This is a genomic window from Massilia sp. TSP1-1-2 (assembly GCF_049896185.1).
GTDB lineage: Bacteria > Pseudomonadota > Gammaproteobacteria > Burkholderiales > Burkholderiaceae_D > Telluria_A.
Map to the genome: position 1 here is coordinate 1 of NZ_JAFCTU010000009.1, position 57,671 is coordinate 57,671.

44 protein-coding genes, 1 tRNA gene and 3 pseudogenes (1 of these 48 running past the window's edge) are annotated in these 57,671 nt (G+C 63.5%); 27 read left to right on the forward strand and 21 right to left on the reverse strand.

Annotation, left to right across the window (positions count from 1 at the left end; all coding sequences use genetic code 11):
* Positions 1–240 precede the first annotated feature (240 nt).
* On the reverse strand, positions 241–3,354 hold the full coding sequence (locus tag ACP7BV_RS09660; protein WP_426103603.1) for an ATP-binding protein: 3,114 nt from the start codon (positions 3,352–3,354) through the stop codon (positions 241–243).
* 38 nt (positions 3,355–3,392) lie between these two features.
* A complete protein-coding gene (locus ACP7BV_RS09665) occupies positions 3,393–4,103 on the reverse strand; it encodes a hypothetical protein (protein ID WP_426103604.1) in 711 nt (236 codons plus the stop codon).
* Positions 4,104–4,552: 449 nt separating this feature from the next.
* Between ACP7BV_RS09665 and ACP7BV_RS09670 the strand changes: the two genes are divergently transcribed.
* Complete coding sequence (locus ACP7BV_RS09670) at positions 4,553–6,280, forward strand: hypothetical protein (RefSeq protein WP_426103605.1); 1,728 nt, start codon at positions 4,553–4,555, stop codon at positions 6,278–6,280.
* A gap of 311 nt (positions 6,281–6,591) precedes the next feature.
* Here ACP7BV_RS09670 and ACP7BV_RS09675 read toward each other — a convergent pair.
* A pseudogene (locus ACP7BV_RS09675) lies at positions 6,592–7,034 on the reverse strand (Tn3 family transposase); the annotation flags it as partial.
* Positions 7,035–7,120: 86 nt separating this feature from the next.
* Entirely contained in the window at positions 7,121–8,305 is a 1,185-nt protein-coding gene (locus ACP7BV_RS09680) for a diguanylate cyclase (RefSeq protein ID WP_426103606.1), read from the reverse strand.
* A 235-nt stretch (positions 8,306–8,540) separates the two neighbouring features.
* On the opposite strand from ACP7BV_RS09680, the gene ACP7BV_RS09685 reads away from it, so the two are divergent.
* Positions 8,541–8,912 (forward strand): translational machinery protein, encoded by a 372-nt coding sequence (locus ACP7BV_RS09685; protein WP_426103607.1) that lies wholly within the window; start codon positions 8,541–8,543, stop codon positions 8,910–8,912.
* A 107-nt stretch (positions 8,913–9,019) separates the two neighbouring features.
* Here the strand turns inward: ACP7BV_RS09685 and ACP7BV_RS09690 are convergent, their stop codons facing one another.
* Positions 9,020–10,111 (reverse strand): hypothetical protein, encoded by a 1,092-nt coding sequence (locus ACP7BV_RS09690; protein ID WP_426103608.1) that lies wholly within the window; start codon positions 10,109–10,111, stop codon positions 9,020–9,022.
* A 288-nt stretch (positions 10,112–10,399) separates the two neighbouring features.
* Here ACP7BV_RS09690 and ACP7BV_RS09695 point away from each other — a divergent pair, with 288 nt between their 5' ends.
* The 10 genes from ACP7BV_RS09695 to ACP7BV_RS09740 all read left to right on the forward strand — a co-directional run bounded on the left by ACP7BV_RS09695 (position 10,400) and on the right by ACP7BV_RS09740 (position 23,835).
* Entirely contained in the window at positions 10,400–11,860 is a 1,461-nt protein-coding gene (locus tag ACP7BV_RS09695) for a DUF3375 domain-containing protein (RefSeq protein WP_426103609.1), read from the forward strand.
* Positions 11,847–12,539, forward strand: coding sequence for a DUF4194 domain-containing protein (locus ACP7BV_RS09700; RefSeq protein WP_426103610.1), 693 nt, complete (start codon positions 11,847–11,849; stop codon positions 12,537–12,539). The genes ACP7BV_RS09695 and ACP7BV_RS09700 overlap by 14 nt, the downstream gene beginning before the upstream one ends.
* Positions 12,536–15,913 (forward strand): ATP-binding protein, encoded by a 3,378-nt coding sequence (locus tag ACP7BV_RS09705; RefSeq protein ID WP_426103611.1) that lies wholly within the window; start codon positions 12,536–12,538, stop codon positions 15,911–15,913. The genes ACP7BV_RS09700 and ACP7BV_RS09705 overlap by 4 nt, the downstream gene beginning before the upstream one ends.
* On the forward strand, positions 15,897–17,072 hold the full coding sequence (locus tag ACP7BV_RS09710) for a Wadjet anti-phage system protein JetD domain-containing protein (RefSeq protein WP_426103612.1): 1,176 nt from the start codon (positions 15,897–15,899) through the stop codon (positions 17,070–17,072). Before ACP7BV_RS09705 ends, ACP7BV_RS09710 begins: the two co-directional genes overlap by 17 nt.
* A gap of 102 nt (positions 17,073–17,174) precedes the next feature.
* Positions 17,175–17,248: transfer RNA gene (locus ACP7BV_RS09715), tRNA-Cys, on the forward strand.
* Between the two features lie 29 nt (positions 17,249–17,277).
* The gene (locus tag ACP7BV_RS09720; protein WP_426103613.1) at positions 17,278–18,414 is read left to right on the forward strand and encodes a choice-of-anchor Q domain-containing protein; all 1,137 of its coding nucleotides are present in this window, start codon (positions 17,278–17,280) and stop codon (positions 18,412–18,414) included.
* 490 nt (positions 18,415–18,904) lie between these two features.
* A complete protein-coding gene (locus ACP7BV_RS09725) occupies positions 18,905–20,773 on the forward strand; it encodes a carbohydrate-binding module family 20 domain-containing protein (protein WP_426103614.1) in 1,869 nt (622 codons plus the stop codon).
* Positions 20,774–20,921: 148 nt separating this feature from the next.
* Positions 20,922–22,217, forward strand: a complete 1,296-nt coding sequence (locus tag ACP7BV_RS09730; RefSeq protein WP_426103615.1) for a cation:proton antiporter — start codon at positions 20,922–20,924, stop codon at positions 22,215–22,217.
* A 74-nt stretch (positions 22,218–22,291) separates the two neighbouring features.
* Positions 22,292–23,374 (forward strand): lipid A deacylase LpxR family protein, encoded by a 1,083-nt coding sequence (locus tag ACP7BV_RS09735; protein ID WP_426103616.1) that lies wholly within the window; start codon positions 22,292–22,294, stop codon positions 23,372–23,374.
* A gap of 38 nt (positions 23,375–23,412) precedes the next feature.
* On the forward strand, positions 23,413–23,835 hold the full coding sequence (locus tag ACP7BV_RS09740; protein WP_426103617.1) for a hypothetical protein: 423 nt from the start codon (positions 23,413–23,415) through the stop codon (positions 23,833–23,835).
* 22 nt (positions 23,836–23,857) lie between these two features.
* On the opposite strand, the gene ACP7BV_RS09745 is transcribed toward ACP7BV_RS09740, so the two are convergent.
* Entirely contained in the window at positions 23,858–24,859 is a 1,002-nt protein-coding gene (locus ACP7BV_RS09745; protein WP_426103618.1) for an aldo/keto reductase, read from the reverse strand.
* A gap of 100 nt (positions 24,860–24,959) precedes the next feature.
* Here ACP7BV_RS09745 and ACP7BV_RS09750 point away from each other — a divergent pair, with 100 nt between their 5' ends.
* Positions 24,960–25,844, forward strand: a complete 885-nt coding sequence (locus tag ACP7BV_RS09750; protein WP_426103619.1) for a LysR family transcriptional regulator — start codon at positions 24,960–24,962, stop codon at positions 25,842–25,844.
* 54 nt (positions 25,845–25,898) lie between these two features.
* Here ACP7BV_RS09750 and ACP7BV_RS09755 read toward each other — a convergent pair whose 3' ends face one another.
* On the reverse strand, positions 25,899–26,222 hold the full coding sequence (locus tag ACP7BV_RS09755; protein ID WP_426103620.1) for a transposase: 324 nt from the start codon (positions 26,220–26,222) through the stop codon (positions 25,899–25,901).
* An 82-nt stretch (positions 26,223–26,304) separates the two neighbouring features.
* Positions 26,305–27,672 carry a thioredoxin family protein gene (locus ACP7BV_RS09760; protein WP_426103621.1) on the reverse strand — a complete coding sequence of 456 codons (1,368 nt, stop codon included), beginning with the start codon at positions 27,670–27,672 and terminating at the stop codon, positions 26,305–26,307.
* Between the two features lie 158 nt (positions 27,673–27,830).
* Here ACP7BV_RS09760 and ACP7BV_RS09765 point away from each other — a divergent pair, with 158 nt between their 5' ends.
* Positions 27,831–29,597, forward strand: a complete 1,767-nt coding sequence (locus tag ACP7BV_RS09765; protein WP_426103622.1) for an AsmA family protein — start codon at positions 27,831–27,833, stop codon at positions 29,595–29,597.
* A gap of 77 nt (positions 29,598–29,674) precedes the next feature.
* Positions 29,675–30,490 (forward strand): hypothetical protein, encoded by an 816-nt coding sequence (locus ACP7BV_RS09770; protein WP_426103623.1) that lies wholly within the window; start codon positions 29,675–29,677, stop codon positions 30,488–30,490.
* A 25-nt stretch (positions 30,491–30,515) separates the two neighbouring features.
* Here the strand turns inward: ACP7BV_RS09770 and nudC are convergent, their stop codons facing one another.
* Entirely contained in the window at positions 30,516–31,334 is an 819-nt protein-coding gene (gene nudC / locus ACP7BV_RS09775) for an NAD(+) diphosphatase (RefSeq protein ID WP_426103624.1), read from the reverse strand.
* Positions 31,335–31,469: 135 nt separating this feature from the next.
* Here nudC and ACP7BV_RS09780 point away from each other — a divergent pair, with 135 nt between their 5' ends.
* Genes ACP7BV_RS09780 through ACP7BV_RS09790 form a run of 3 tightly spaced genes read left to right on the forward strand, consistent with a single transcriptional unit; the run spans position 31,470 to position 35,745 of the window.
* On the forward strand, positions 31,470–33,152 hold the full coding sequence (locus tag ACP7BV_RS09780; protein WP_426103625.1) for a carbamoyltransferase family protein: 1,683 nt from the start codon (positions 31,470–31,472) through the stop codon (positions 33,150–33,152).
* Positions 33,149–34,591 (forward strand): N,N-dimethylformamidase beta subunit family domain-containing protein, encoded by a 1,443-nt coding sequence (locus ACP7BV_RS09785; protein WP_426103626.1) that lies wholly within the window; start codon positions 33,149–33,151, stop codon positions 34,589–34,591. Before ACP7BV_RS09780 ends, ACP7BV_RS09785 begins: the two co-directional genes overlap by 4 nt.
* Before the next feature lie 38 nt (positions 34,592–34,629).
* Positions 34,630–35,745 (forward strand): glycosyltransferase family 9 protein, encoded by a 1,116-nt coding sequence (locus tag ACP7BV_RS09790; RefSeq protein WP_426103627.1) that lies wholly within the window; start codon positions 34,630–34,632, stop codon positions 35,743–35,745.
* A 427-nt stretch (positions 35,746–36,172) separates the two neighbouring features.
* Here ACP7BV_RS09790 and ACP7BV_RS09795 read toward each other — a convergent pair whose 3' ends face one another.
* The 4 genes from ACP7BV_RS09795 to ACP7BV_RS09810 all read right to left on the reverse strand — a co-directional run bounded on the left by ACP7BV_RS09795 (position 36,173) and on the right by ACP7BV_RS09810 (position 39,670).
* Positions 36,173–37,246 (reverse strand): glycosyltransferase family 9 protein, encoded by a 1,074-nt coding sequence (locus tag ACP7BV_RS09795; RefSeq protein ID WP_426103628.1) that lies wholly within the window; start codon positions 37,244–37,246, stop codon positions 36,173–36,175.
* On the reverse strand, positions 37,243–38,055 hold the full coding sequence (locus ACP7BV_RS09800) for a glycosyltransferase family 2 protein (protein ID WP_426103629.1): 813 nt from the start codon (positions 38,053–38,055) through the stop codon (positions 37,243–37,245). The genes ACP7BV_RS09795 and ACP7BV_RS09800 overlap by 4 nt, the downstream gene beginning before the upstream one ends.
* Positions 38,052–38,573, reverse strand: a complete 522-nt coding sequence (locus tag ACP7BV_RS09805; RefSeq protein WP_426103630.1) for a DUF4254 domain-containing protein — start codon at positions 38,571–38,573, stop codon at positions 38,052–38,054. The genes ACP7BV_RS09800 and ACP7BV_RS09805 overlap by 4 nt, the downstream gene beginning before the upstream one ends.
* A 620-nt stretch (positions 38,574–39,193) precedes the next feature.
* Positions 39,194–39,670: a hypothetical protein gene (locus ACP7BV_RS09810; RefSeq protein ID WP_426103767.1), complete on the reverse strand. Its 477-nt coding sequence runs from the start codon at positions 39,668–39,670 to the stop codon at positions 39,194–39,196.
* A 99-nt stretch (positions 39,671–39,769) separates the two neighbouring features.
* On the opposite strand from ACP7BV_RS09810, the pseudogene ACP7BV_RS09815 reads away from it, so the two are divergent.
* Positions 39,770–39,909 (forward strand): annotated as a pseudogene (locus tag ACP7BV_RS09815) (transposase domain-containing protein); the annotation flags it as partial.
* Positions 39,910–40,022: 113 nt separating this feature from the next.
* Positions 40,023–40,319 (forward strand): hypothetical protein, encoded by a 297-nt coding sequence (locus tag ACP7BV_RS09820; RefSeq protein ID WP_426103631.1) that lies wholly within the window; start codon positions 40,023–40,025, stop codon positions 40,317–40,319.
* On the opposite strand, the gene ACP7BV_RS09825 is transcribed toward ACP7BV_RS09820, so the two are convergent.
* Complete coding sequence (locus tag ACP7BV_RS09825) at positions 40,316–45,481, reverse strand: AAA domain-containing protein (protein WP_426103632.1); 5,166 nt, start codon at positions 45,479–45,481, stop codon at positions 40,316–40,318. The two genes, ACP7BV_RS09820 and ACP7BV_RS09825, sit on opposite strands and share 4 nt — an antisense overlap.
* A complete protein-coding gene (locus ACP7BV_RS09830; protein ID WP_426103633.1) occupies positions 45,478–46,653 on the reverse strand; it encodes a M48 family metalloprotease in 1,176 nt (391 codons plus the stop codon). The genes ACP7BV_RS09825 and ACP7BV_RS09830 overlap by 4 nt, the downstream gene beginning before the upstream one ends.
* 258 nt (positions 46,654–46,911) lie before the next feature.
* Between ACP7BV_RS09830 and ACP7BV_RS09835 the strand changes: the two genes are divergently transcribed.
* Positions 46,912–47,283 carry a YbaN family protein gene (locus ACP7BV_RS09835; protein WP_426103634.1) on the forward strand — a complete coding sequence of 124 codons (372 nt, stop codon included), beginning with the start codon at positions 46,912–46,914 and terminating at the stop codon, positions 47,281–47,283.
* Here ACP7BV_RS09835 and ACP7BV_RS09840 read toward each other — a convergent pair.
* The 5 genes from ACP7BV_RS09840 to ACP7BV_RS09860 are packed head-to-tail and all read right to left on the reverse strand — an operon-like array spanning position 47,263 to position 51,993.
* Positions 47,263–48,315, reverse strand: a complete 1,053-nt coding sequence (locus ACP7BV_RS09840) for a glycosyltransferase family 2 protein (protein WP_426103635.1) — start codon at positions 48,313–48,315, stop codon at positions 47,263–47,265. The genes ACP7BV_RS09835 and ACP7BV_RS09840 overlap by 21 nt on opposite strands.
* On the reverse strand, positions 48,308–48,997 hold the full coding sequence (locus tag ACP7BV_RS09845) for a class I SAM-dependent methyltransferase (protein WP_426103636.1): 690 nt from the start codon (positions 48,995–48,997) through the stop codon (positions 48,308–48,310). The genes ACP7BV_RS09840 and ACP7BV_RS09845 overlap by 8 nt, the downstream gene beginning before the upstream one ends.
* A 31-nt stretch (positions 48,998–49,028) precedes the next feature.
* On the reverse strand, positions 49,029–49,436 hold the full coding sequence (locus ACP7BV_RS09850; RefSeq protein ID WP_426103637.1) for a GtrA family protein: 408 nt from the start codon (positions 49,434–49,436) through the stop codon (positions 49,029–49,031).
* Between the two features lie 10 nt (positions 49,437–49,446).
* Positions 49,447–50,229: a glycosyltransferase family 2 protein gene (locus tag ACP7BV_RS09855; protein ID WP_426103638.1), complete on the reverse strand. Its 783-nt coding sequence runs from the start codon at positions 50,227–50,229 to the stop codon at positions 49,447–49,449.
* A gap of 42 nt (positions 50,230–50,271) precedes the next feature.
* Positions 50,272–51,993: a hypothetical protein gene (locus ACP7BV_RS09860; RefSeq protein WP_426103639.1), complete on the reverse strand. Its 1,722-nt coding sequence runs from the start codon at positions 51,991–51,993 to the stop codon at positions 50,272–50,274.
* A gap of 217 nt (positions 51,994–52,210) precedes the next feature.
* Between ACP7BV_RS09860 and ACP7BV_RS09865 the strand changes: the two genes are divergently transcribed.
* From ACP7BV_RS09865 to ACP7BV_RS09890, 6 genes and pseudogenes are all read left to right on the forward strand, one after another.
* Positions 52,211–52,825: an OmpW/AlkL family protein gene (locus ACP7BV_RS09865; RefSeq protein ID WP_426103760.1), complete on the forward strand. Its 615-nt coding sequence runs from the start codon at positions 52,211–52,213 to the stop codon at positions 52,823–52,825.
* 286 nt (positions 52,826–53,111) lie between these two features.
* Complete coding sequence (locus tag ACP7BV_RS09870) at positions 53,112–53,495, forward strand: BlaI/MecI/CopY family transcriptional regulator (protein ID WP_426103640.1); 384 nt, start codon at positions 53,112–53,114, stop codon at positions 53,493–53,495.
* 62 nt (positions 53,496–53,557) lie between these two features.
* Positions 53,558–54,367, forward strand: a pseudogene (locus ACP7BV_RS09875) (M56 family metallopeptidase); the annotation flags it as partial.
* A 69-nt stretch (positions 54,368–54,436) separates the two neighbouring features.
* Positions 54,437–55,243, forward strand: coding sequence for a class D beta-lactamase (gene blaOXA, locus ACP7BV_RS09880; RefSeq protein WP_426103761.1), 807 nt, complete (start codon positions 54,437–54,439; stop codon positions 55,241–55,243).
* Between the two features lie 35 nt (positions 55,244–55,278).
* On the forward strand, positions 55,279–56,442 hold the full coding sequence (gene ampC / locus ACP7BV_RS09885) for a class C beta-lactamase (protein WP_426103762.1): 1,164 nt from the start codon (positions 55,279–55,281) through the stop codon (positions 56,440–56,442).
* Positions 56,443–56,530: 88 nt separating this feature from the next.
* Positions 56,531–56,707, forward strand: a complete 177-nt coding sequence (locus tag ACP7BV_RS09890; protein ID WP_426103641.1) for a hypothetical protein — start codon at positions 56,531–56,533, stop codon at positions 56,705–56,707.
* A 228-nt stretch (positions 56,708–56,935) separates the two neighbouring features.
* Here ACP7BV_RS09890 and ACP7BV_RS09895 read toward each other — a convergent pair whose 3' ends face one another.
* Positions 56,936–57,671, reverse strand: the 3' portion of a protein-coding gene (locus tag ACP7BV_RS09895) for a hypothetical protein (RefSeq protein WP_426103642.1). It continues 32 nt past the right edge of the window; only the last 736 of its 768 coding nucleotides appear in the window; its start codon lies off the right edge, out of view; it ends in the stop codon at positions 56,936–56,938.

Below are 57,671 nucleotides of genomic sequence, written 5' to 3' on the forward strand. Positions count from 1 at the left end.
ATAGGTTGTGTTTCTTGATAACTCCCATTTTATCAATCACTTACGGCATTCTTGCCCTTTTTTATGCAAAATTCAGGCTAGACAAGAGCGAGGACGGCGCAGCCGTCCTCGGGAGCCGGAACCAGTTTGGAGAGAGAATTCCGCTTCACATCGCTATCCCCGGACAGCGGCGGCTAGCATTCATGGATAAACACGCAGACGGAACTGTTCCGCCACGGGTTTCCGAAAATTCCGGCCACTTCATTCGGGCGTAGGCTCGAACCTGCGCGCCAGTTTCGCCAGCTCCGCACCAACCCTCCCGTGGTCCCAAGGCCGGGCCGCGACCATGCCGTGAAATGCCACGCAAAAAAGGCAGCGCCGCGCGCGGCTGCCTTCTCCCAAAGGCGCGGCTGAGGTTTCATCTGGAAAATCGATTAGCTCGTAGGCGGCGTCGTTGACGACTTGAGACGTGCGGCCAAGCGTGGGATCGGCATCGGCGAAGTCCCCGTTGAGCGCCTCCGACAGCCTGGACAAGATCTTTCCATCGTTCACCGCGCTCAGCACTGCGGCGCGGCTGAAACAGGGCTGGGTGTCACCAAACCTTTCGCGGACAAGCTGGCATGCGCTGCAAAAGTCCGGGTAGGCATCGCCCAACAGCGTGCGCGCAGCATCTCTAAATTCTTTCGCCGTGCTCGCCCTGACGCCCGTATTTAGGCTTTCGGAACAGGCGTTCGCAAGCGCCTCCGCGAACCTCTGCGCTTTGCCGTGCTCGGCCATCAGGGGCGCACCCCAGCGCCTCGCCAGCCGGCCGCCCAGGGTCGAGCACAGGCACACCAGCTGGCGCTGCGTCAGCGCTGAGCCGAGCCGCATGCTGGCTGTCCGCGCAAATGCCGCCAGCCGGTCGCGCAGCGACATAGGGTCGCCCAGCGCCGAGACCACTACCTTCGAATACGCCTGCAGCAGCAAAGGGTCTGAAGTGTCCGGCACCTGGCATGCACCGGCGCCACCGCAGGTACTGGTACACCAAGGATGGGGCCCTGCCGGCACCGCAAGGTCGGGACTACCCTGGCGAGCGCGCATTAGCACCCGAACGTCTGCATCTGTGGGCGACGTTCCCAGGTTGTCCTTCACGGCGGGAACGCTTAGCAGCAATGGCGCGTCCTCGCCGTCCTGGAAAACGGCTACGACGCCGACTCCGAAGGTCGCCAGCGCAGCTGTCTGCTGCGGGTTCATCGCCATCGCACCGGCCAGAACTTCGCGGTCATCGATGGCGACGATCCGGTGCGCGATTTTCAGATTGGTGTTCTTGATGACGTCCGGAGCCAACTTGGTGGGCACTTGGTCAACAATGGCGATGCCTTGGCCGTAGGCGCGGATTTCCGATATCAGGTTGCCGAAGGTTTCAATGGCCTTGCCCCGCGGGTCGGCCTGTTCCGGATTGCCGGACTTCCCGCCCGTATTGGTCAGGAGGCGGTGAGCTTCCTCGATGACCAGCAGGTGACTCAGTTCGCGTCCGGAGACAGTGCTGCGGCGATGCTCGACCAGCCGTATGAACAATAGTGCCATGAGAAAAGCTTTGTCGTCGTCGTCGCCCAGGTTCTGCAATTCCAGCACGCACGGACTAGCCAGCAGGGCCGCCATGGACATCGAGGCGCGCGTGTCGAACATCGCCCCCTTGCCGCCAACGCGCAGACCGTTCACGCGCGTCAACAGTGCCGCTCGCAAGTCGGCGCGGACCCGGTCATCGTAACCGAGGGTATGAATATAGGTGTCGACCTTCTCTGCCAGCGCGGTCAGCGTGGGAAAAGCTTGGAATGGGTCGTCGCCCGGTCCCAGTCGATGATTGGTATTGGTCACCGGGTCCCAGCCTTCATCGCGGTAGACCTCGTGCAGGCATTGTTCCAGGATTTGTGGCAGCGGCGACCAGAGTCCGAAGCTCGCGGCAAAGCAGGAGCGCAGCAGATCGATGTGCACGCTGACCGATGTGGCCGGCCAGCCAACCACTTCGAACGGGTTGATCCTGATCGGCGCGGTGCGCTCATCCCCTACTGTGTAGATTGACAGCGCATCCTTGAGCACACCATCGGCCTGTAAGGCGCGGTATTCGCTTTTGGCTGGCTCCAGCACCAGGAACGGAATGCCGTGTTCGTGCAACTGGCGAAGTATGTGCACCATCGTATTCGTCTTCCCAGCGCCCGTCACACCGGCCACGAATACGTGCCGCGTTAGGGAGTTGAGGTCGATCCGGTAGGGCTCGGTCTGGACGCCGGCGTAGTCGATATGGCCAACAAGGGCGCTGCGATCAGCAACTGCACCGATGGTCGGCGCTGTGTCGAAGCGGGCATACTTCCGTATGATGATGCCAGGTGCCTCCTGCGAAGGAAGGTCGACCAGGTGGGCCAACTGATGTGATGTCAGCAGACTTTGGAATGGAAACGGATTGAACATTTCCACGGAGGGGCCGAGCGGCATCGCTTGCCGTCGCGCCCAGTCCAGCACCACTGTGTCTTCGGCAATGCGTATCGGCTCACGGCTGATGCCGCCTTCGGAGTACAAGCCGCGCCATAGCGCCGCGAGCTCTTGGAAATTCGACTCCGACGCCAGCAGATAAGTGGCCGTGCGCCATAAACCAAGCGCAGCGCCTAGAGACAGATCGTGCAGTGACGCCTGCAGCAAGTCGACATAGCGCTGCGCCTGCGGATCGGTGACTCCTGCGGCAGCCCTGGCGGCGTCGGCCCGGCGAATCTCGGCCAATACCAAGTCGCGCAGTTTGGTGATTCCGGCCGAAGCGATCGGCTCAGCCAAAACCTGGTAGCCCCAGGTGCTCCCGATCAGGGCGCGGATCAGGCGGTCAACGGGACGCCCTGCGGTGCCCACTTCTGATTGTGGCAGTGGAATACCCAACGCGAGGCCACCCCTCTCGAAGCCGGTCCAAGTGGCTGCCGCGGCTGCGTGCGCTCGCACCGGTGCCACATGGCTGCGCAGCAGGCGCAGCATCAGCGCGCGCCCGATTGCGGTCGTGCTCTTGGCGTTGCGTTGAAAGTGTCCGCTGTGCACGCTGATCCGTCCACCGGCCGACGTGACCCCGAACGATATACCTGTGCCGACCCCATGCGCGCCCACTAGCAGGCTGGCCAGACGCGGCAACTCTTGGGGTGCGGCACCGGCACCGGCAGCGGCAGCGCCAAACACTGTGGTTTGCAGCCGCCGCGGCTCTGTGTGGCGCGCATCAGTCATCTCGACGCCGAACTCGGCTAACGTGAACATGGCGCTGGCTGCGACCGGTGCCTCTTGCTGGGCTTGCGTGAAGTCCGGTTCGTAGCTGATGCGCTGCAGGGCGTCGAGAGATAGATTGCCAGACATCTTCACGCTCATGTGGTTCGCCTTTCTCAAGTTGTCGGCGGGTATACGGCTCAGTCGAGTTCGAATGTGCGGATCGTATTGATCCTGCCTCGGGTAACGGTCCCGGGCAATCTGACGCTGTCTCCTGCCCGCAGTGCACTCTTGGAATGTTCAGAACGGACTGCGCATACCAATTTATCGTCGTCCCGTCCGTCCACGGCGATACGAAAAACTTCCCATCCCACTGTCTTTTCGCCCTCGCGCACGTTGATGACCATCACCCCCTCGACCAGACCCGCTGGAGCCGTATGGTTGGCTGGCTTCCAGCTGATGAGCTTGTTCGCTACGGCTGTATAGACACCGCACTGGGAGTTGTGGTGACAGTCTTGTGCGATGCGCCGCATTTTGCGCAACACCGGATAGAGAACTATTAGGTACGGTATCAGCATGCCCGTAACGCTTCTGACATACGCCGCGCACATAAGACCGAAGAAGGTGGACAGTATAAGCATGAAGACCAATTCGATAACCTTGAGGGCTGCGTTGCGCTTGCCTGCAGTGCATACCAATTGGGCGCTGTGATTGACGAGTGCGTAGGGAGTGTTCGCTGAAGGCCCGACAAGCGTGACCGTGTCACCGTCATGGACGAAAACGCTTGGTCCCCGGGTCGACCACCGCACGGGGACAGCTTTTGGCCCTGGTTGCCCAGCTTCCCAGGCCTGCACACGGAAGTCGACGTAATCGAATCCACCACCCTCGTTGCCGCCAAATACCTGGCGCACTGCACCAGTTCCAGTTCCTACAGCCCCCCCAGGCGCGATGCCGGCATGACTGACGATCCCGGTAAAATATTGCGTAATGTTGGGCGACGGAGCTGGCGTCGGCGGTGGCTTGGGTGCCGGTCTTGGTCGTGGCTGTGCCTTTGGTTGTGGCGCTGACTGTGAATCAGGTCTTGGCTTGGGTTTTCGTCTCGGTTTCGATTTGGGCTCAGGTGTCAGCTCTGGCGCCGGTATAGGTACTGGCGCGGAGTTCCGCCCGCGCTGACTATCGCCTCCGATTCGTTCCGAATCGCAAGTGCCGCACTGCTGCTTGTCAGCAGGATTGTCCTGGCCACAAAAAGTGCAACGCCAAGAGGACAGCGTGTCGAGTCTTGATTGCGGCATGCATTTCTCCGGTAGTACACTCGATGCAGCGGTTGTAAGGAAAATTGTCTCTTGCAAAGGTGGTACAAATGAACGACAAGCTCAAGCCCAACGACGCTCCAGTGATGGGTTACCGACCAGAGGCGACCGGCAACCCAAATTTACCTGACATTCTCTTTTCGGGCAAGCGCCTGCGGGAGGATACACAAAAATCAGTTGGGCGTGATGACGTAGCGTTTGCGGCATTTTCTGGCAGTGGGGAAACGGGCTTTGCTAGCGAAAAAGTTCGCGGCGAGAAGCAGCAGCCGGCCGACAGCGTCGGGCAGTACCATCAGCCTGCAAGGGCCGATCACGCCGGCGCTAAGGAGGCGCCCGGGAAGGACCAGGCGGCCGCCCCCGACGAGTCGAAGGCAGCGGAAGCGCATGACCGTCCACCGGTGCAAGCGGTGGGCGACAAAGACGCGCCGGTCAAGAACCAGGCCCATCCTTCGCCAGAGAGGGCAAAGCCTGGCGATACCGGTGCGGATCAGCATCCTGCGAAGACGGACCGCGCGGACTGGAAGGAAACCCACGCGGGCGAGAAGATTTTTGCCGGGTGGATCAAGGAGCACCGGGTCGAGATTTCGCACATCGTCGATTCGGCCAAGTTATCGGTTACTGAAAAGATATTTGAGCTGTCAAAGTTGCTGCTGCGAGATGGCATCCCGAAGAAAATTGATGAGGCCGAGAAACTGGAAAAGGCCAAGAGCGGTGATGGTGAAAAGTATGAGGGACCTTCCGTCCGCATGCCGCGTGAAGGCGAGCGGGAGGCGGCTCGTCAGGCACGGCAAGAGGCGTTTGAAAAGTGGCGCGCTCAGGAGCATCCTAATGCCTACGACGTCATGAAGGGGGACGCGCAGCGGGTAGGCAAAGCCCTCGATCCGGCAGGCGCAGGCAGCGTGCAGGCCGGCGTATATGGCGCCGCCCGCGCGGCCGGAGCGAGCATGGAGACCGCCATGCAGCTCGCCGAGTTGGCGGAGTTCGCGGCGCAGGTTGCGGGCGTAGTGGGCGGGATGCGCGCCGGAGCCGAGGCGGCGCCCGAGCGCACGGTCGATCCCACCAAAGAAGACGTGCCTTTAGGCCCACACAAAGCTGAGCCACCGGATTTCACGCGCGAGAAGGGAGAGCACCCGGACGTCATGCATGGCCGTGGCGAGATGCCGCTGGGTCGCTCGTACGGAGAGCAGGCCGAGCCAGCGGCCCGCGACCGCGTTGCACCAGGGGCGCGTATCACCGTCCCCCGGACCGAAAACGTAGACTATTTTTCGGGCGGACATCGTGAGAGCGCGAGCGTTCAGGTAGAACTAAGAGACGGCAAGTTCGTTCACGTGCAACGCGAAACATGGAAAGGATCGGAGCTCTTCCAGCAGCAGACCCAGCACGGCCCCCATCCGGACGTTGCCGCAGCAATTAAGGCCAAGATCAACAAGTTCAGCAACAGCTGGTACCGCCAGAAATGGCTGGACGGACGGCCCGAGTCCAGTGGTTCCGGCTCAGCCATGAAGGACAAGTTTGGCGACGTCATCCACAAGATGACCTTTGTTGAGCCGGCAAAATATGTTGTGGTGGTGAATATACCTGACGTACAGGTCACACCCGAGATCCAGAAAGCAGCCCAGGATGCGCTGAACAAGGCCGTCGCCGCTAACGTGAGTTTGCAGAAGTTTGGTGGACCATCATTGCCGCATATTGAAGCAGTCGTCGTGGGCGCGGCCGAAACAAAAACCCCGTTTCTGCAACCGGACCCTGCTTACCTATTCCAGCATCAGCAGAAGTAGAGCAAGCCGGGACCGAGTCGGCGAATAACAGGTTGCGCGGCAAGCCCCGTCCTTTCGTGGCGGGGTCAAGAGCGCGGACGGCGTAGCCGTCCCTTGTGGTACTAAATGAGTTTGCGGATGATATATTGCTGTATATGATCCCAGTATGCTCAAACTCCAAGCCTTCAAGTACGAATTGATGCCCAACGGCGAACAGGCGCGTGCCGTTTCGTCTAAAACAAGGCATTGGCGACTCAGAACGAAAATCACGGTCGGGGGAACAAGTTCATCGGCGATGTGGGGTCGTCTCAGAAAAAGGAATTTAAAGTACGTTAAGACTTAGGCAGCGGACGCAACGGCCTGAATTTCCCGACGCCGATCTTGGCGCTGTCGCGCCACAAATAGTCGCCGGTCAGGTTGATGTGTTCCCAGCCCAGCAGCGACAGGTAGCGCAACAAGTCGTCGTCCACCGCGGGTCGTGGCTGCGCAAGGCGTTCGTAGCACGTTCCAGGTACACCGTGTTCCACAGAACGATGGCCGCCGTCACCAGATTGAGGCCGCTGGCGCGGTAGCGCTGTTGCTCGAAACTGCGATCCCGGATTTTACCCAGGCGGTTGAAGAACACCGCCCTGGCCAGCGCGTTGCGCGCCTCGCCCTTGTTCAAACCGGCGTGCACGCGCCGGCGCATCTCGACGCTCTGCAACTAGTCCAGGATGAACAGACTGCGCTCAATGCGCCCCGGCTCGCGCAGCGCGCTCGCCAAACCGTTCTGACGCTTGTCTTGTCGGAATGCGCTAAAAACTTGCTTTTTTGCGCCAAGTGCCAAAATGATACAAGGATGCAGCGGTTAAAGCTTCCACACTACCTGTTTTGTGCGATTGTGCTCACAACCATGCGGTTGCGCCCCCAATGCTTGGCCTCGTACAGCGCACTATCGGCCGCGCGCAACAGATCCGCATTCGACTGCCCCGCCCCCGGCGTCATCACCGCCACCCCAACACTGATCGTCACTTTCCCAAACTCACTATCCGCATGCACCATCCCCAGCGCGGCAACAGCATTGGTCATCTCCTCCGCCATACCTGGCAACTCAGATGCCGCCGGATGAAACCACACCACCGCGAACTCTTCCCCGCCATACCTGGCGGTAATGTCCAGCGGCCTTCTTGCATGGCGCCCAATCACCTCAGCCACCGCCCGCAGCGCCGCGTCGCCCTGCGCATGGCCATAGCGGTCGTTGTATTTTTTAAAGTGATCGATGTCGATCATCGCAATTGCCACGGCCTGCCGGTCGCGCAGTGCCTGGCGCCAGATGCGGTCCAGGTGGATATTGAGCGTGCGCCGGTTCGCCAAGCCTGTCAACCCGTCGAGCTCGGCAAGTTCATTGAGCAGCTTGTTAATCAAGAACATGGTGCGCGCGCTGTGCTCGAGGAAGTAGCCCCCATACGCACCTACCGCATTGGCCGCGCACATAAAAATAATCTGATAAAGCCGCGCCTGCACATCACGCTGGTACAGCATCTCCATGGCAACAAACGCCACCAGCGTCACCACGTTTGCAGCCAGGGCACGCCACCATTGCAAGCATGCGATCAGGTAAACAAACAGCGCTACCAGCAAAATACCTTCATACGGAATCTGCGTGCCCAGCCGGTACGCCGCGCCAATCACCGCCGTGGTGCCCAGGCCGGCGACAATGGCCGCGCCGTACACCACGCGCCCCAAATAAGCATGCAGCGACGGGCGGTAACTCACGTACAGCAACACGACAAACGCAGGAATGATGCCGCCCAGGCGAATCGGTACGGTCCAGTACCAAACTGTGGCCGGCAGCGTAAATATATCGATGGCGACAAATGCGGCAAACAGCACGATGATCAGGTAAGCCGCCAGGCGCACGCGAACCAGGTGCCCCTCGGTATAAGACACCTGGAACTCGCCCTCAAGCGCGCCATCAAACTTGAGCCAGCCATAACCTTTCTCGTACGCGTTCCGATAAGGCGAAGGGCCGGCAGTACGCAGTAATTCAGGATCGATATGGACCATCGTCGGGTTATTTGTTGCCTCTGATCAGCAGATCATACACCCCGGCCCGCTGGCACACCGTTGTGGCCAGGATTGATATAACAAAGCGCATCTGTTCGCTTCCGTACAGATGCACGCGTCCATACGGCGCATACTCGGCGTATTCGCTGACCAAGGCGCGGGCGGCTTGCCGCATTTGCTTCATTGCCCATCCCAGGCCATCGGTCTGCGCAACTCCCTATTTAAGGAAATCACCATGTCGTTTAATCACGCAATCGTCTGGCTCGACCAAACCGAAGCTCATGTCATCCATTTCAGCCGCGACGCAGCCGAGACCGAAGTCGTCAAGACCACGTCGCAGCACAAGAAGGATGGCGTTCAGGGCAATAACCGCGCCGTCGAAAGCACCGATTACATGGATGAAGTGGCTGCCGCACTGTTGGCGTCCAAAGAAATCCTGATCGTCGGGCCTGGCCAGGAAAAGCTTGCGTTCATCAAGCACCTGAACAAGAACCACGCCGAGATCGCCGACAAAGTCGTCAGCGTTGAAACCGTTGACCATCCGAACGATGGCCAGCTGCTGGAATACGCGCGCAAGTATTTCGTCAAAGCGGACATGATGAACTAAACTGCCGCACGCGCAATGGAAAACGGCACCATCTGGGGCCGTTGTCCATTGCGCCGTCAACTGCGCGAACCTGCGCGCCGGGCGCTACTGCCACTCATCGCAATCGCTTAGTCGTAATAGCCATCCATGGGATCAAAAGGATACGGAATATGATAGGTCTTCAGGAATGCCTTGAGTACCTTGACGTCCTTGAAGTCCTGCAGATCCTGCTCGATCCCTTCGACTTTCATCTTGAATGTCTTGATCTCTTCGGTCAGCGAACGCTCCATGAGCGCGGGCGTGATCTTGCCGCGCGCGGAGACATGCATGACGTACTGCAGCCAGTGCTCAAACTCGCCAATTTCAAGGCGCACCTCATCAACTTGCTTGGCAAGCATCTTGTTGTATTGCTTGATGCGCGCTTCGCCCAGCGTGTCGAGCTTGGTCGCATCAATCTGGTCAACCTCGAACTGCAGTTCCAGCAGCCCCAGCAAATCGTTGCTTGCATACGCCACGTTTTCGCGCTGCATCAACCCCGTCTTGCGGTCTCGCTCGGCAGGATCGGTTTCGCGGTCCGGATGCAAGGCGCTGGCCAACTTGCGGAAAATGTCCCTGACTGACTGCGCCAGGCGCTTTTCCTCTTCCGCCTGGCGCCCTGCGGCCGCGCTGGTCTTGCGGGCCGCACCCTTGGCGCCGCCTTTTTCGGCCGCGCCGGGTGGCGCTTCAGGTTCGTCGTCGCCGTCATCAGGCGGACCGAACGGGTCACCCGCCTTTGCGCCGGCTTCGTTCATCATTTGCTCAATAATGTCGTTCAAGGCCTGGAAATCCGGATCGTCCGCCAGTTCGGCCGCGCCGCTGTAGCGTTCATAAATTTCTACAAGTTCCTTGTCGTCGTCATCCTCCAGCATCTCGAGCGACATCGCGCAAATCAGGTCGGCCAGTTTTTCGCGCTCCTTCTTGGTCAGCTTCTTGGTCTGGTAGGCGGTATCGAACAACATGATCAGTTCGCGCTGGCACTCGCCAAAACGATCGCCCAGCGGCATCAATTCGGCGTCGGCGCGGGCGCGCATCTTGGGCATCGCGTCGTGCCACGCGGCCAAACGCTTGCGCTCGGCTTCGAGCTTGCTGACGAGCGCGTTAAATTGCGCCCGCACCTTTGATGTGATGGTCGACGTCTGGGTCGGCGCAAGGCGGACTGCTTGGCTGGGCTTGGTTGGCATGGCGGGAAAAGGCAGGCAGTAAAGATTGAAATTATAGCGCCAGCAGGCCAGTCGCGGCAGACAGGTCAGGGCGGCACGCCCCGTCTTGCACGTAAATGGTCGCATGCAAACCGCACTCGGATAGCGTAACTGGCGTCCTGAGCGCGGGCATTGCCCGGCAGCAGGCGGCGCCGGCGCGAAACCGATCGGGTGGCCGGTGCTATACTCGGCCCGCGCGCCCCCGCCGCCTTCGCAGCGGCACGGCCATTGCACAACGCCCATTGCCACTGCCATTACCCACCCCGCTCCATGAAAGCAGACAAGACTCTCGCCACCTACCGCCGCATGCGCACGCTGCCCATGTGGCGCCTGCTGGCCGCCGCCAACGGCCCCACGGTAATGGGCCTGCTGCAAACCCACCTGTACGACGCCGAACGCAGCCTGCCCGCTTCCATCCTGCACGAGCGCATCGGGCGCGAACTGGAACGCCTGCGCAGCTTTGGCGAAGACTGGCCGCAAACGGCGCAAAGCTACGTCGCCGGCTGGCTTGCCGAAGGCTTTCTCGAACGCCGCTTCCCGGCCGGCTCGTCCGAAGAAGAATACGAACTGGCGTCCTCCTCGATCGAGGCGATCCGTTTTCTGTCCGGCCTGGTCAAGCCCCACGCCAGCGCCACCGAAAGCCGCCTGGGCCTGGTCATCGACGCGCTGGCCAAATTGTCCGACGACACCGACACCGACAAGGTGCGCCGCATCGCGCGCCTGCGCGCCGAGCAGGAGCGCATCGAGCGCGACATCGCCGCCATCGAACACGGCGTGCTGCGCGTGCTGCCCGAAGCGGCCGCGCTGGAGCGCACGCGCGAAATCATCACCCTGGCCGACGACCTGGCCGGCGACTTTCGGCGCGTGCGCGACCAGTTCGAGCAGCTCAATCGCGAACTGCGCGAGCGCATCATGGAAAACGACGGCAACCGCGGCCAGGTGCTCGATTCCCTGTTTGCCGGCATCGACCTGATCACGGAGAGCGACGCCGGGCGCACCTTCTCGGCCTTCTGGCGCCTGCTCACCGATCCCGAGCAGTCGGCCACGCTCGAAGGTGCGCTCGACGCGCTCATGTCGCGCGCCTTTGTCGCCAGCCTCGACGTGCAGGAACGGCGCTTTTTGCTGCGCCTCACGCGCACCCTGCTCGAACAGGGCGGCATGGTGCACGACGTGCTGCAGTCGTTTGCACGCAGCCTGAAGCACTTTGTCGAAAGCCGCGAATTTCTCGAGCAGCGCCGCCTGAACCAGCTGCTGCGCGGCGCCCAGCGCGCGGCCCTGGCGCTCAAGGACCAGGTCAAGGCCACCGACACACTGCAGTATTCGCTCGAACTGGCTAGCAGTAAGCTCAGCTCCCTGTCGCAATGGGTGCTGCACGACCCGGCCCTGCAGGCGCTGCCCGGCAACATGGTCGATGGCGATGCCGCCCCGATCGACCTGGCCAGCATCGGCGAACTAGTGGCGCAGTCGGAGATCGATTTCCGCTCGCTCAAGGCGCACGTGCGCGCGGTGCTGGCGCAGCAATCGCAGGCGTCGATCGCCGACATTTTGCAGCACTACCCGGCCGAGCAAGGCCTGGGCAGCGTGGTCGGCCTGCTGGCGCTGGGCAGCCGCCACGGCATGACCGGCAGCGCCAGCGAAACCGTCAGCTGGACCGGCGCCGACGAACTGCAGCGCCGCGCCCGCATCCCCGTCATTTACTTTCTCCAGGAGCGCGCAGATGAACTTGCCTGAACCGGCGCTTGACGCCATTGTCGACGCCGCCCTTCGGACCACTGCGCTTTTCTTGGGCGACACCGGCCAGCTGGCGCTCGACACGCGCCGCGTGCTGGTGCAATTGCTGGCCGGCCCATCGCTCGAAGCGCGCCGCCACGGCAAGCTGTGGCCGGTGCTGCTGCGCGACGAAGCCCTGGTTTGCCAGCGCCTGGCCGAACTGTTCCTGGAACTGGTGATCGACCGCGACATGCAGGTCGCCTTTACGCGCCAGGCCGACACGGCCGAACTCGAAGTGCCCCAGCTGCTGCGCCGCGCTCAGCTCACCTTTCTCGATTCGGTGCTGGTGCTGTATCTGCGCCAGCGCCTGACCCAGGCCGACGCGCATGGCGAGCGGGCCGTGGTCGACCTTGACGAGATTCTCGAAAACCTCACGCTGTACGAACGCGCCGCCAGCACCGACCGCGCCGGCTTCACCAAGCGCGTTAGCGCCTCGGTCGAGAAGGTCAAGAAGCACAATATCCTCAACAAGATCCGCGGCAGCGACGAGCGCTTCGAGATTTCTCCCACGCTGCGGCTGCTGTTTTCAGCCGAAGAAATCCAGAGCTTGAGCACGCTGTATCAGAAGATGGCCGACGGCGCGCTCACGCCCGCGGGCGAGTCTGCGGGCGAACCGGCCGACGAAGAGAGCGACGCATGAGCATTGACCACAGCAGCGGCAACCTGTTCGCGCGCGAGCAGTTCCGCATGACGCGCCTGCAGGTTTTCAATTGGGGCACCTTCGCCGACCTGCACGACGTGCCGATCAGCGAGCGCGGTTTTCTGATCGTGGGCCGCTCAGGCGCCGGAAAGTCGACTTTGCTCGACGCTTTTTCCGCCATCCTCACGCCGCCGCGCTGGGTCGACTTTAACGCCGCCGCGCGTGAAGCCGACCGCGCGGGACGCGACCGCAACCTGGTCAGCTACGTGCGCGGCGCATGGGCGGCGCAAAGCGACGCCACATCCGGCGAATACGCGACCCGCTACCTGCGCGCCGGCACCACCTGGTCGGCCATCGCGCTGCATTACCGCAATGCGCTGGGCAAGGAAGTGGTGCTGGTTCAGCTGTTCTGGCTGCGCGGTAACGCCAACGCCAACAACGAAGTCAAGCGCTACTACCTGATCTTCGAAAGAGGGTTCGACCTGCGCGAACTGGGCGACTTTGGCAGCAATAACTTCGACATCCGCAAACTCAAGCTGGCCTTTCCCGACGCGTACGCGCGCGACGAATTCCGGCCCTACGGCGAGCGCTTTTGCCGCCTGCTGGGGATCGATAGCGAAATGGCGCTGCGCCTGCTGCACAAGACCCAGTCGGCCAAGAACCTGGGCGACCTGAACACGTTTTTGCGCGACTTCATGCTCGACAAGCCCGAAACGTTCGCCGTAGCCGAGCGCCTGGTCAATGAATTTGGCGAACTCAATGCCGCCCACCAGGCCGTGGTCACGGCGCGCGAACAGGTGCACATGCTCGCGCCCGCGCGCGCCCGGCACGAGGACATGCGCGCGATCCAGATGCAGCGCAGTGCGCTCGAAGACCTGCGCGGCGGCATGAACAGCTACCGCGAACTGCGCCGCATCACGCTGCTGCGCGCGTACATCGCCGCGCTGGAAATCGAAGCGCAGGGCCTGGACGGCCAGGTGCGGCGCCAGCAAGATGCGCTGGACAACCGCAGTGCCACGCTGCGCGACCTGCAGCACCAGCGGCGCGAAGCGGGCGGCGACCAGATCGAACACTGGGAAAGCGAAAAGACCAGTCTCGAAGAGCAGCGCAAGGAGCGCATGCGGCGCCGCAAGCAGGCGGTTGACGCCTGCACGCTGCTGGGTTGGAGCTTGCCGGCCACGCCGCAAGGCTTTGCCGAGCTGCTGGGTACCGCGCGCCAGGAGATCGAAAACTGGCAGTCCGACCCCCGCTCGCAGGAGGCAATTCTGGTGCTGGACCGCGTACGCACCGAGGCGGCCAACACGCGCCAGGGCATCACGCGCGAAATCGCCTCGCTGCGGCGCCAACCGTCGAACATTCCGGCGCCCATGCTCGACTTGCGGCGCGAGATCGCGAGCGCCATCGGCGTGGCCGAAGCGGCGCTGCCGTTCGTGGGCGAGCTGATCGAAGTCAAGCCCGACGAAGCGCCGTGGCGCGGCAGCGCCGAGCGCGTGCTGCGCGGCTTTGCGCTGTCGATCCTGGTCGACGAAGACCATTACGGCGCTCTGGTCAACCACATCAACGGCGTCAATCTGGGACGGCGCCTGGTGTACTTTAGAACCGGCGCGGTGGACAACGCGGCCGTGCGGCCGGTGCGCGCAGGCTCGCTGGTGCTCAAGCTGAACGTCAAGCCCGGGCCCAGCGCCGCCTGGCTGCAGTCGGAACTGCGCCAGCGCTTCGACTACGACTGCGTGGATAGTATCAAGGCTTTCCGCGCCGCGCCGGAACGCGCGCTCACGCGCGAAGGGCAGGTCAAGCACAGCCGCTCGCGCCACGAAAAGGATGACCGCAGTAGCGTCGACGCGCGCCAGAACTGGGTGCTCGGTTTCGACAACCGCGAAAAGCTGGCCATCTACGAGCAGCAGGACCGCGACCTGCACGCGACGATCGCCAAGGCCGAAGCCGAACTCGATGCCTTGCGCAAGCAACTGGCGCAGCGCGGCGCGCGCCTGCTGCAATGCCAGACGCTGGTCAACCTGCAGTACCAGGAGATTGACGCGGCACCGCTGGCCGATCGCATCGCCGCCATCACGCGCCAGCTGCAGATCGCGCGCGACGGCAACGCCGCCCTCAAGCGCATCGACGAGCTGCTCAAGCAGCAAGAGGAGCTGGTGCACAAGGCGAACAAACTGCTCGGCGAAATCAATGTCGACTACAAGACATGCCTGCGCAAGATCGACGAGCAGCGCCAGCACCTGGCCGTCACCGAACTTGAGGCCAGCGCGATGGCGCTCACGAGCGCGCAGCAGCAAGGCCTGGACGCGCGCTACGCAGCCCTGCCGGACGCCGTCACGCTGCGCACCCTTGATGGGGCCGACCGCAGCGTGGCCAAGGCGCTCGGCGCCGAGATCGAAAGCCTGAACCGCGAGGCGGGCCTGTGCGAGAAAGCCATCGAGGCCACCTTTGCCGCCTTTATCGCCAAGTGGCGCGGCGACGCCGACGGACTCGATGCAACGCTGGCCGCAGCCAGCGACTTTTTCTCGAAACTGGCGCGCCTTGAAACGGACGGCTTGCCGGCCCACGAGCAGCGCTTTTTCGAGCTGCTGCAAAACCAGAGCAACCAGAATCTGGCCGCTTTGTCGACCTACCTGAATGACGCGCGCAAGGCGATCCTGGAACGGATGGAACTGGTCAACGAGAGCTTGCGCCAGGTGCCTTTCAACCAGAGCGCGCAGCAAACCACCTACCTGCACATCGAGCCGAGCGACCGCCAGCTGCCCGACGTGCGCGAATTCAGGCAGGACATTCAAAAGGCGCTGTCCAACGCCTGGAGCGACGACCCGCAGTTTGCCGAGGCGCGTTTCATCGCCTTGCGCCGCCTGGTGGACAAGCTCTCGAGCCAGGAGCCGGAGCAGCGGCGCTGGCGCGAAGCGGTGCTCGACGTGCGCCTGCATGTGGAATTCATCGGCCGCGAAATCGACACCGCCGGCGTGGAAGTCGAGGTCTATCAGAGCGGTGCCGGCAAGTCGGGCGGGCAGCGCCAGAAGCTGGCGACGACCTGCCTGGCGGCGGCGCTGCGCTATCAGCTTGGCGGCAGCGACCATGGCCTGCCCATGTACGCGCCGGTGGTGCTGGACGAAGCGTTCGACAAGGCCGACAACGAATTTACCGCGCTGGCGATGAACATCTTCACCAACTTCGGCTTCCAGATGATCGTAGCCACGCCGCTCAAGTCGGTCATGACGCTCGAACCGTTTATCGGCGGCGCCTGTTTTGTCGACATTCGCGACCGCCGCGTGTCGGGCGTGCTGCTGATCGAATACGATGAGCAGCGCCAGCGGCTTGACTTGCCCGAGCAAACCCGCACCGAGGCCGCGCTTGAAGCAGCCGCCTGAAGTGCGTCAGCTGCTGGTGCGCCGCTTTGCCGGCGGCGCCGCCGACTGGCTGGCCGGCGCGCCCGGTCCGTGGCCCATGAACATCCCGCTCGGCCTGCCGACCGAAGCGCAGGCGCTGCGCCAGACCGACGCGGTGCGCGCCTGGGTCGGGGCGTGGGCCGCCTGGCAAGGCGCGGGAGAACTCACCTGGGTGCAGCGCCAATGGAAAGTGCTGGGCGAGCAGCGCCTGCCAACCACGCTGACGCTGCACAGTGCCGACGACGCGGCGCGCTGGGCCGGCCAGTACGAGCGCTGGCAGCGCGCCAGCACGCGTTTTGCACTGCTCACGCAGCGCTGGCCGGCGCTGGCCCAGCGCCTGCCGCGCCTGTTCTCGGTGCTGGCCGACTACAACGATGCCGATTTTCTGCGCCTGGGCGACATGCTGGCCTGGCTGCTCGCCAATCCCGCGAGCGCGCTCTATGTGCGCCAGTTGCCGGTGCTTGGCGTGGACAGCAAGTGGCTGGAGAGCCGCAAGGGCGTGCTGGCCGAACTGCTCGCCGCGCTGCGGCCGGGCGCGGCCCAGAGCGACGATTTTTACCAGATGTGCGGTCTTAAAAAAGCGCCGCCGCAGGTGCGCATGCGCGTGCTCGACCCGCTGCTGCGCGCGCGCGTGGGCGGCCTTGGCGACATCACGGCGCCGCCGGCGCAACTGGCCGCGCTGGCGCTGCCGGCGTCAAGGGTATTCATCGTGGAGAATTTGCAGACGGGCCTGGCGTTTGGCGACATTCCCGGCGCCGTGGTGTTCATGGGACTTGGCTACAGCGTGGACTTGCTGGGGCAGGTGCCGTGGATCGCGGCTGCCCGCTGCATCTACTGGGGCGACATCGATACCCACGGCTTTGCCATCCTGAACCGCGCGCGCGGCTACTTTCCCAGGCTTGAATCGGTGCTGATGGATGAAGCGACCCTGCTGCGCTACCGCGATTTGTGGAGCAGCGAGCAAGCCCAGCATCCGGCGCAAGCGCTTCCCTTGCTGACGCAGGCCGAGGCCGACGCGTATCGCTGCCTCAAGCAGAACACGTTGGCCCAGAACGCGCGGCTGGAACAGGAGCGCGTGATCTGGGAGGACGCCTGCGCGGCGCTGGCCGCCAAACTTGGCCCGCGCGCCGACGGCACCTGAGTCGCTCACACCGTTCTTTTGAGAAATTTCTCCTGCCCTTTTTCAAGCGAGTTTGATCTATTCGGGATCAGCTCGGCACGGCTTGGGCGAAACTCAAGCATCGGCGGAGTAGCAAAATGGCAATGCACCAGCCTGCACAGCTGGGGAAGTTGGTTCGATTCCAACATCCGCCTCCACATTCTCCTTCAGCAGAGGAAAACTGTTGATGAATCATAAGTCCCTCCTCACCGCATCCCTCTTCCTCGCAGCAGCCGGCCACAGCATCCCGGCCGCCGCTGCCGCGCCGGTCAGCAGCACAACGTACAACTATTACGTCGCCCCTACCGGGGACGACGGCAATCCCGGCACCGCCGACCTGCCTTTCCAGACCATCCTGCGCGCCTCCAAAGTTGCCCTGCCCGGCACCACGGTTCACGTTGCCCCTGGCGTCTACACGGGCGGCTTCAAGACCACCATGAGCGGCACGGAGGCGCAGCGCATCTACTACGTGTCCACCGTGCAATGGGGCGCCAAGCTGGTGCCGCCCATGTCGTCCGACACCAAGGCCGGCTGGGACAACCGCGGCAGCTATGTCGACATCGTCGGCTTTGAAATCGACGGCAGCGCCGCGCGCAATGGTATGAAATGGTCGCACGGCATCTACAACGGCGGCTCGTTTGCTGTTATCCGCAACAACCTGGTGCACCATATCGCGCTGGAGAACTCGTGCAATGGCGCCGGGGCTGCCGGCATCGGGGTCGACAGCTACTATCGCGGCATCAAGAGCGACGTGATCGGCAACACCGTCCATCACATCGGCCAGCCCGGCTGTCGCTTCGTGGAAGGCATCTACATCAGCACTTCCGGCAGCGCCCACCACAACGTGGTGCACAACATCGGCGGCGCCGCCATTCAGATGTGGCACGACGCAAACAACGTCGTCGTCAGCAACAACACGGTCGCCGCCTCCATGACCGGCATTCTGGTCGGTGGCGGCGACTTTTATCACACCAAGGGTCCCAACGATTACACCTCGGTTCACAACAACATCGTCTATGACAACAAATTCGGCATCTCGGAACAAGGCGAGACCGGCCCGCACAACAGCTACCGCAACAACCTGGTGTTCCAGAGCAGCGCTGCCGACTGGCAATTACGCAACGGCCTGACCCACACAGGCACCATTACCCAGGCGCCGCAGTTCGTGCGCTACGCCAGAAAGGGCGATCTCGACCTCCGCCTGCGCAGCAATTCACCCGCCATCGGCAAGGGCATCGACGACCAGACGTCATTGAACGACGCTGCCGGCAAAGCGCGCCCCCGGGGCGCGGGCGTCGACATCGGCGCTTTCCAGTTCAAGTAGCAACTGCCGTTGCGCTGCAAGTCGCGTGTCGCCACACGCATTGCCGTCCACCTGCCAGACATGATCGCGCAATCGGGCGCGACGACAAATCTCGCTACATCGTCCGCGCGCTAGACGCGCCCGGCAACAGGACAAGCAAACTCTGCTGCACCGCCTCCACTTGAGCAAGCGCCCAAGGCCAGGAACTTTCCTCCTGGCCTTTTCCTTTTGCCTCGCCACCACTACCCGTGTAGGTCGCCTACACATTGTCACAAGGCGGCTGTGAGATTTTTATGGTTGTTGGGTGAATACTCACAAAAATACAAAGATGCAGTGTACATTTTGTGTAGTTGTGCTACATTTACTTACCGAGGGGAACTAAACAAGAGCTGAAGCTCAACACCCTCCGGCAATTGTAACAACGGCACTGCCCCTTGATGGAGACAAGTGGGGTCGGCGCCGGGCACTCGCATCCCTTGCATTCCACTACCTACAATCACAAGGAAGCAACATGAAAAAGCGTATCAGCGTCAGGCTCGTCAGCAGCATTTTCGCAGCCGGCACTCTTTTCGGCGCCCTTGCCGCGCCGGCCCAGGCCGCACTCAACCCGTCCGACACCTCGGTACAAATGTTCCGCTGGAAGTGGAACGATGTTGCCAAGGAATGCACCAGTTTCCTCGGCCCACAGGGTTACGGCGCCGTACAGGTGTCGCCACCGCATGCGGCCGCCAACATTGGCCCGTGGTGGGATATTTACCAGCCAGTCAACTTCACCTCGCTCAACAGCAAGATGGGAACCGAAGCCGAGTTCCAGACCATGATCAACACCTGCCACGCCGCAGGCGTGCGCATCTATGTGGACGCCGTGGTCAACCACATGGCCGCCGTGGCCGGCACCGCCACCAACGGCAATACGTTCAGCGCCACCACACTGAGCTACCCCAACTTCAGCGCGTCCGACTTCCATGCCAACTGCGGCATCGCCGACGGCGACTACGGCTCGCCGGGCAACCGCAACAACGTCATGAATTGCCGCCTCACCGGCCTGCCCGACCTGATGACCGAGAGCGCCTATGTGCAGGGCCAGATCAAGAATTACTTCAACAAACTGGTGGCGATGGGCGCCGACGGCATCCGCATCGATGCCGCCAAGCACATTCAACCGTCCCACATCGCCGCCATTCTGGCCGGCACCAACCGCACCACCAAGCTGGGCGAGTCGCTGTGGGTAACGCAGGAAGTGATCCCCGACAGCAACGTCGTGCGTTCCGATTACTTTGCCAATGGCACGCTGAATGAATTCCAGTACACCTTCGCGCTGAAATCGGCCTTCCGCAACGCGGGCGCGAGCATCTCGCAAATCCGCACCATCATGGGCACGCCGGGCAACTGGGGCGGCACCTGGGGCTTTGTTCCAAGCGATAAAGCGACGGTTTTCGTCAACAATTGGGATACCGAGCGTAATGGCAGCTCGCTCGTTGCCAGCGACTATGTTGCGGGCCATACCAATGACGCCCAGGGCACCAAGCGCTTCGACTTGGCCAATATCTTCATGTTGGCGTGGCCGTACGGACACGCCCAAGTGCATTCTGGTTACCGCTTCAGCAATACCGACGACGGCCCGCCGGCAGCCAGCCCGTTCGACGCCAGCGGCAATCCGCTGATCAACCAGTCGTGGGACTTTGTCCATCGCTGGTCGAACATTTCGAACATGGTCAAGTTCCGCTCCACCGTCTCGGGAACCGGGGTCGACTGGTTCGTCCAGGGCACGGCTAACCAGATCGCTTTCGCCCGCGGCGCCAAGGGATTTATTGCGATCAACAATGATGGTGCGGCCTGGAATGCCTCGCTGCAGACGATGCTGCCTGCCGGCACCTATTGCAACGTGACCCAAGGGCAACTCAATGCTGCCGGCACCGGGTGTACCGGCGGCAGCCTGACGGTGGCCAGCAATGGCATCGTGACGGTTAGCATTCCGGGCAACAACGGCGCCAGCACCCCGGCAGTGGCCTTGCACGTGAACCAGAAGGTGGGCGGCACGCCAGCGTGCACCTCGGTCTCGGTCAAGTTCCGGGTTGCCAATGCGAACACGGTGACGGGCCAGAGCGTGTACGTGAGCGGCAATCAAAGTGCCTTGGGCAACTGGACAGGCGGGACGGGCAATGTGCTCACGCAAGAAGTGACGGGCGCCAATGCGGCCTGGTCACGCACCCTGCAAATGCCACCCTCGACGGCCATCCAGTACAAGTTCCTGAAAAAGGGCGCGGTGGCCGATGTGTGGGAACGCAATCAGTCGACCGGCAGCGGCAATCGCGAAGTGACGACGGCAGCGTGCGGCCAGCCGGTGCAAGTAATTGATGCCGGGAGCTTTGCCTTTTAACCAGCGTTGCACATCGTCCCCGCGCAGCGCCGGGACGATGTTCTATCACGCAAAATGTGGGATGCATGCCGATCCCACATCGTCCCAGTTCCCCCGCGCCGTACTGTAACGCACATTCCCCCGGCCTTTTCCTCTGTAAAATCGTCGCATGACGACAATCCACTGGTTCATCCTGATCGGCTGCCTGATGCTGGCCCGCGGCTTGGCCGCCACGACCATCTCCCGCTCGCCATTCACCTCCGCCATTGTCTACTTGTGCGTCGGCCTGCTGCTCGGCCCGATGGTGCTGGGCATCTTCCACTTCAATCCCATCGCCGAATCCCATCTGCTGGAAACCCTGACCGAAATCGCGGTCCTGGTCTCGCTGTTTTCAGCCGGCGTCAAGATGCCCGTTCCCATCACCCGCAAGCGCTGGGCGCCGGCGGTACGGCTGGCCTTTCTGTCGATGTCGATCAACGTCGGGCTGGTTGCCGCCTTTGCCTACTACGTGCTGCACCTGCCGCTGGGCGCCGGGGTATTGCTCGGCGCCATCCTCGCGCCCACCGACCCGGTGCTGGCCACCGACGTCCAGGTCCGCCACGCCGATGACCGCGACCAGCTGCGCTTCACCCTCACCTGCGAAGCGGGCATGAACGACGGCTCCGCCTTTCCCTTCGTCATGCTGGGCCTGGGCCTGATGGGGGCGCACGAGCTGGGCGACTTCGGCTGGCGCTGGGTGATGATCGACGTCATTTGGGCCACCATCGGCGCCATCGCCATCGGCGCCCTGGGCGGCGCCGCGCTCGGCAAACTAAGTTGGATGCTGCGCGGCAAGGACCCCAAGCACGAAGTGCTGGACGACTTTGTGGGCCTGGGCCTGATCGCCGTCGTCTACGGCGTGTGCGTGGTGTTCAAGGCCTGGGGCTTTCTGGCCGTGTTTTTTGCCGGCGTGGCCCTGCGCCAGACCGAGCTGATGCTGGCCGGCGCCCACAAGGACCGCCAGGGCTTGCTGGTGCCCGACGCCGACGCTACCGATCCGGCCGAAGAATCGACGCCCACCGTCAGCGCTGAATCGCTGATCTTCAAGGAACACATCGAGCGGCTGTCGGAGCTGACGCTGGTGCTGCTGCTGGGCGGCATGGTAACGGTCCAGAACTGGAACTGGCAAACGGTCAGCACCGCCATCTTCCTGTTTTGCGTTGCGCGTCCGCTGAGCGTGATGCTCGGCCTGTTGGGCTCGGACAGCTCCACGCGCGTGCGCTCCATCGTCGGCTGGTTCGGCGTGCGCGGCATCGGCTCCATTTACTACCTGATGTACGCCATCAACCACGGCTTGCCCAAGAATATGGTGCAAGACATGATCCAGGTAACCATTGTCGTCATCATGCTGTCGATCCTCGTGCACGGCACCAGCGTCAAGCCGCTGCTCGACAAGTTCTGGCCCAAGCGCAAACGCGAAAGTTGACGCGAGGCAAAGCCACGCGACTATGCACGCCTACAATCGAACTCGTCCTTGACCTGAACGAAGGCGGTGCGGCGATGGCTATCCATGTAAAAAATGCATCGCGCGCACTGGTGGCGGCGCTGACGGCGATCTTCGGAGGCGCTGCTGCCCAGCAAGCGCCTCCCCCGCAAGAAACCGTCCACTTTTTCACCTACGAAAACGATTCGCGCTTTTTCACCGACCGTTTTTATACGAGCGGCGTGCAGTTTTCAGTCAAGCACGCCACCGACACCCGCGGCGACTTTGCCCGCAGACTGACTACACGACTGTGCGGCTGGACCGGCTGCGACCCCGCCACGGTGCTGACCAGCCAGACCAACGTCGGCCAATTGATGTACACCCCGCGCAATATCAGAGTGGCAGAAGCGCAGCCGCTCGACCGTCCGTGGGCCGGCCTGCTGTACTACGAACAAGCCTACGCATTTTTGTCGCCGGACCAGCGCACCCTGACCACCTTCACGGGCCAGATTGGCGTGACAGGCCCCGCCTCGCTCGCTGAGCCTGCCCAGAAAGCCTTTCACCACCTGCTGGACCGGCCGCAGCCGCAAGGCTGGGACCACCAGCTGGGCGGCTCGCTTGGCGTGCTGGTCAGCGCAGAAAAACGCACGGCGCGCGAGTCGCTTTCATTCGACCTGCCGGCCCACGTTCGGTTCAATACCGCCACCTACTGGCGCGTGACGGCTGGCAACATCCAGACCTATGCAGCGGCCGGCGTGGCGGTGGTGATCGGCAAAGACTTGCCGCCCGTGTCGCCGCCCCCGCCGGGTATCGGCAACAAGATCGCCGGCGCCACGGATCGCAAGGCGTCCGCGCTGACCTCGTGCATGGTGCCGTGGATTCAGTGCACCACCTTTGGCAGCGTCGAAGCGCGCGCGGTGGGCTACAACGTGTTCCTCGACGGACGCCTGTTCCACGACAACGATCCCTCGCTCGAGCGCCGCCCCTTCCTCTACGAAGTCGTGTTCGGCACCCGCTTTGATTTTCCCGGCACCCGCACGGCCAGCCACGGCCCGTGGTTCGCGCAGGTCAAGGTGACGCAGCGTTCGCCCGAATTCCGCTCGCCGCTCGGCGTGCCCAGCCATAAGGTGTCGGCCCTGACCATTGGCACGGAGTTCTGATTTATACTCGGTGGGTATATCACCGACGGGACGCCGCCATGCGCAAGACACTGATTGTTCTGACCCCGCTGCTGCTGGCAGGATGCATCAAGCAGTCCGCCAGCTATTACGTCAGCGATGCGCGCGACCATGCAATCACGGTGCGCGCCGAGCAGGAATATTTTTGGGACCAGGCCATTACGCTCTCGGTTGTGGCCGCGCGTTTTCCCGACTGCCAGCGCGCCATCAAGCTGCAAAAAGTGGCGGCGCCAGAAGTGGTGGTGGAGCTGTTCACCACGGGCGAGAATGTCTTTACCGTGCGCTCCGGCGACGAGCTCAAGCAGTTTGAAATGCAGGGGTGCACGCAGCTGCCCACGCCGGCGCCCAATGCCATCGGGGCCGCCGTGGGCGTGTTCAGGCTGGGCGAGAAAGAGAAGATGGATTTTGCGCCGACCGAGAAAGCGATCGCGCCGCCGGCTTGAACCTACGCTTCACCGCGCCTATCTATTTTACCTCGCTGTCGAGGTGCCCCATCTGATACGCGTTATAGCGCGTACCGGCCACCGCATCTTGCGGCACCGCCTGGTCCAGCCGCGCCAGGTCCGCCGCTGACAGCGTCACTTGCAAGGCGCCCAGCGCCTCGGTCAGCCGCAGCCGGCTGCGCGCCCCCACCAGCGGCACAATATCGGCGCCCTGCGCCATCACCCATGCGATGGCCACCTGCGCTACGCTCACGCCCAGGTCCGCAGCGATCGCGCGCACCCGCTCCACCAGCGCCAGATTCGCCTCCAGGTTCGCGCCCTGAAAACGCGGACTGTTCTGCCCCCGAAAGTCCGCCTCCCCCGCGCGCGCGCTGGACCAATGCCCGCTGATCAGCCCGCGCGAGAGCACGCCATAGGCGGTGATGCCGATGCCCAGCTCGCGCGCCACCGGCAAAATCTCCGCTTCGATCCCGCGCGTGATCATTGAATACTCGATCTGCAAGTCGCTGATCGGATGCACCGCATGCGCGCGCCGCAGCGTCTGCGCGCTCACCTCCGACAAGCCGATATGCTTCACATAGCCCGCCTTGACCAGCTCCCCAATCGCACCGACCGTCTCTTCGATCGGCACCTGCGGATCGAGCCGCGCCGGCCGGTAGATATCGATGTGCTCCACCCCCAGCCGCCGCAGCGAATAGGTGGCGAAGTTCTTCACCGCCTGGGGCCTGGCGTCGTAGCCGATGAAGGCGCCGGCCGGGTCGCGCAATGCGCCGAACTTGACGCTGATGAGCGCATTGTCGCGCGCGCGCCGCCCCGCCAGCGCTTCGGCGATCAGCAGCTCGTTATGGCCCATGCCGTAAAAGTCGCCCGTGTCGAGCAGCGTGACGCCGGCGTCGAGCGCCGCGTGAATGGTGGCCAGGCTTTCCTCGCGGTCGGCCGGACCGTACAGGTCCGACATGCCCATGCAGCCAAGCCCAAGTTGCGCAACGCGCGGTCCGGTGCTGCCCAGTTGTAGCGTTTTCAAAGTGATCTCCCGTGGTGTGAACAAGTGAAATCATTATGCTATTATCAAACGAAACAATAAATACGTCTTTTAACATCAAATTATTCGAGGAATACTAACAATGGACCAGCTCAAGGCCCTGCAGATTTTTCGCGCCGTAGCCGAATGCAAAAGCTTTGCGCAGGCGGCCGAACAGCTCGGCCTGCCGCGGCCCACCGTCACCAACGCCGTCCAGAGCGTCGAGCAGCACCTGGGCGTGCGCCTGCTCCAGCGCACCACGCGCAAGGTCAGCTTGACGGTGGAAGGCGCCATTTATCTCGAACGCTGCACCGTGCTGCTCAATGAACTCGACGACATGAACGGGCTGTTCGCCGGCCCCGGCCCGGGCACCATCCGGGTCGACATGCCCGAGCGCCTGGCGCGCCTGCAGATCATCCCGCGCCTGCCCGAGTTTTTCGCCGCTTACCCATCCATTCACGTGCGCATCGGCTCGCGCGACCGCTTTGTGGACCTGGTCGGCGAAGGCGTCGATTGCGCGGTCCGGGTCGGCAAGCTGCGCGACTCAAGCCTGATCGCGCGCCGCGTCGGCCAGCTCGAACAAATCAATGTGGGCGCGCCGCGCTACCTGGCGCAGCACGGCACGCCGCACACCCCGGCCGACCTCAAGGACCACCTGGCGGTCAATTTTTTCTCCAGCCAGAGCGGGCGCGACATGGACTGGGAATACCACGCCGACGACGTCGACCATGTGATCCAGATGCGCAGCACGGTGAGCGTCTCGAGCACCGAAGCGTACACCGCTGCCTGCCTGGCCGGCCTGGGGCTGATCCAGGCGCCGCGCATGGGCATCGAAGCACACCTGGCTGCGGGCGAACTGGTCGAGGTGCTGCCCGCCTGGCGCGCCGGGCCGCTGCCGGTGTCGATCGTGTATGCGCACAACCGGCACATGTCGTCACGCGTGCGCGCCTTCGTCGACTGGGTGGCGTCGGTCCTGGTGCTTGCCTAGCAGCCTGTCAGACTTACACACTTACACACTTACACACTTACACCTTACAGTCTGCTAGCGCGGCTGCATCAGCACGCGCAGCTTTTGCATCTGTTCTTCGCGTCCCAGTTCCTGCAGCACCTGTTCCAGCAGGCTGGTGCGCCCGCCCTGCGCCGTCGTCCATTGCGTGAAGTATTCGTGTACCGTGCGCCAAGGCGGAAAGTCATGCGGCAGGCTGCGCCAGGCCGCGCCGCTAGCAATGAAATACATCACCGCGCAAAACACGTCGTACAGGTCGTGCTTGCGCGGTCGGGTTCGCCGTCGCGCAGCCTCGAGCATCGGTCGGACGCGTTCAAAGTCTTCCCGCGTGATGTCACTGGCGAATTCAGCTCGTGCCATGATGTACCCCAAACTTCAACCTGACAAACCATTTGAGGCTTCGATCTGGAACAGGTTCCCGCGATTGTTGAAACTTCCCGCATCAGGGCGCGGACGCGGCCTTGGTTGCCTGGCGCAAAGCTGCCGCGCGCGGTCCGGCGCCGCGCCACTGGGCCAGCCTGGCGCCCATGCGGGCCATCTGGGTCCGGTTGCGCTGAAAAAACGCCGCGTCCAGGTTCTCCAGCTCGGCCAGCATACGCCCGGCGAAGTGTTCGATGCGCTCTATGCCGTGCGGCGCAAAATCGACCATGCCCTGCAGGTAAGCCGCGCCCCACTGCAAGCGCGTGGCGGAACCGGCCGCGCTGTCCCAGGCGCGCTCGTACCAGTCGATCGCCGCGCCCGCGTCGCCCCGCTTTTTGGCAATCTCGGCCAGGCTGTGCATGAAGTAAAACGGCGCGTGCGATGTTTCCAACTGCGCCAGCAGCAACTGCTGCGCATCGTCGAGCAGAGCGGCGTCGGCCAGCACCCCGGCCGCAGTATTGATGACCTGGTGGCGCAGCGCCGCGCCCATCTCGACGCTCAGCACCTGTGCCACGCGTTGGCGCGCCTGCGCCTGCAGGCCGGGTTCGGCGGCGCCCAGGCGCGACATGCGCACCCGCGTGCGCAGCGCCGTCAACTGGTCGGCCAGGTTGAGCGAAGCGTCCGCTTCCAGCAGCGCCATCGCGCACGCCCAGGCCTGCGCCAGCCGGATCCGCGCCGGCGACTGCGGCGTCGTCAAAAAGCGCACCAGGTCCTGCCCGTGGTGGGTGACGATATCCATATGCGCGCGCACGACATGGGCGTCGGCCAGCGTTTCTTCAAGCCGCTTGACGGCGGCGCGCTGGTCGATGCCGCCCTTGCCCGACATGGCCGCCGCGTACAGCGTGTGCCACTGCAGGCGCAGGCGCGCCTCCGGCAGCACGCACACGCGCGTCATGCTGGCCAGCGTGGCGGCCATATCGAGGCTTTTGAGCACCTGGCGCTCGTCGGTGTCCCACGAATAAAAACTGAGCAGGCGCCATTCGTCGTTGGACAGCTGGCGCTCGCGCGAGAGCGCCGCGCTGAGCGACTCGGCCACGGTGCGGCGCGCCGTCAGCGCCAGCGCAAACATGTCGAGAAAGCGCGCAGCGTCGAGTTCGCACGGCAAGCGCGTGATCTCGGCGCCGGCCGGGTTGAACACGACCAGGGTTGGATAGCTGCGCACATGAAAGCGCTCGGCCAGCTGCTGCGCCCCGGGAGCGTCGCCGTCGATCTGCAGCGCCATGAACGACGGCGCCAGCGCGCAAAACGCGGCGTGCTCAAAGACCGTGGCGCGGATCCGGTTGCACGGCGGGCACCAGGATGCGCCCCAATACAGGAACAGGGGCAGGCCGGCTGCGGCGGCGCGGGCGAAGGCGGCGTCAGGGTCGCCCGGGTGCCAGTCGATGTTCATGCGCCTCGTGCGCTCCTTGTTCAAATAAATGGCAACAGTATACAAGAGCGAACCGGCCGCCGCGACTGTCTTCGGCAGGCCACAGTGGCGCGCACTTTTCAAAATCGCCTGCCGGGTCGATGCTACACTCGCACACCGCCCTCACCGAACCGAAAGTCATGCACCGATCCCTGAAGTTCGCCGCACTCGCGGCAGGCGCAACCCTGCTGCTGTTGCTGCTGTTGCTGCTTCTGGCGGCCGTGCTGGCAGGCGCGCGGGTCGATCCCAACGACTACAAGGTTGACATCATCAGCCAAGTGCGCGCGCGCCACCAGCGCACGCTGGCCATTCCCGGCACCATCAGGCTGGTGTTCTATCCGCGCATCGGCGCCGACCTTGGCCGCGTCACGCTGTCCGAGCATGGCAGCGCGGCGCAATTTGCCGCCATCGACAGCGCGCGCGTGTCGGTGGCGCTGATTCCGCTGCTGCTGCACCAGCAAGTGGTGATCGACCGGATCGACGTCGAAGGCGTGCGCGCCAGGGTGGTGCGCCTGGAAGACGGCAGCATGAATACCGGCGACCTGACGTCCGGGCGCGATGCCGCCGCCGCTTCTGCTGCCGGCGGCGGCGGCGCGCGTTCTTCGCCCGTGCGCCTGGCCATCGACAGCATCCGGGTCGGCAACGCGCGCGTGCTGTTCGACGACCGCAGGAGTGGGCGCACGCTTGACATCAGCAGCCTGAATATCGACTCCGGCCCCATCGCCCGCGGCGTGGCCAGCCGCATGGCGCTGTCGGCCAGCATCCGCAGCAACCGCCCGGCGCTGAGCACGGCGTTCACGCTCAAGGCCAGCTTCCTGCCCGATCCGCAGCGCCGCCGCATCGTCTTTACCGACGTCGTGGCCAATCTCGACCTGTCGTTCAAGGACGCCCGCGTCAAGGTCAATGGCGAGATCGACGTCGACCTCGATAAAGATGAATTCGCGGCCGACCTGGCGGGCAGTTTCGACGCCAGCGTGTTCGACCTGAAAAGCGGCTACCACGACAAGGCCTACCACCTCACGCTGCACGTCGACAAGGTGGACCTGGGGCGCTACCAGAACCGGCTGGTGCCCGACGCCGTGCCGGGCGACCCGGCCATTCTGGAAGCGGGCGACGCCTTCGACCTGTCGCCGCTGTCGATGCTGCGCGCCAGCGGCGGCGTGCACGTGGGCGAACTGAAGGTCGGCACCATGCACGCGACCAACGTGCGCGCCGCGCTGCGTTCGGACGGCGCCAGGTTCGTGCTGCAGCCGATCGGCGCCAACTTGTATGGCGGCAGCGGCAGCGGCGCGCTGACGCTCGATTTTTCGCGCAGCGCCAGCACCCCGCACATCACCTTCGTGCAAAGCCTGAAAGCGATCGAGGTCGGGCCGCTGCTCAAGGACCTGCTGGGCAAGACACCGCTCCAGGCCAGGGGCGACGTCATGATCGACGTGAACACCGAGGGCGCCAGCACGCTGCAGATGCGCCAGGCGCTTTCCGGCACGGCGTCGCTGCGCCTGACCGAAGGCACCTTGAACGGCATCGATATCGGCGCCATGATCGTCGGCGCGCAGGCGGCGAACGGGCTGGCCGTGGATCGTGAAGCCGGCGTCAAGACCGGTTTCAGCCGGCTAGGCGCCAGCTTCACGATCGCCGGCGGCATCGCCCACAACGCCGACCTGGCCGCCCAGGCACCCCTGTTTGGCGTGGCCGGCGCCGGCGACATCGACCTGGCGCGCAAGCACGTCGACTACACGCTCGCCTGCACGCTGGGCGCAACGGGACTGACGCTGCCGGTGCGGCTGAGCGGCCCGTGGGACGCGATCGCGTGGCGCGTCGAGGCCAAGGCTGTCTCCGGCGCGGCGGTCAAGGAAACGGCGCGCAACAAACTCAAAAAGGCCATCCGGGGCCTGCTCAAACGGTGACATAGTTTGCGCAAACCGACCTGCGCATCACCTCGCTTGCGCTAGCGTAGCCGTATGATCGCGCGCGGGAGAACGCCATGTTCGGAAGCACAGTTCTGGAAGTTGCAGTTGGCCTGACCTTTTGCTACGCGAGCGTGGCGCTGATCGTCAGCACCGTGCAGGAAGCGCTGGCCGCGGCGCTGCGTTTGCGTCCGCGCTGCCTGCTCGACGGCATCAAGAGCATGCTCAACGATCCCCACCTTACTGCGCTCGCCGGCGCGATCTATTCGCATGCGCTGGTCAACCCGCACGCCAGCCCCGGCCTGGTGGATGCACGTTCGACCAGGGCCAAACCGGCGTTCATCGAGCCGGCCCATTTTGCCATCGCCCTGATCGATGCGATCCAGTCGATCCCGGGCGACTACGCTCAGCTCGGGCGCGATATCGACGCCCTCTCTGACCCGCAGATCAAGCGCGCGCTGCAAGGCATTTACCAGCGCGCGGGCGGCGACATGCAGGCCTTCGAACTGGCCGTCAGCGGCTGGTTCGATACCGCCATGGAGCGCGTGTCGGCCGCCTACAAAAGGCGCGCGATGATGATCAGCCTTGCGCTCTCGCTGCTGCTGGCGGTGCTGTTCAACATCGACAGCATTCACCTGTTTCGCACCCTGTGGCAGCATCCCGCGCTGGCCGCGCAGATCACGGCGGCGCCGGCGTCGGTGGACGGGCAGGCAATGGAGGCGCTGTGGCGTTTGCCGATCGGGTGGGATAGCTTTCCGCCCAGGTTCAACGACGCGTTCGCGCTCAATGTGGCGGGCTGGATGCTGACGGCGTCGACGGCGCTGTTCGGTGCGCCGTTCTGGTTCAACCTGATGAAAAAAACGGTCGAAGTGCGGGGCGCGGCCAAACCTTGAAGGCCAGCTCCCCTCCGCAGTATCGCTACCTGGCCGGCCGGTGGGCGTCGACCAGAATGCTCGACACCGACACATGCGGCACTTTTTCGGGCCACTCGTCGCCCGGTCCGAACCAGCGCGCCTCGGCGATCTCGCTGGCGTTGATCCGGATCTCGCCATCGAGATAATCGGCCGTGAACGCAATCATCAATGAATGCGGAAACGGCCAGGACTGGCTCGAAAAATACTGCAAGTTGTGCACCCGCAGGCCAACCTCCTCGAACACCTCGCGATGCACCGCTTCCTCGATCGATTCGCCCGCCTCCAGAAAGCCCGCCAGCGGCGTGAAGCGCTTGCTCGGCGAAGCCGTATGCAGCGCCAGCAGCACCTGCTCGCCCTTCCTGATCAACACCATCATCGCCGGTGAAATGCGCGGATACGCGATCATCCCGCAAGCTGCGCACTTGAAGCAGCGTTCGCCGCCCACCAGCGCCATGGGCGAGGCGCAGGCGCCGCAAAAGCGGTGCGTGCGCGCCCACTCGGCGATCTGCCCGGCGCGCCCGGCCACGCCCAGCATGCCATCATCCATCTCGCCAAACAGGCCGCGCAGGTTGCGCCATTCGCAGCCGTCGGGCGCCGGCGTGTCGCGTTCGCACCACGTGGCCTGGCAGTAGCGCTCGCCCCACAAGCCCACCGGATGGGTGCGCCCGCCCCAGTCGCCCAGCGCGGCCAGTTGCTGCGGCTGCGGCAAGGCAAGGTCGCCCTGGCTCACCAGCAACAATCCTCCCTGAAACACAAAACTGAGCGGGTCGGCGTGTTCCCGGGGCGCCATCAACGGCGTGAATGACAAGGGCGTTTGCAACATGCGGCCAACCTTTCGATCTATGAGCAATATGGGCTGCAAGAATGATACCGCTTTTCACGATAAAAGATCTTGAACTAATGCGCCGGCCATCGTTCAAACAGTCGTGATCGTGAGTTATCCGCCAAGGAGAAATAGATGAAAGGTGCACCGTTGATACTCGGCGTCAACCGAACGCAAGACGCCAGTGTCTGCCTGATGCGCGGCGCGCAACTCGAGTGGGCCATCCAGAAAGAAAGGCTCACCCGGCAAAAGCATCACTGGGGGCGCACCGGCGACTTTTCCGCCATCTACGCGCCGCGCCTGCCGGGGCTGGACCAGCCCATCGACATTTTGGTCGAATGCTATTCGTCGGACGCCGAGCTTGACAATCTGGCCGCGTACGAGCGCGAACTGGCGTCTTCGCTGAAGCTCGCGCCCGGCTGCCTGCGCAGCCACATCTCGCACCACCTGGCGCACGTCTACAGCGTGTTCCATCCATCCCCCTTCGAGCAGGCGGCGGTGATGGTCATCGATGGCCAGGGCAGCCCGGTGTCGGCGCTCACCGAGCACTGGCGCGGTGCGGCCTGGGTGCCCGGCAACTGGTGCGAAGTGGCGTCTTTTTACCGCGCCGACCGCGAGCGCGTGATCTGCATCGACAAGCAGGTCTGGAACCGCGACGACGAACGCCTGGTCGGCCTGGGCATGTTTTACTTTTTGCTGACCCAGGCCATCTTCCCCGGCCACGGCAACGAAGGCAAGGTCATGGGCCTGGCGCCGCACGGCGACCCGAACGCACTGCGCCTGCCCCCGCTGCAGGTGGAGGGCTGGCAGGTGACCATTCCCGCGCAATGGCGCGCCATCATGCGCGAGCGCGGGCGTTTCCGCTACAGCGGCAAGGGCGACCCGCATTTTGCCGCCAGCGCCGCGCTCGCCGCCGCCGGCCAGCGCGCCTTTGAAGATGCACTGGTCAGCGTGGCGCAGTGGCTGCACAAGGAAACCGGGTCCGACAACCTGTGCTTTGCCGGCGGCACCGCCCTGAACTGTTCTGCCAACGAGCGGCTGCTGCGCGAAACAGCGTTCAAGCGCGTATTCATTCCCCCCGCGCCCAGCGACGCGGGCACCGCCCTCGGCTGCGCCCTGTACGGGCTGACGCAACTGGCCGGCCAGGCCTGCACTTACCGCTGGCAGAGCGACTACCTCGGCCCGCAGCCGGCGCGCGCGGCCATTGACGCTGCCGTCGGCGACGCCTCCGACATGCTGGTCGAACCAATCGACCACCAGGACGACCTGTGCGGCCGCCTGGCAGACCTCATCTGCGAGGGCAAGGTGGTGGGCCTGTTCCACGGCCGCAGCGAATTTGGCCCGCGCGCGCTGGGCCACCGCAGCATCCTGGCCGACCCGCGCCTGGCCCACATGCGCGACTGGATCAACGACAAGGTCAAGCTGCGCGAATGGTTCCGGCCCCTGGCGCCGGTGGTGCTGCTGGAATACGCGGACCAGTATTTCGACATCCCCACGCCGTCGCCCTTCATGCAGTACGCGGCGCCGGTCCTGCTTGACGCGGCCAGCGCCGTGCCGGCCATTATCCATGTCGACATCACGGCGCGCCTGCAAACAGTGGGCCCGGCGGACGACCCCATGCTCAATTGCCTGCTCAGAGCATTCCAGCAGCGCACCGGCGTGCCGGTCCTGCTCAACACCTCGTTCAACGGCAAGGACGAGCCGATCGTCGAGACGCCGGCCGAAGCCATGGAAACGTTTCGCAACACACCGATGCATGTGCTGGCCATGCCGCCTTACATCGTCCGCAAGCGCCGCCAACCGGAAGCACCCGCATGATCCACGGCTACGCCGCCAGCGCCAGCGTGTGGCCGGGCCAGCGGCTCGTGCTGCACGTGTCGACCGACGCCACCCGCTTTCGGGTCGGCTTCTACCGCTGGGCGGGCAAGCTGGTCCACATGTTTACCTCCAGCTGGGTCGACGGCGAGCGCGCCTGCGAGCGCGGCGCCGACCAGGACTGGCAATGGCCGGCGTACGGCTTCGCCCTGCCGGCCGGCTGGCCGTCGGGCGCCTACATCGCCCACCTCGAAGAACCCGGGGCAGGCGCGCCGCACGTCGCCCTGCGCGACGCAGCGGTCCTGTTCGTGGTGCGCGGCTACGGCGCCGTTCGGCTGCTCTACAAGATCCCGCTGGCCACCTACAATGCCTACAATTTTTCCGGCGGCGGCTGCTACTACGCCAACCCACCCCGTTCCAGCAATCCGCCTGGAGCCAGGCTGTCGTTCCATCGGCCTGGCGGGGGTGTCGGCGGGCCCACCTTCGGCGCACCGGATTATTACGACGCCGCGTCCCCACGCCAGACCTTTGCGCACTGGGATGCGCGCTTCATTGGCTGGCTACTGCACAAAGGCTACACGCCCGAATTTTGCACCGACCTCGACATCCATGCCGACCCAGGCCTGCTGCGCGACTATCGCCTGCTGCTAAGCGTCGGGCATGACGAATACTGGAGCGAAGCCATGCGCGACGGCGTGGAAGGCTTCATCGGCCGCGGCGGCAACGCCGCCTTTTTTAGCGCCAACCTGTGCTGGTGGCGCATCCACCTGGTCGACGGCGCAAGCGCCATGGTGTGCCATCAGGGCGGCCCGCACGGCGCACTCGACCATTGGTGGCCCGCAAGCGGCGCCGGCCGCCCGGAAGACGCGCTGGCAGGCGTCAGCTACCGGCATGGAGGTGGCTGGTGGGACGGTCCGCGCGAAACAGCCGGGTTCGCCGTGCAAGACCCGGACCACTGGATTTTCGCCGGTACCGGCTTGCGCCGCGGCGAATGCTTTGGTGCCGACACAATTCCACCGCTGGCCGGTTACGAATGCGACGGCGCGCCGCTGGCCGCTTTTGACCACGCCTCTGGCCTGGCCAGTTTGGCGCCGGACGCCCGGCAGTGCGGCACGCCAGCAGGCTTGACGCTCCTTGCGGCTTGTCCGCTCGACGCGCGCTGGCAAGAAAGCCCGCTGCGTGAAACGTGCGCCGCAGCGGGCGGGGTCCACGCGGCCACGATGAGCATTTTCACGCGCGGGGGCACCGTCTTCAGCGCAGGCACCACAGACTGGGCACAGGTGCTGGGCAGCGGCCAGGACGAGCGCGTCGACACGATGACCGGCAACGTGATCGACGGTTTGATGGGGCGTTGCGCCCGCCCGCACTGCACCGCGGAATCCCCTGAGCGCGAGGAAACTTCAATCGCGACAACTCTCCTTACGAAAGCAGCCATCCAATGAGCGGGCAAACAGACTCCGGCGCCGAAAGCGGCCGTCCAATGAGTGCACACACAGATTCAGGCACCACGTGGATTGACCAACACGCAGGCGCCACGCTTGCGGTGTTTCGCGCGCTGCAATTGGGCGACATGTTGTGCGCCATCCCGGCCTTGCGTGCCTTGCGCGCCGCGCTGCCGCAGACCCGGATCGCGCTGATCGGGCTGCCCTGGGCGGCGCAGTTCGCGGCGCGCTTTCCTCAATACATTGACGAATTTCTTGCCTTCCCCGGTCACGCAGCGTTTCCCGAACAAGCCGTCCAGCAGCACCTGCTCGCCGAGTTTTACGCATCCATGCGCGCACGCAGGTTTGACATGGCATTGCAAATGCATGGCAGCGGCGAATACAGCAACAACGTCACGCGTGCCTTTGGCGCCTGCGCCATGGCCGGCTACGGCGACGCGGCCAGCGTTGGCCGCGAACAGTTTCATCCCTACCCAGACGGCGGCGCGGAACCGTTGCGTCTGCTGGACCTGGTGGTTTTGTTAGGGGCGCCCGCACAAGGCGATCACCTTGAATTTCCCATCACCGACGCCGACGAACGCGAGCTTGGCGCAAGCGGGCTGTCCGACGGCCTGACGGCGGGCGGCTACGTCTGCATTCATCCTGGCGCGCGCATGCGCGACAAGTGCTGGCACCCTGCCCGCTTCGCCCAGGTTGCCGACCACATCGCCGCCGAGTTTGACGTGCAAATTGTCCTGACGGGTTCGGCGGACGAAGCACCGCTCACTGCTGCGGTTGCCAGCCGCATGCGTTACAAGGCGCTCGACGCCGCCGCGCCCATCTCGATCGGCGCCATGGCCGCCCTGATGAGCCGCGCGCGGCTGCTGATCTGCAACGATACTGGGGTGTCGCACATCGCCGCCGGCCTCAAGTTGCATAGCGTCGTCGTCTTCAGCAAAGCCGACATACGCCGCTGGGCGCCGCTCGACAAGCAGCGCCATCGCTGCCTGTGGGATCCCGAATGCGAGCGCGTGCGCGATGTCATCGACCATGCTTTCAGTCTGCTCAGCTTGCCTTCGTACCTTGATGACGCAGCCGCCGATAACCCCACAGCATTGACGCGGCAACACTCCACCCTTGGCGGTGACACTTGGCGAGAACGGCCATTGGGCTGATGTCGATTCGTGCTTCACGCTTTACTGGCGCGCCCAACTGGTGAGCGATCAAAATTGGTGCCGCTCCCGTACGTCCGGCGTAAATGGCGCTCGTTCTGTAAGTAGCGAGTTGCCAAGCTTGAGTGATAAATGCGAGTTGCAAGTTGCGAGTTGCCAGTTGCAATTTACCAGTTGCCAGGCTTGAGTGACGAATACGAGCCGCGAGTTGCCGGTTGCCACTTGCCACTTGCCACTTGCCACTTGCCACTTGCCAAGCATGAGTGACGAATGCCAGTTGGGGGTGGCGAGTTGCGAGGCTTGAGTGACGACTGACAGTTGCGAGGTGCGAGGTGCATCGTGAGGCTTGAGTTGCGTGTGCGAACGCGAGTTGCAAGCTGCGGATCGCACCGCCGACCGCGCTTCACCAGGCCGGTAATGCGTTAATGCATCACCGCGCAGCACGAAACAAATCAATCGCCAGCGCCGTCACCTCTTCGAGCGAGACATCATCGACAAAGCTTGCATCATGCTCGCAGCGCCTGGCCGTGTTTTCCATCCCGCATACAGAACAATGCACGCGCGTTGACAAGGCCGCACGGTGCGCGTGCTGGCACAAGGGCGCCGCCTCGATCAGGTTGGTGAACCAGTAGACGCCCACGCACGCCCTGTCCAGCGCCAAGGCCATGTGCAATGGCCCGGTGTCATTCGACACCAGCAACGTGGCACGCTCCAACAATCCACACAGCGCATTGAGCGAGGCCTTTCCGCTCAGGTTAATGGCCGGATAGCGCATCGCTTCAATGACTGCGCCGACGATTGCCGCTTCCGCAGCCGATCCGTTGATCGCCACCAGCGCCCCCTCTTCCACCAGCGCATCAGCCACTGCCGCAAAACGCGCCGCCGGCCAGCAACGGCGTGCATCGCTGGCGCCCGGCTGCACGATGACCAGCCGTTGCCCGGGCGACGCGGGCACCAGCTGCGCAGCGAGCTGCCGGTCGGTAAGGGTTGCTTGCAACTGCCGCTTCATGGGCCACGCTTTGGCGCCGGCCAGCGCCGCCACTTCCAGCAACTGCAAACGCTGGTTGACCATGGTGCGATACACGATGCAGCGGTCCAGCGGCGCCGCGTCCGCCGTCCGCATTCCCGCCGACAAGCGCGCGTTGAACTGCGCAAGCAGCGGATTGGCATGACGCCCACCGCCAAACATCTGCAAGGCCAAATCGAATTTTTCAGCACGCATGGCATCGAGAAAACCATCGGCAGCGGCGGCAGCGGCAGCGGCGGCGGCAGCGCCGGCCCCGCCAATGCCCGGCAGCGGCGGCACGACGGCCACCCGATCAACGGGACCTGGCCGCCCGGCAAGAAACTGGGCATGCCACGGCAAGCCCAGATAGACGATTTCGGCCTCGGGATAGCTTGATCGCAGCGCGTGCAATGCGGGCAGGCAGAACATGAAGTCGCCCACCGCGTTCGGCCGGAACACGGCAATCTTGCGCGCGTCGTGCAGGACGGGTACGCTCATTGCCACAGCATCTTTGGCGCATCGACCTCGCGGCGCGCAATCGTGGTTGGCAGCTCCATGTGATACGCCCCCGATGGAATGATCCCGCAGCCGCCGAACCTTGCCATCACGCGCAACTGGGCCAGCACGTCTTCGCCGCAATGTTCCGGCGGCAGCTCGCGCCAAAAGTCGAAGCCTCCCGCAGCGCGCAGCTTGTCGCTGTCAAAGAGCACGCAGCCGCCGACCCACGCCACCCGGTAGCAACGGGTTTCGCGGTGCTCCAGCGCCAGCCGCTGCTGCACGTGAAACAGGTTGGCAGCGCTATGCAAGTGATGGCGTTCCCACGCCGCCGTACCCGGCAAAATTCGCTCAGGCTCAACGCCTGCGTCCCACCACTCGATTTCCTGGTGCTGGGGACGCTGGTCGAACAGATAGCTTAATCCGTGCAAGGCACTGCCGACAAAGCCGCAATCTTTTTCGACCATGGCCTTGTGCAACCGTTCGAGCAGGTCCGGTTCGACGATGACGTCGTCGTCAAGGAACAGGCAGTAGGGCGCTTCGCTGCGTGACAGCAAAAAGGCGCGCTGCTCCGCCATGCCGCGGCGCGGCAAGTGGCGCAGCGCCTCCACGGCGATGTCGCGCGCGGCCAGATAACGCAGCACCGCGGCAACCTCGGCGCTGCCCAGGGCGCCCGGCATGTCGGACTGGTCCGAGATGATGATGCGAAAGCGGCGCATGGTTTGCGCCGACAGGGCCGCCAGGGTCACGGCCAGCGCGCACGCACGGTTGCAAGTAGGAATGAGCACGTCAATGGCGACGCCAGGGTTCATCGCGCCGATCCGGACGCCGAAGCCGCCCTTGCATACAAGTACGGATTCATGGAAGGATCGTTGTACATCTTGAACTGGCGGTACACCTTGAAATACGCCTGCCCGCTTTGCGCGTCGATCAGCAGCTGGTCAAGGCAGCATGCCAGGTCGTTGCGCTGCGCCGTGAGCCGTTGCAACTTGGCGCGGCAGGTATCGATATGGGCGGTGCTGGCGTCCGGACGCCGCGTCTGCTGGCGCATATGAAAGATTTTTAGCGCCAGGATGGACAACCGGTCGATCATGGCGCCCGCCGTTTCGCTAGACAGGCGCGCATCATCGTCGTGCCGCACCTCGGACAACTGCGCCAGAATGGCTTCGTCCATGGCTTCGACCGCGTCGTTGCGCAATTGGTTGTGGCGGTCGATCAGGCGCTTGCTGGCGGCAATCTCGGCCGGGTCGACGTCCAGCCGGCGCGCCCGATCTTCCTCATCCCAGAGCATGCTGTTAAAGCGGTGATTGGCGTCTATCCAGCGCCACACACCATTAAGTGCCGGGCCGATTGTTCCACCCAGCCATTCTTTGCGTGATAAATTTTCGTCATGAAACTCTACAATTAACAAGGCATCGAACTGCGTCAGCATGGCGTCCCCCGGGCATAGCGAGTGGCCGCAAGTGCGGCCTTACCCCAGTTTGAGAACGGATCAGTTCAACAAGTTCGCGCCCAGCCGGATGCAAGTTCGCGCCAGATCAAACTTGGGTGCGGAGAGTTACGGACGCACAAGTAGAGAAAATAGTCTGCTGTGCAAGCTAAAGGTAAGCGCGAATTTTTCCGCACACTGCGTATCTTGCCAAAGGAGCGGAACATAGGTGTCCACTGATTGGCGGTGGACACCGATGCAAGAGAGACGTGCCGACCCAGAGTTTCAGCTGGTAGTGACGTTTATGCGTCGTGACGGGCGACGCCGCTACGACGCGCAATCGAAGCGGTCCTTGGCGAGGGCGTGAGTGTAGCCCGGCGTTTCGCTGGCGGTCATCGCGGTCAAGCACGGCGTCAATGCCAAGCTGGTCGAGCAATCGATGGGACGTGACCTTTGAGAACTACCCTCCCGGGGCAACGCAGCGGTGGAAACACTACACGAAGCGGCAATGGCTCTCTGCTCTACATCAGCAGACGACAAGGAATGCTGTCATGAACTTCGGAGTTCCACGGCAAACACTTCGCGGGCGGCTGAAAGGCACAGATAAAATTGGGTTCGTCGATCCGTGGCGAACCATTGCGGCGCGAACGCGTGAGACGGTGGCCAACAATGGCGGGCGCCAACAGGCCCGTGCCGATACCTGAAGTACAAGGACAAGGGAGCAGATTTAGCGCATGGGGTCGCTGCAGCAGCGCCACGTCGACCGGTTTTTCCGGGATCACTATCGAACGATAGGGTGTGGCAGAGGCGAACAACGCGATAGCAAGGCCAAGATGCAGGACCGCAACGAGGCAAACCCGGGCGGCTTTTCCGCGTAGTTGAGAAAAATCAGCCGGAATAGACCTCGCAAACATCGTTGCCACCGCCTTTCTATTTGATGGCACTAATATATGCCATCCCATAGCAAAACAAAAGGAAATGTTGGCGATGGCTCGCACTGGATGTCAACACACCCATACGCGCCTGCGCATTTTGCCCACCACGTAAGACAGGAAATTGCGCATCCTGTTGAGATAGCCTCCAGATTCACCGGACACACCTGTCGAGCGTGCGGCGTCGAGCCGTATGCCTATCTGCGCCATGTGCTAACCGAATTGCCGGGCCGGCCAGCGATGACCATGTTCGCGACCTACTGCCGTTCAACTATGCAGCCGTCACGGACCAACTGCAAGCATAGGACGCTGGCAAGGTGCAGCGAAATTAGCGCTTACAGCTAAAGTAATAAGCAAACCTGTCGTTACAACATTATGTTCAGCCTCGATGTATACGACTCGTATACCGTTTATTTGTATGTTACCCGTAAAAATTGACAGCTATTTTGACAAGCCGCCGCCGCACCAGTCCAAACTGGGGCCCGGCCGCCTTCGTCCTGCCTCCCCCCAGCCGCCTAAACTTGTTGCTGTGCAAGGCGTCGCGCCCGATGAAGATCGCCGCGTCAGCAACCGCAGAACGAGCGAGCGGCGCGAAAAGGAACAAGCCTTGTTCCTCGACACGCGCACTGCGCACACCCGCCGGCGCAACCCCGGCCGCCGCGCCGAGGACCAGCTTGCCCCCGAAGCGCGCAAGACCATTTCGATCAAGGCTTAGGCAGCAGGGCCCGCGTCGGGCGTGGCGCCCGCTGCCAGCAGCAGGCGCGCCATCACCGCATCCGGTGCTTCCACCCAGTCCTTGCTAAAGACGCGCTCCAGGTTCCAGCCGGCGCCGGTCATCAGACCGGGCTGCTGCAGGTAGCGTTCAAGCAAATCGACCGTCTCGTAATGGCTGTCGGTATCGACCAGGATGCCAAGGCGATACACTGCATCGCCCTCCTTGCGCACGCCCAGGTCGCAGCGCAAGCCCGATTGTCCGATATTGCTGTCGACCAGGAAACCGTGCGCTTCCAAAGCGGCCCGCACCTGCGCCACCACCGGATGCGCGGCCGGCCGGACTTGCGCCCGGCGCTGGCCGCCCAGTAAGTCAATCACCTGGCGGGCGCCGGCTTCGTCGCCCACGGAACTGAGCTCGGCAAACTGCAGGTAGGACTTGAGCGCAAAGGCGCCCGGGTTGTAGTCGTTCTTGATATCCGTATGCTTGATGCTACTGACCAGGAACATGTGCCGCTTGGCCCGGGAGAACACCACGTTCAAGCGCTTTTCGCCGCCCGCGCGGTTGATCGGCCCGAAATTCATCAGCATCTTGCGCTCGCGATCGTAGCCGTAGCACACGCTCATGATGATCAGGTCGCGCTCGTCGCCCTGCACGTTTTCCAGGTTCTTGATGAACAGGCCGCAAAATTGTCCGTCTTCCTCACGCTCATAGGCGGCGTCCAGCAGCGTTGAAAACGCCTTGTCGGCGCGCGCCAGCGCCAGCAGCGCTTGCTCGATTTCATCTTGCTGCGCTTCCGAAAACGCCACCACGCCCAGCGAGAGCTTGCTGCCGCCCACCAGCAGCGCGCGCACCAGGCTGGCGATGTAGGCCGCTTCGGCCGCGTTGCGCCGCTCGCCATACAGGCCGCCCGGCACGTGATGAAAACTGATCGGGCGCGCCAGTGCCTGTGCCAGCGCCGGGCCGGCCGCAGTGGCGGCGTCGGTGCCCACCACGATCGGCTCGGCCGGATGGTTCAAGGCGTGGTCCGGAATGGTCAGCAGGCGGCCGTCATAAAAGCGGTGGTTGGAAAACGTGATCAGCGCCTCCGAGCGGCTGCGGTAATGCCACTCGAGCATGGTCGACGGCAGGCTGCGCGCCGCCTGCGTCAGAAAGCTGTCGCTCGACAGGTCGGCCAGCATCTCCTCGTCGTCAATCTCGCCCGGGTCGGCATGGCCGCCGAAAAAATTGGTCGGCGGGAGCTGCATTTCGTCGCCCACGATGATCACCTGGCCGCTGCGGTACAGCGATGGAATCGCCTCCTCCACCGGGATCTGGCTGGCCTCATCGAAAATGACGACATCGAAGTAGTCGGTCTCCAGCGGCAGCGTGTCCGAGATCGACAAAGGGCTCATCATCCATACTGGCTTCAAGTCGCGCACCACCAGGCCCGACTCGCCTGACGCCAGCTCGCGAATCGCCTTGTAGCGCATCACCTTTGAAAATTCATTCTCGACTTCGCGCCGGCCTTCCGTGTAGCGCTTCTTGAAGTCCTTGCCGCCTTCGTCCAGGTGAGCCGCGTTCTTGTTGGCCAGCGCCACGCGCGCCAGAAAGGCGTTGCGGCGCCGCTCCAGTATCACTTGCGCGTTCAAGGCATGCAGCTGGCGCACATGGCTTGATAAACGCGCGCACAACTGGTCGATTTGCTCGCCCGTCTGGCGGGCAAAGGCACTGTCGTCACGGTACACGCGGCCAAGCGCGGCGCGCGCCAGCGCCAGTTCCAGCGACAGGCCGGCATGCGGCCACGCGCGCGCCGCCTGCGCAAAGGCGGGCGGCGCCGCGGCCAGCGTTTGCAGATTGGCTACGATCAGCGGCAGCCAGGATGCGTCTTCCTGCATCGCCTGCAGTTCGGCGTGCACCTGGTCGATGCCGTATTCACCCACGCCGGATACGGCCGCGTCAATCGCGTGCAAGGCCGCCTCGCCCAGGTTGGCCAGCGCCAGCAGCGCCCCAGTGTCGGCAAAGGCCCGGTTGGCCACGTCATGCTGGAACATGATCAGCGCCGACGACAGGTTGGCATTGTGCGCGTGGATCTGCTCCACCTGCGCGGCGAACGCGTCCACATCGTCCACCTGCCATTCGCTTTCGATCTGCGCGTGCGTGGCCGCCAGCGCTTCCTGCGCCTGGTAGTCCTGCTGCAGCCATTGCAGGCAGTCGCTCCAGCGCGGCATAACTGCAGTAGGCGCCGCGCTGTAGTGCGACTTGAACAGCGCGCGCAGCTGCCACCAGGCGGGCTTGACGAACGCATACCACTGCGTCTCGAGCTGCCCGGCCTGGACAAGCGCAATGGCCGTCTCGTGCGCTGACGGACGGCGCGTCCAGCCGGCGCTCTTGACGGCGGCTGCCGCTGCCGCTTCCTGCTGCTTGCGCCAGGTTTTGCGCAGCGTGGCAAAGGCCGCGCTGCGCGGCTGTTGCGGGTCGAGCAGTTCGGGCAGCTGGCGCTGCAGCAGCGGCGCGATGGCGCGCAGGTAGTCGGCCAGGCGCCGGATGCGGTCGACGCTGGACCACAGCGTTACAGGCAATGCCTGCAGCTGCTGGTGCAACTGACCAAGCAGCGGCAACGCTTCGGTCGCAGCCGCGCGCGCCGCCTTGGCCGGGTTGTCGCTCGCGAGCACGTGCGCGCCCAGCAGACGCACGGCGTGCCGCGCCAGCACCGGGTCCGCGCCCGCTTCGCGCAGCCGCTCCCCGATCGCCAGAAAGTTGGCGCCGTGCGCCAGCCAGGCGCTGTAGTCGGGCAGCGCATCGGCGTCCCCCGGCGCCAGCTCGAACTGCACGCCCAGTATGGCAATGCGCTTGTAGAGCGCGCGCAGCGCCATGCCCGCCTCAGGCGGCGCGTCGTTCATGCGATGCGAAAAATCGGCCAGCAGCGCTTCTTCAAGGCGCACTTGCGCCAGCAGGTCGGTGCGCTGCGTTTCGTAGTGCTGCGGATCGGCCAGCGGCGCCATCCACCCTTCGTAGCAAGCCTTCAGATCCTTCACAAAGGACTTCTTGTCGCCCTGCGAATCGTGAATCAGCGCGCACAGCTGTTCCAGCCCCTGCTGCTGCAGCCGGTGGTACACAACGTCGATCGCCGCGCGCTTTTCACACACAAACATCACGCGCTTGCCGCGCGCGACAAAGTCGGCGATCAGGTTGGTGATGGTCTGCGATTTGCCGGTGCCGGGCGGCCCCTGGATGATCATGCTTTCGCCGTCGCGCGCACGCACGATGGCGCGCGCCTGGGTCGGGTCTTGCGGCACCACGGTGAACTGTTCGGCCAGGTCGGTGGGCGCGGCGGCGTCCGTAAACTGGCGGCGCGGCGTGAGCGCAAAAATGCCGTCGAACGAGGGGCTGGGCAAGTCGTCCTGCAGCACCGCATTGTAGTCGCGCACCAGCGACATCTTGCGGTAATTGAAGTTACCGAGCGTGATGGCGCACAGGTCGAATTCCCAGTCGTACGGGGTGCCGGCACGCTCCTGGTCGAAGGCGTAGGTCTGCTGCTCGATGACGTCGTAGTCGGGCGCCACGCACAGCTGGGCCTCAGACGTGTCAGACGCCTCGGGCGCGCTCATGAACATCGCGCGCGGCTTGCCCGCAATGCTTGACAAGGGCGCCGGCTGGGGTTCCACCTGGTCCAGAAACAGCTGGATGCCAAGCGGGTGGTAGGCGCCGTTCGCGTAGCTGTATTCAAAGTCGCCATGGCTGCGCCGCGCCACCCCGCTCATGGTTTTTTTGCGGCGCTTCTCGTACTGGTCCAGGCGCATCCGGGCCTGGCGCCGGATCATCTGGATTTGCGGACGCGCGATCTTGTGCAGCGTGATGCCCGGCTCCGAACGGCGCACCTGGCGCTCCATGTCGGCATGCAGCGCGTCGAGCGCGTCGCCGTCAAGGTCAATCGTTTCGGGCAGCTCCATGCCGTACACCTGGCGCAGCACGTGGCGCAATACGGGATTGACCTCGGCCACCGAGCTTGTCGCCTGCAGCAAATAGGTATCGCGCACGCCCTTTTTGCGGCTGAGGGTGACCGGCAGCAGCAGCAGCGGCGTGGTGATCCGCTCGTCCTTGTCTTCCTTGAAGTTATGCCACCTGAACATGCATACCGCCATGCGCAGCTGCGAGAAACCGTATTCAGCCTGGTCGCGCTGCGCCGTGGCGCGGATCGCGTCAAGCTGCGCCGGCAAAAATGGCAGGTCTTCGAAGCGCAGGTATTTTTGCAGCGGGATCGCCGTTTCGCTGCACACCTGGCGCGCCAGGTCGGCATGCCAGTAAAACAGGGCATTCTCGGTGATGTTGCGCACGTCGAGCATCAGCGGAAATGAGCCAACCGTCATGTTCAGCGTTTGCTGCGACGGCTTGAAGTGCAGCATGCGGTTGCGGCGCGAGACTTCGAACAGGCGGTCGCGCAGGTGCGTTTGCAGCTGACGCGTGCGCTCGTCGGGCGCGGCGGCCGCGCCCAGCGGCAGGTCGGTGTCCAGGTCGAGCAGGCGGTAGTTGCGCAGCGAGTGAATCACCTCGTTCAAATCCGGCTCGCGCGTGTGGCGCGACAGCTCCGTCATGCGCACGATCAGGCGCGCCCAGACGGGATTCATGCGCGTGCTGAGCGCGAACAGATTGCCGCGATGGGCGACAAAGCGCGCCAAGTCCGCTTCGTCGGACAGATTGAGCCGGCAGGCCACGCTGGCCAAAATCAGGCCCAGTACAAAGATGTCGGTGAGTCCATCGTGATGGCCGCAGCTGTGCTCCCACGAGACGTAACCGGGCAGGTACAGGGGCGCGGCCGGCAGCTCGCCCGCATGCTCGGCGTCGGCGTCGCTGGAAAACAGGTCGCGCGTGAGGTTGTCGTCGGCGAACAGGCGGCGCGTGACGTTGAGCGTCACCAGTTCATCGACCTTGTCGAGCTTCGATTGGGCCAGCACGGGTTCGCGCGCCAGTGCGTTTTCAAACCACAGCTGGTTGTAGTCAAAGCGCAGCACCGCCACCCCTTCCAGCGGCGCCACGCGGTTTTGCGCGTGCAGCGCGGCGACCTGCTCGAACAGGGGCAGCACCCAGCCTTGCAAGTCTTCGGTCTGGGGATAGTCGGAAAGGGTGGCGAGAAAGTCGAAGAACGATTTTCCGGCGGGAGCGGTCGGGTTGAGCGGTTCAGTCATGGTGCAATTGAGGTAGTGGCTCGTGCGAGCAGGTCGTCGCGCGCAGCTTTCAGCTTGGTCAGCGCGGCCTTCTTGATGCCGGTTTCCTTGAGCAGCAAGGCGTCAAAGGTCTCGCCAATGCCCAGGTGGTCGGCCATGCGCAGCGCGCCGGCGAGCGGCAAGTCGTCCAGCGACGGGTCGACGCATGCGAAGTCCAGCAGGACGAATGAGAAAAATTCGCTCAGCTGGTGCCCCGGCGGCAGCGCGCACGCGCCGTTCGCCGTAGCTTCGCCCGGCTGGAAGTCGGCGTAATAGCGGCGCGCCAGGGCCAGCACGCTGTCGCTGGCGAACCAGGCAGGCGCGAGCAATTGCGCCAGTACGCGGCGCGTAAGCCGGTGCAGTTCGAGCTGATCCAGGATATCGAGCCGGTTCAGGTTGAGCGGACCGGCCAGCAGGAGCGCGAGCGCGGCGTCGATGCCTTCGGCGCCGTCGGCATGCAGCGCCAGCGCCCGCGTGCGGATGAAGTTTTGCGGGTGGCCTGCCTGCTCGCCTGCCACGCTGTCGTGCGCGAGGATGCGCTCGGCCTGCTGCAGGTAGCTGTCAAGGTGCACGGTTGGTGCGCCGGTCTGGATCTTGACCAGGCTGGCGACGCACGGGCCGATGTCGCGACACAGCGCATAGGCGCCGCGGTCGGCATAGATTTCCGTGTATTGCTGGTAGCGGATCGCGGTGCTGGCCCAGACCCCGGGCGGCGACTCTTCCAGTGCCAGGCGCTCGAGGATGCGGCTGGCGATCCAGTAGCGCTGGCCGTCGCGCTGCCACAGCAGGTAGTGCGCCAGTTCGTGGCCGAGCACGGCGTCGATCTCGGCGCCGTTCAGCATACCCAGCACGGCGCCCTGGAAAATGATGTGGGCTTCGCCCGGCGCGGTGTAGACGGCAACATTGGCGAACCCGCCGTCATTCGACTGGTACAGCGAAATCGCCGGCGTGATCCCCAGCGCCTGCGCGGCGCGCGCGGCGGCAGCGTGCAGTTCGGGATGGGCTTTAAGGCTGAGCTGGTAGGTCGTTTTCAGCAGGTGCAGGCGCACTTGCTGCAGGTCGTCCTGGGTCGATAAGGCTCCCCAGCGCCACAGGTCGGGCTCGCGCGCCGAGAGGTAGTTGCAGACGTCGGCGTGGTAGGTGGTCGCTTCCAAGTTAATGAGGTCCTGTGGTGTAGGCGGGCGGGCGCGCGGTGGGAAGAATCGGAAGCCAGGATCGGAAGCCAGAATCATAACGCACGGCAGCACGAAACACCGTGGATGGGGCCGCGATTCGTGTGCAAACGCGTGAAACGTTTTACACTTCTGCAACCCTTGCCACATTGTTGGAATGAACATGCGTACTTTCACAGCCGGCCCGATCACTTCCTCTGTAACCCGCCCCCTTCCCGCCCTCACGCAAGACAGGCGCTGGTGAAAATCGTCCTGACCACTGTCGGCATCCTGGCCATCGTGCTTGGCGTGATCGGAATCTTCGTCCCCCTGCTGCCGACGACGCCCTTTCTTTTGCTGGCCGCAGCGTGCTTCGCGCGCAGCAACAAGGACATGCACAACTGGCTGTTGAACCACCGGCTGTTTGGCAGCTACCTGCGCAACTACGAGGAAGGCCGCGGCATTCCTTTCAGGGCCAAGGTGCTGGCGCTGGTCTTGATGTGGAGCTCGCTCGCGTACGCGGCGTGGCGCTACGAGTCGCTCTGGCTGCGCCTGCTGATCGTGAGCACAGGCGCCGCCGTCAGCATGTTCTTGCTGCGCCTGCCAACGTCGTCAGGGCCGCCGTCCGATTGAGTCGGCAGTGCGATCCGGCGCCGCCGCGCGGTCAGCCTTGCGCCGCCCGCCGCGCGGCGGTGGCGGCATGTTCGGCTGCGTGACCCTGTCGATCACGTAGCGGGGGCGCGACTTGACCTCGTCGACGATCTTGCCGAGATAGGCGCCGATCACGCCGATCGCCAGGATCTGAATTCCCCCGAGCATCATGATGGGCAAGACCGTGGACGCCCAGCCCGGCACAATATCATCGGTGAACAATTTCCCCCACAGCACATAGGCCGATGCCGCCATGGCGCCGGCGAACACCAGAAAACCGGTGACCGTGATCATTTGCAGCGGCACGGTTGAGAACGACGTGATCGCCTGCAGCGCGAGCTTGAGCATTTTACTGAGCGGATACTTCGATTCCCCGGCAAAGCGCTCCTTCCTCGCGTACTCGACCGTGGTGGTGCGAAAACCGAGCAGCGGTATGATGCCGCGAAGGTAAAGGTTCACTTCGCGGTATTCGCGCAAGGCTTCCACGGCGCAGCGCGCCATCAGCCTGAAATCGGCGTGGTTGTGCACCAGTTCCACACCAAAAAACGCCAGCAGCCGATAAAAAAACGAGGCGCTGCGGCGCTTGAACACGGTATCGGTGGAACGGTCCGCGCGCACGCCGTAGACGATGTCGTAGCCGTCCAGGTAGCGCTCGACCATGGTGTCGATCGCATTGATATCGTCCTGCAAGTCGGCGTCGATGGTTACGACGGCGTCGCCATCGGCCGCGAGCAGCCCGGCCAGCACGGCGTTCTGATGGCCCCGGTTGCGCGACAGGCTCAGGCCGGCCACCCTGCTGCGGGTGCGCGCCTCGTGTTCGATCAGCGACCAGGTGGCGTCGGCGCTGCCGTCATCGACGAAAATGATGCCACTGTCGGCGCCGATCATGCCCTTGCCGATCAGGCGCTCGAGCACGGCGTCGAACTGGCGCGCCGCTTCCGGCAGCACGTCTTGCTCGTTGTAGCAGGGCACGACGATGTGCAGCCTGGTGCGATTGGCGATGGCGTCATTCATAAGGTGAACTGGGTGAACTGGGTGAACCGGGTGAACTGGGTGAACTGGGTGAACTGGTGACGGTGGTGGCCGAAGGCGCCGCGCTGAAGGTTGCATACTCGGCCCGGATGCTGTCGCGCCAGACCAGCTGAACGTTGGTCAGCTGCAGGTAAAACCGCAGCATGATATTGATTGCCACCGGCGGAAAGGCGCTCAAGAACGACTTGCGGTCGGTGAACATCAGGGACCCCGATTTGGCGCCGAACGCGCACAGCCACTTGTGAATGACATCGTTGTTCCTGACGAACAGATCGGCGCTGTAGTTGGGCACTTCAATATAGCCGGCTTTGGCGATGCGGGAAAACTCCGCGCAGACGCGCACCGGATCGTCGAGATGCTCGAGGACGTGGCTGCAGATGATGAAATCGAATTGCTTTTCCTTGAACGGATAGGGAAACTGGTTCAGGTTCAGGTCGTGGAAGGGCAGCGTCTTGGCGCCGCTCGCCACCTTGAAGCCGCCGCGCTGCACGTCGTCGCTCTGCGCGAAATCGACCAGGACGTTGGCGTACTTGTTCGCAAAATGGCCGCAGCCAAAGTCACCGATGACCAACATGTCGTCGCTGAGATTGGCCCGGATGATCTTGTTCCTCTTGCGGGTCAACAGCTTTTGCATCACATACAAAAACAGCATTTGCATACGCATCCCATTCTGTGGCGTGTGAATCGAAGACAATCTACCGGTCCTGGTCGGGCGGCGCGGGTGCATGGAACACGAAAGCGCGGTTCAACAGGAACGACACCGGTATCGTGATCGCCGCCGCGATGGCGCCGGCCAGGTAATCATTGACGATGGTCCTGGCCAGCGCCTGGATGCCCAGGCTGCAGGCGAACAGGGCCAGCGAAATCAAGGTGAAGCGCAAAAAGCGATGGTCTCCCGGATGGTCGAAAACGTAAGCGCCGTGCAGCTTGAATCCCATCAGCATTCCCACTGTGTAGGCGGCCAGGGTGGCGATCGTGTAATGGCATCCCATCCGGATAAACAGGGCGAAGACCGCGTACGAGGCCAGCGTATTGAGAAACCCGACCATTGAAAAGCGCACCAGGCGCAAGAAGGTGCGGTAAATTGTTGCGGATACTACCACGGGCACACTCCTATAAAGTCCGGTACAGGATGGAACGCAGCACCCCGTTGAGGTGCGAGCGCAGCTTTCCGTACGCGACCAGTGCGCCATGGCCGCGCAGCACGCCTTGGGCCAGGCGGTCGAGGAACAGGGAAAACTGGCGTCCCTGGCGCTTGCCGATCGCCGCGCTCCACTGGCCGGGCGAGACGCGGAACGCGGCCAGCGCCGCATCGCTGTACCAGGCCGGTCCCTGCGCCATCAGGCGCAGCCAATAATCGAGGTCGACCATATACGCGATCGATGCATCGAACCGGCCCGCAGCGGCAGCGCTGCTGGCGCGCATCAGCACCGCGCTCGGCTCGCCGATGATGTTGGTGCCCTGGCGCGCGCAGCGGCGCGCCACCGCATCGAGCGCGACCAGGCCGTCGTCCAGGCCCGCGCCCCGGCTCAGCATTTTTTTGCCGTCCGGACCGATGATATCGCGCCGACAAAAGGCCAGCACCGCTTGCGGATGGCGCTCCAGCGCGTCGACCTGCGCGGCCAGGCAACCGGGCAGCAGCAAGTCGTCCTGGTGGAACAGCTTGACGTACTTGCCGCGCGCCGCGCCCAGCGCCCGGTTCCAGTTCCCTTCCGGCCCCAGGTTGCACGCATTGCGTTCGAGGATAACGCGCGCATCGCCGATCTGCTGCAGCCGCTCCCAACTGCCATCGGTCGAGCAATCGTCGAAGATCCGTAGTTCCAGATTTGCATAGCCCTGTTCCAGCACGGAGCGTATGGCCAGCTCCAGATAGGCGCCGCCATTGTAGATGGGCATGCAGATCGAGACGAGCGGAAGGCAGGCTTGGGCGCGCATGGGTCAGTAGAAATTGATGAACAAGCGATCATGATAGCCAGGGCCGATGGCCGGCAGCGTGGCCAGGCGCGGGCCGACCCACACCACGGCCGGACGCACGCCAGGCGGCGCTGCGATGCTGACGCTGCCCACGGCAAGTTCCACCGGTTCTTGCGCGACCGGTTTGTTGGCGACCAGCGCGCCGCGCAGTGGCAGCAATCGCCCCTGTTCGGACTGCATCACCAGATAGCGGCCGGGGTGCAGCACCGTGTAATTACCCCCGCCGGGCGCGAGTACGCCGCCCAGCAGCCAGAAATCATCGCTCAGCGCAATGTAGCGCTGCTCGATGAATTGCCAGCCAGTGTCGGGAAGCATATTGGTCCGGTAGCTGCGGATGATGACCGAGGCCGGGTGGGCGTTCAGCATCGAGGCCACCGAGGCGATGCTGCCATTGGCAAAGGCGGCCTTGTTGAGCGTATGGTTGTACCAGTTGTAGCCGATGCTTGCGCGCGTGGGCAGCATGCCGATGGCGTCGTAGACGCGGTCCTTGCGCGCATCGGTCAGCGCTTCGGCGGCGGCCATCAAGGTTTGTTGCCGCTCGTTGGTGTAGGCGAAGTGCCTGCGGGTGGCGTCGGCAAAAGGAAGCACCTGCCACAGCAGCAGCACGCCAAACAGGGCCGCGCCCGCATGGCGCCAACCCCAGTCAAAGGCGACCAGCGGCGCGCCGAAGCGAAACGCGAGCAGATAGGCGAACGGCACCAGGTTCACCAGGTTATAAGGGAAAGGCGTCGGATTGATCAGCAGTGCGCCATAGCTGCCTAGCGTGAGCAAGGCCTCGGGCAGCAGGCCGTCCCAGGTGAGCGCAGCGCGCCGTTCACGGCACAGCGTGACCACAACCCAGCACAGGGCCATGGCCACCAGTTCGCGCAGCAGCGGAACCTGGCGCGGCAATCGCCCCAGCGCCATCTCGGGATCCATCCGGACGGCGGCAGCGCCACTGGCCGCGCCCGCCTGCAAGCCGGCCAGGAACACCGGCCACGCGCCCGACACCAGATAGGCCGCCGCCACCGCCACGGCCCCACCAGCCGCGCCCAGCAGCCAAGCGCCCAGCAGGGGCGCGCGGGCTTGCCCGTGGGCAGGCGGGGGCAGCACCAGGAAAGCCAGGCTGAGCGGGGCTACATAAACGATTGCCTTCAAGCTCAGGAACGGCATGCACACCGACAGCACGCCAAGGCCGACGTACGACCAGCGCCCGCGCGGCGCGGTGCGGCCCAGCCACCACATGAGCAGCAGGCCGGTGAGGATCAGGTTGTCGTGCCGGATTTCAAACCCGTAATCCCACAAGGGCGCCAGCGTGGCCGCGCCAAACAGGGCTGCGACGCCGGCGAAGGACGTCAGCTTGCGGCCGGTATTAAGTGCCAGCAAATAGATGTTAAGCACGAACACGCCCAGGAACAGCAGGCGCGCCGACGTGAATATCTTGAATGATTCCTCCTGCGCGCTCACCAGCGCCGACATCGGTCCCAGCATCCACAGCAGCGCATTGGAAAAATAGAGATCGCTTTGGTGCGTGGCCACGACATGCGTCATGAACAGGTTTTGCGCTTCGTCGACCTGGAAAATGCGGTGCAAGGCAAGGTAGGCCGCCGCGCCGGCCAAGGCCAGCAGCGAGAGCAGCATTGCGCCCGTCATCCATCGTAGTTTGTTCGCCGACGTCATTTTTCCACCCTGAGGCACGACCCACATTATTACTTTCTTGGCGGTAATGAGGAAGCGAAACTTGTCGGGAGGGAGTGGGACAGGCTTGCGGGCAACAAAACCCGCCTCGCAGCGGCCTTGCGCGATGTGATACATGTTTTCATGCGTTATCAAAAATTTTGACACACATCAAGGATTTAGTTGAGCTACATCAATAAGCTGTAGCACATACCAACAAGCAACAACCCACAACTAGGAAAACATGATGATCAAGCGCTCCCTTATTGCAATTACCCTCAGCCTGCTCGGTGCGATCGGCACGAGCGCCCATGCGCAAGACGGCGACTGGCTGGTCCGGGTGCGCGCCGCCCACCTCAATCCGGCCGACAAATCCACACCGATCGCCGGCGTCGGCGCGTCCGACCGCATTTCGGTGTCGAACAAGACCATTCCCGAACTCGACATCAGTTACTTCTTTACGCCGCATCTGGCCGCCGAACTGGTGCTGACCTACCCGCAAGAACATGACGTGTTCATCGACGGCGCGCTGGCCGGCAGCTTCAAGCACCTGCCGCCAACGCTGCTCGGTCAGTACCACTTCGATGCGATCGGCCAGTTCACGCCTTACGTGGGCGTCGGCGTCAACTTCACGCGCATTTCCAGCGTGAACTTGTTAGATGGCGCAGGGGACCTGGAAAGCCACAGCGTCGGACTGGCCTTGCAGGCTGGTATCGACTATAAAATCAATGAAAAATGGTCACTCAACCTGGACGTCAAGCGCGTCAATATTCGCAGCGACGTGATCGTTGCTGGCACCACCGTGAGCAAGCTCAAGGTTGATCCGACGATGGTAGCGCTGGGCGTTGGCTACCGCTTCTAAAGCAAGCGCAGTCCCGGCCGAGGAAACAAAAAGCCCTGCAAGTGAATAAGTTGCAGGGCTTTTTTACGCCTGCGCTGCGGCGATAACAATCATCAGCGAGGCACAGGCAGGAGTGATCGCTATCTTGCTTTGGAAGTTTTGCAGGAACTAATGGAAACCACATCCTGAAAAAATGAATGGACCATCTTCATCTCATCGCCAGACGTAGAAAAATCCCACATCGCCTGTTGACTTGGATGTGACAGTTGTCGCACAATATTGGCAACTGTCGCACGCGGAGCAAACCATGGCAATTCCCTCGATTTCTGAACTGACCTTGCTGAAGTCGCTCTGGCGACAGCAACCGCTCAGCGCGCGCGAAATCCATGATCAGGTAGCTGACGAACTTGGCTGGTCGTTTTCGTCCACCCGCAAGACGCTCGAGCGCATGCTCGACAAGGGTTCGGTGCGCCGGTTGGCCGTGCACGGCGTCCAGGTGTACGAGGCAGCGCTCGACAAGGTCGACACCCTGGCCGCGTTCGCGCATGACTTCGGCAAGCGCGTCATGGAGCTGGACACGCCCCTGCCCGTGACCATGTTCACAGGCAGCAAACTGGTAGACGACGCCGAGCTCGCGCAACTGGAACAGCTTCTCAACGACTGGCCCGAAGGCGGCGACGAAGCGAAATGAGCGCCATCGACTTGCTTGGTTTGCGCTTCCTGTTAGCCAGTGGCGGCTGTCTCGCCGCCGGGATGGGCGTGTGGGCACTGACCGCGCTGTGCCATCGCCTGGCCGATTCATCCGCGCACCGTTCCCTGTGGATGCTGGGCCAGTTGACTGTGGTGGCGGTCTTCCTGGTCATCCTGCTGCCGCACAGCGAACGGCTGCGGCTGGTGCCGGCGATCGACATCGACAGTACAACAGCGTTCGCGCCGGTCCCGGTTGCCGCTGCCTCAGGGCCGCTTGCCGGCGCCGCGCCTGCCGTGCAAAAACCGCAAGATCCGGCCCGCGCCATGCTCGCCAATGCCGCGCGCGCATGGTTGCTGATCTACCTGGCCGGACTTGGCCATGTGCTCATCGCCCTGCTGCGGGCGCGGCGCATGCTGCACTGCCTGGCCGCCGCCGGATCTCCTGCCCCAGCGCTGCCGCACGCGCCCGGGCTGGCCGTCATCGAAGTGGACGCGCCCATCTCGCCCATGCTGTTTGGCCTGTTCAGGCCGCGCCTGCTCTTGCCGCAGCACCTGCGCAGCTTCGCTTCGGCACAGCAGCAATTGATCGTCGAACATGAGCTGACCCATTGGCGGCGGCGCGACCTGCAATGGATGTGCGCCGGCATCGTCCTTCAAACCCTGTTCTGGTTTAATCCCTTCATGCGCATGCTGCGCGAAAACCTGTCCTGGGCCCAGGAGCTCGGTTGCGACCGCGAGGTGTTGCGCGGCCGCTCGCGCTCCGAGCGCAAGGATTATGCGGCGGCGCTCGTGGCGCAGCTGACACTGCAGCGCCATGCCGCGAGCGCCGCCCTGGCCTTTGGCGGCGTCAGCCCCAGTTCGCTGTCGGAGCGGATCGCGCTCATCCGTACGCCAGCCGCCCCCGCCCGCGGCCGCTGGGCACGCCTGGCCGCGATCGGCGGCATGGCCGGCGTCGTCATGGGCAGCCTTGCGTTCCAGCCTGCGCTCGCCCGGCATGACGAGGCCGCGCAGCTGTTCGCTTGCACGGAAATGGCGGACGCGGACAGTGGCCAGCGGCTGGCCGACGAAGGCCGGTGCGACGAGCGCGTGACACCAGCATCGACCTTCAATATCGTCGTCAGCCTGATGGGCTATGACAGCGGCATCCTGCGCGACGAACATGCCCCGGCATTGTCATTCAAGCCCGGCTACGCCGGCGATATCCCATCCTGGCGCGCGGAAACTGACCCCACGAGCTGGCTCAAGAATTCCGTGCTGTGGTACGCCCAGCAAGTGACCGCGCAACTAGGCCAGGCGCGCTTGCAGTCCTATGTGACGCGCTTCGGCTATGGCAATCGCGATGTGTCCGGAGACCCCGGCAAGGATAACGGCCTGACGATGTCGTGGGTCGCTTCAAGCCTGAAAATTTCGCCGGTGGAACAGGTGGCTTTCCTGAGAAATATGCTCAATCGGCGACTTCCCGTGAGCGCAAACGCGCTCGACATGACAGCTCGCATCATGCCGCGCGTGATGCTGGCCAATGGCTGGGAAGTCCACGGCAAAACCGGTACCGCAAGCCCGGTCCTGCCAAATGGCAAGGATGACGAAATGCACCAGTACGGCTGGTATGTCGGCTGGGCCAAGAAGGGACAGCGCACCGTGGTTTTTGCCCGCCTCGTGCTCGACCGGCGCCAGGAAAACAGCGCCGCAGGGCCGCGCGCCAAAGCGGCATTCTTGTCCGATCTGGCAGGGCGCCTCGACACCCTCTGATCAACATTTTGCAAAAAGGAACTCACTTGATCATCTTGTCAAAAAGCCTCAAACGCACGGCAACAGTCCTTGTCACGTCCTGCTTGTTGTCCGCACCCGGCTGGGCGGCAGAGGCCCCGGCCAAGCTGCGGGCCATGGTCGACACGGCGATCCATCCCCTGATGGCAGAGCACGGCGTGCCCGGCATGGCGGTCGGCATCACGATCGACGGCCAGGCCTATGTCTTCAACTACGGCGTCGCCTCGAAAGAAAGCAGGGCGCCGGTAGACGCGGCAACGCTGTTCGAACTCGGCTCCATCAGCAAGACCTTGACGGCCACCCTGGCGACTTACGCACAAGGGCTGGGCAAGCTGTCGCTCGATGAGCACCCGAGCACGTACATGGCGCAGTTGAAGGGAAGCGCCATCGACAAGGCCAGCCTGCTCCATCTCGGCACCTTTACAGCTGGCGGGCTGCCGCTGCAGTTTCCCGACAGCGTCACCGACGCCACCATGGCAGACTATTTTCAGCATTGGAAGCCGGACGCGGCACCTGGCGTTCAGCGCCGCTATTCCAACGCGAGCCTGGGCTTGTTCGGGCACCTCGCCGCACTGGCCCTGAAGGCCGACTTTGCCGACGCCATGGAACGGCAGCTGTTTCCCCAGCTCGGTTTGAAGAATACCTATTTCCAGATGCCGGCCAGCGAAATGGGCCGTTACGCATGGGGGTACAACAAGGAGAGCAAGCCGGTCCGGATGAACCCCGGCGTGCTGGCCAGGCAAAACTATGGCTTGACGTCGACCGCGGCCGACATGATCCGCTTCGTGCAGGCGAACATCGATCCTGCGGGCCTGCCAAAACCGATGCAGCGTGCGCTCGCGGGCACGCACGTGGGCTACTTCAAGTCCGGCGCCATGGTGCAGGGCCTCGGATGGGAGCAGTATCCCTACCCCGTCACCTTGGATGACCTGTTAAGCGGAAACGCGTACGACATGATCATGGATCCGAACCCGGCGCTACGGCTGGAGCGGCCACACGCGGCGGCCACTCCGACCTTGTTCAACAAGACGGGCTCGACGGATGGCTTCGGCAATTACATCGTCTTCGTACCGCAGAAAAAAATCGGCATCGTGCTGCTCTCGAACAGGAACTACCCGATTCCGGCCCGCGTCAAGGCAGCTCATGCGATCCTCGTCCAGCTCGCGCTCATGGCCAAATAAAGCGCGACCGCGCACGCGCCCGATTCGTTCCCCCATCCGTTTGAGCGCATCGGCGCCGCATCCGGCGCCAGCGGGCACACTGGCCCGCATGAGCACTTACCGCATGAGCACTTACCGCAATAACCGCGTGCCCGGCCAAGCCTATTTGTTCACGGTACGTCTGTTCGATCCCGACAGCAACCTGCTGATCGAACACATCCCGGCCTTCGGCGAAGCGATCCGCCAGGCGCGCAGCAAGGGTCGGCCTGTCGGCTTACCTGGATGACCCAGAGCTATCGATCGACACGAACCACCTCGAGCGCGCTCCCTGCAAATGATCCGATGAGTAAAAAGAACCGGCTGTTCAACTGGGCTGAGTTGGGCGCCAAGCACATCGGCAGTGTGCAAAGCCTGCTGGCGACTTGCCGGCTGCAGGACATCAACCCCCAGCAGTCAAGGGTATCAAGAACTACCTGGATGCGCTCAGCAGTCAGGTCAGGGGCGCGAGTCTTCTTCATTTCTTCGGCTTCCCTTCGCGATGTTCAATGACATTGAGGACGTCAGTGGACTGGTTTGACGTCGCGGTAATCAGGAAGGCGTTTGCTACGCTGAGCCGCACACGCGCCCCGACTGGAACCGCAGGGTCTTCCATAATTGAAAGCAGAAAGTTCATTCGCTCCAATGTCCTCGTCTGGTGCGCCACCCAGTTGTCGGCGCCATACTCCTCAACGTCCAGAGCTTCCCGCGCTTGGTTCAAAAGGTACTCGGTCTCGCTTTTGAGCGAGCGAAGATTTGCGGTCTTGTGATCTTCGCCCTTGACGCACTCCTGCTCCTCGCAATTGATGCAGTCCCGATATAGCTGACATGGCTCGCTTGCGAAATTGTGCGTGCACCAGCCATAGTTTGTAGTGTGGGCGGCGACGAGTCCTATTCCCTTGAACGCGCTGCGCAGGATCAGTTCTCTCGAGCCAGCAGCAGGAACGATGTTTGCTGTGAAGCCCGCTTTAAGAGCTTGGCTGATGGGTGCCTGTACCTCGTCCGAATTCATGTGGTCGTACGCCCGGTTATGTCGGACATCTTTGCGGCCCGCAAAAATCGCAATCTCAGCGCTGCTGAGTCCGCCCATTTCAGCAAGCATGCTGAGGTAGTGCCGCAAGCTGTGGCTCACGAGATCGATAGGCGAGCCATCGTCTTCCGTGTAGCCAAATCGTTCAAAGATGGACTCTTGTGCCACCCTGCCATAGAAATTG

What these genes read in the sequence shown, in the direction of transcription:
- nudC (WP_426103624.1), bottom strand. Translation starts at nt 31,334, where the DNA reads ATGTTGCAAACGCCCTTGTCATTCACGCCGTTGATGGCGCCCCGGGAA.
- ACP7BV_RS09670 (WP_426103605.1), top strand. Translation starts at nt 4,553, where the DNA reads ATGAACGACAAGCTCAAGCCCAACGACGCTCCAGTGATGGGTTACCGA.
- ACP7BV_RS09790 (WP_426103627.1), top strand. Translation starts at nt 34,630, where the DNA reads ATGAGTGCACACACAGATTCAGGCACCACGTGGATTGACCAACACGCA.
- ACP7BV_RS09770 (WP_426103623.1), top strand. Translation starts at nt 29,675, where the DNA reads ATGTTCGGAAGCACAGTTCTGGAAGTTGCAGTTGGCCTGACCTTTTGC.
- ACP7BV_RS09860 (WP_426103639.1), bottom strand. Translation starts at nt 51,993, where the DNA reads ATGTGGGTCGTGCCTCAGGGTGGAAAAATGACGTCGGCGAACAAACTA.
- ACP7BV_RS09760 (WP_426103621.1), bottom strand. Translation starts at nt 27,672, where the DNA reads ATGAACATCGACTGGCACCCGGGCGACCCTGACGCCGCCTTCGCCCGC.
- ACP7BV_RS09800 (WP_426103629.1), bottom strand. Translation starts at nt 38,055, where the DNA reads ATGAACCCTGGCGTCGCCATTGACGTGCTCATTCCTACTTGCAACCGT.
- ACP7BV_RS09840 (WP_426103635.1), bottom strand. Translation starts at nt 48,315, where the DNA reads ATGAATGACGCCATCGCCAATCGCACCAGGCTGCACATCGTCGTGCCC.
- ACP7BV_RS09825 (WP_426103632.1), bottom strand. Translation starts at nt 45,481, where the DNA reads ATGACTGAACCGCTCAACCCGACCGCTCCCGCCGGAAAATCGTTCTTC.
- ACP7BV_RS09780 (WP_426103625.1), top strand. Translation starts at nt 31,470, where the DNA reads ATGAAAGGTGCACCGTTGATACTCGGCGTCAACCGAACGCAAGACGCC.
- ACP7BV_RS09750 (WP_426103619.1), top strand. Translation starts at nt 24,960, where the DNA reads ATGGACCAGCTCAAGGCCCTGCAGATTTTTCGCGCCGTAGCCGAATGC.
- ACP7BV_RS09845 (WP_426103636.1), bottom strand. Translation starts at nt 48,997, where the DNA reads ATGCGTATGCAAATGCTGTTTTTGTATGTGATGCAAAAGCTGTTGACC.
- ACP7BV_RS09725 (WP_426103614.1), top strand. Translation starts at nt 18,905, where the DNA reads ATGAAAAAGCGTATCAGCGTCAGGCTCGTCAGCAGCATTTTCGCAGCC.
- ACP7BV_RS09855 (WP_426103638.1), bottom strand. Translation starts at nt 50,229, where the DNA reads ATGCCCATCTACAATGGCGGCGCCTATCTGGAGCTGGCCATACGCTCC.
- ACP7BV_RS09730 (WP_426103615.1), top strand. Translation starts at nt 20,922, where the DNA reads ATGACGACAATCCACTGGTTCATCCTGATCGGCTGCCTGATGCTGGCC.
- ACP7BV_RS09685 (WP_426103607.1), top strand. Translation starts at nt 8,541, where the DNA reads ATGTCGTTTAATCACGCAATCGTCTGGCTCGACCAAACCGAAGCTCAT.
- blaOXA (WP_426103761.1), top strand. Translation starts at nt 54,437, where the DNA reads ATGGCCGGCGTCGTCATGGGCAGCCTTGCGTTCCAGCCTGCGCTCGCC.
- ACP7BV_RS09705 (WP_426103611.1), top strand. Translation starts at nt 12,536, where the DNA reads ATGAGCATTGACCACAGCAGCGGCAACCTGTTCGCGCGCGAGCAGTTC.
- ACP7BV_RS09890 (WP_426103641.1), top strand. Translation starts at nt 56,531, where the DNA reads ATGAGCACTTACCGCATGAGCACTTACCGCAATAACCGCGTGCCCGGC.
- ACP7BV_RS09740 (WP_426103617.1), top strand. Translation starts at nt 23,413, where the DNA reads ATGCGCAAGACACTGATTGTTCTGACCCCGCTGCTGCTGGCAGGATGC.
- ACP7BV_RS09660 (WP_426103603.1), bottom strand. Translation starts at nt 3,354, where the DNA reads ATGAGCGTGAAGATGTCTGGCAATCTATCTCTCGACGCCCTGCAGCGC.
- ACP7BV_RS09680 (WP_426103606.1), bottom strand. Translation starts at nt 8,305, where the DNA reads ATGGTCCATATCGATCCTGAATTACTGCGTACTGCCGGCCCTTCGCCT.
- ACP7BV_RS09785 (WP_426103626.1), top strand. Translation starts at nt 33,149, where the DNA reads ATGATCCACGGCTACGCCGCCAGCGCCAGCGTGTGGCCGGGCCAGCGG.
- ACP7BV_RS09755 (WP_426103620.1), bottom strand. Translation starts at nt 26,222, where the DNA reads ATGGCACGAGCTGAATTCGCCAGTGACATCACGCGGGAAGACTTTGAA.
- ACP7BV_RS09700 (WP_426103610.1), top strand. Translation starts at nt 11,847, where the DNA reads ATGAACTTGCCTGAACCGGCGCTTGACGCCATTGTCGACGCCGCCCTT.
- ACP7BV_RS09865 (WP_426103760.1), top strand. Translation starts at nt 52,211, where the DNA reads ATGATCAAGCGCTCCCTTATTGCAATTACCCTCAGCCTGCTCGGTGCG.
- ACP7BV_RS09820 (WP_426103631.1), top strand. Translation starts at nt 40,023, where the DNA reads ATGTTACCCGTAAAAATTGACAGCTATTTTGACAAGCCGCCGCCGCAC.
- ACP7BV_RS09765 (WP_426103622.1), top strand. Translation starts at nt 27,831, where the DNA reads ATGCACCGATCCCTGAAGTTCGCCGCACTCGCGGCAGGCGCAACCCTG.
- ACP7BV_RS09870 (WP_426103640.1), top strand. Translation starts at nt 53,112, where the DNA reads ATGGCAATTCCCTCGATTTCTGAACTGACCTTGCTGAAGTCGCTCTGG.
- ACP7BV_RS09690 (WP_426103608.1), bottom strand. Translation starts at nt 10,111, where the DNA reads ATGCCAACCAAGCCCAGCCAAGCAGTCCGCCTTGCGCCGACCCAGACG.
- ACP7BV_RS09795 (WP_426103628.1), bottom strand. Translation starts at nt 37,246, where the DNA reads ATGAGCGTACCCGTCCTGCACGACGCGCGCAAGATTGCCGTGTTCCGG.
- ACP7BV_RS09720 (WP_426103613.1), top strand. Translation starts at nt 17,278, where the DNA reads ATGAATCATAAGTCCCTCCTCACCGCATCCCTCTTCCTCGCAGCAGCC.
- ACP7BV_RS09735 (WP_426103616.1), top strand. Translation starts at nt 22,292, where the DNA reads ATGGCTATCCATGTAAAAAATGCATCGCGCGCACTGGTGGCGGCGCTG.
- ACP7BV_RS09695 (WP_426103609.1), top strand. Translation starts at nt 10,400, where the DNA reads ATGAAAGCAGACAAGACTCTCGCCACCTACCGCCGCATGCGCACGCTG.